Below are 57,671 nucleotides of genomic sequence, written 5' to 3'. Positions count from 1 at the left end.
GTTACGGCGAGCTGGACGAGTATTCCTCTCGACTCGCCCGGGTGCTCATCGATCGTGGTGTGGGACCGGACATGCTCGTCGCAGTGGCATTTCCGCGTTCCCTGTGGGGCATCATGGCGATCTGGGCGGTCGCCAAATCCGGTGCCGCGTTCGTGCCGGTCGATCCCGCCTATCCGGTGGATCGAGTGCGCTACATGGTGCGGGATTCGGGTGTGGTCCTCGGCCTCACCACATCCGAGTTCACCGATGTCCTACCGCAAGAGGTGGATTGGCTCGTTCTGGACGCCCCCTTCACCGATCGGCTGTGCGCCTCCAGGTCCGCCGACCCGATCGGGGACGTCGACCGGATCGGGCCCCTGCGCCCGGATCAGCTGGCATACCTCATCTACACCTCCGGATCGACCGGTGCGCCGAAGGGCGTCGCGGTCACGCATGCCGGATTGAGCGGCCTGGTCGACTCCGACATCGAGCTGTACCGGCTCGCGCCCTCGCATCGGATGCTGCACGTCTGCTCACCGAGTTTCGACCAGTCGATCGAGGAGTGGCTGCTCGCGTTCCATGCCGGTGCCACCCTGGTGATCGCACCCTCTGAGGTCGCGGGCGGGGCGGACCTGCACGGACTGCTTCGCTCCGAGCGGGTGACGCACATGATCATCACCCCGGCTCAGCTGAGCACGGTCGAGCCCGCGGGTCTGGATCACCTGGAACTGGTGGCGACCGGCGGCGAGGCCACCACGGCGGAACTGGTGGCCAAATGGCAGCCGGGCCGCCGATACCTCAACGGGTACGGGCCGACCGAAGCGACTATCGGCGCCACATATACAACACTCGTTGCAGGACAGCGTATTTCTATCGGTCGCCCGATTCCCGGGGTCTCGGCTTTCGTGCTGGACACCCGGCTCAATCCGGTGCCACCGGGAGTGGCGGGCGAGCTGTATCTGGCGGGTGCGGCACTGGCCCGCGGGTATCACGGCCGGCCCGGGCTGACATCCGAGCGGTTCGTAGCCAACCCGTGGGGCCCGCCCGGAGCGCGGATGTACCGAACGGGGGACATCGTGAGCCGGCATGCCGGAGCATCGGCGGCCCGGGACGATGGATCCCCGCACGGGTGGGAGCTGGACTACGGCGGTCGCTCCGATTTCCAAGTCAAGATTCGAGGCTTCCGCATCGAACTCGGTGAGATCGACACGGTGCTCGCCGCGGTCGACTCCGTCGAGCACGCGGTGACGCTGGGCCGGCCCACCCCCGCCGGGCAGATCGCGTTGGTCTCCTATGTGGTTCCGGCGGCCGGACAGGTCATCGATCGCGAACGGCTGCTTCGGATCGCCGCCGCCGATCTGCCCTCCTATATGGTGCCGTCCGCGATCGTCGTGCTCGACGCGCTGCCGTTGACTCCGGTCGGCAAACTGGATCGGGCCGCGCTGCCGGAACCGATCTTCGAGGCCCGTGCCCACCGGGAGCCGTCCACCCCGCGGGAGCGACTCGTGGCCGAGGTCTATACAGAGGTACTGGCCCGAGAGCTGGTCGGGGCCGACGACGACTTCTTCGAGCTGGGCGGCAACTCGCTGCTGGCAACCCGCGTCGTGAGCCGCCTCGAGGAGCGGACCGGTGTCCGGCTCCCGATGTCCGTGGTGTTCGGCGATGCCACCGTCGCCGGCTTGGCCGATGCGCTCGACGTCGCGCACGCCGCCGATTCGTCGAAGACCCCGGACGGCGCGTACTCGGCCGACCTGGGCGTGATGCTGCCGTTCCGCGCCGAGGGCACCCGCGCGCCGCTGTTCTGTGTCCATCCGCTCTCCGGCCTGGCCTGGTCCTATTCGGGTCTGGCCAGATCACTCCCGGCAGATCAGCCCCTCTATGGAATCCAGTCACCCGCCCTGACCGAACCGGATTTCGCCCCGGCCTCCCTGCTGGAGATCGTGGACCGCTATGTCGCCGAGGTTCGCCTGGTGCAGCCACGGGGGCCGTATCGGCTGCTCGGCTGGTCGCTCGGCGGCAAGCTCGCGCACGCGATGGCGACCAGAATGCAGGCACAGGGCGATCAGGTCGAACTGCTGGCCGTGCTGGACGGCTACCCGGGTGCGGATCATGAGGAATTCCAGGCCGTGGTGCGCGACGGCCTCGCGGAGCTCGGGATCGACGTCGACAGCCTGCCGGATCCCTCGGTGCTCGGCGACGCAGCGCTGGATGCGCTGTCCGCGGCGCTCTCGCCGGACCTGATCGGCCTGACTCCGGAACGAGTCCGCCGAATGTACGAGACGGTCATGCGCACAGTCGAATTCGAGTCCGGCTTTCAGCCGGAGGTGTTCGACGGGACGCTGTGGTTCTTCCGGGCGGCCGAGGAGGCGTCCCATGCGGTCGCGGGCCGCGACCCCGCCGACTGGCGGCCCTTCGTGTCCGGCGAGGTCGACGACCATCCGATTCCGGCCACTCACGACCGGATGACGGAATCGGACGCACTCGCCAGGATCGGGGACGTTCTGGCGGACCGGCTCACGGCACTCGATATCCGTACCGGCACCCGGGACGGGGTGACCGACACGGTGTCGCCGAGCACCGTGCTGCCGAGCAGTGAGATGCACGACCTGTTCGCCGTCGAGCGGGTCGGGATCACGGTGCGGGCCATCTCCCTCGATATCGCCCCGGACTGCTCGCCGCGGGCGGTGCGGGAGACCGTGCGCGAACTGCTCGCGGAGCATCCGGGACTGCGGGTGCGATTGCACTACGGTGGAGATCGGGAAGGGTTCGAGATCGCCGGGTTCTCCGAGTAGCCGCCCGCTGATCCCCCTTCGCCGCGAGGTGCGGTAGCGGTCCTGTCCGGCCGGTACCGTGTCGGGCGTACGCCCTGACCGGTAACGGTTGGCGTATCCCGATTCGATGAATCAGGATGTGCTTTCAGGGCGCATAGGTACGACGGCGAGGGATGAGGCAAATTTTCATGGTTCGGGCGGCTGGGGAGCAGTGGAAGACGACCCGCCGAGGAGAGCAGGCATGACCGAATCGGTACGCCGGCGCCCGACTCGCACCCGCCGCCCGCGGGTGACGACGTTGCCGCAACTCATGGCCTCGGCCGTGGAGGCCAATCCGCGCGGGATCGCCATCGCCTACGCCGACGCCTCCTCGACCCTCGGCACCCTGGCCTACGCCGAACTCGACGAGCGGTCGACCCGCATCGCCCGGCTGCTCATCGATCGGGGGATCGGGCCGGAGCATCTGGTCGCCGTCGGCATCCCTCGGTCGCTCGATTCGGTCGTCGCGGTCTGGGCCATCGCCAAGACCGGTGCGGGATATGTGCCGGTCGATCCGAACTATCCGGCCGATCGGGTCGCCCACATGGTCACCGACTCGCGCGCGGTGCTCGGGCTGACCGTCACCGCGGTCCTCGAGGACCTCGCCGACGAGGTCGAGTGGCTGGCGATCGACGGCGACGAGTTCGTCCGCGAGGCCGCCGCCTATCCGGACGAGGCCATCACCTCCACCGATCGGGTGCGTCCGCTGCGCGCGGAGCATCCGGCCTATGTCATCTACACCTCCGGTTCCACCGGTCTGCCCAAGGGCGTGGTGGTCACCCAGGCCGGTCTGTCCGGCTTCTGTGACGAGCAGCGCGAGCGCTACCGGACCGGAACCGATTCGCGCGCCCTGCATTTCGCGTCTCCGTCGTTCGACGCGTCGGTGCTGGAGTTGCTGCTGGCCCTGGGTGGCGCGGGCACGCTCGTCGTCGCTTCGCCGGACGTTCTCGGCGGTGACGAACTCGCCGCACTGCTACGCCGCGAACGCGTGACGCATGCCTTCATCACCCCCGCCGCGCTCGCCTCGGTGGATCCGGCCGGGCTCGATGATCTGCGCGTGGTGGTCGCCGGTGGTGAAGCCTGCCCGCCGGATCTGGTGCGGCGCTGGGTACTCCCCATCGCCGGTGCGGGCACCCGGGAGTTCTACAACGGGTACGGGCCCACCGAGACCACGATCATGACCAATATCAGCGCCCCGCTGATTCCGGGCGAGATCGTCACCATCGGGCCGCCGGTGCGCGGCATCACCGAGTTCATCCTCGACGACCGGCTCGCGCAGGTCGTCGACGGCGTGGTGGGCGAGCTGTACATCTCCGGCGCGCAGGTGGCTCGGGGATACCACGCGCGGCCGAGCCTCACCGCCGTGCGATTCGTGGCCAACCCCCACGACCCCGGCGGTGCGCGCCTCTACCGCACCGGAGACCTGGTGCGCCGCACTCCCACCGGCGACGTCGAGTACATGGGCCGCAACGATTTCCAGGTCAAGATCCGTGGCTTCCGGATCGAGCTCGGTGAGATCGACGCGGTGCTGGGCTCGCACGACAGCGTGGACTTCGCCGTCACCGTCGGGCACACACTCGATACCGGCGCGACGATTCTCGCCGCCTACGTGCACGCCGCCGCGGGCGCCACCGTGGATGTGGATGAGCTGACCGGCTTCGCGGAGCAGAGCCTGCCCGCGCACATGGTGCCCACCACCATCATGGTGCTGGATGCCATCCCACTGACCCCGGTCGGCAAACTGGATCGCCGCGCCCTGCCCGCACCGCAGTTGCGCACCAAGGAGTTCCGCGCGCCGTCGGGCAGGCTCGAGGAAATGGTGGCGGCGGTCTTCGCCGACCTGCTTGACCCCGCCGACCCGATCGGCGCGGACGACGACTTCTTCGAGCTCGGCGGCAACTCGCTGATCGCCACCCGCGTCGCCGCACGACTGGGCGCGGAGATCTCCGCGCGGGTACCGGCCCGCGTCATCTTCACCACCTCGACCGTGGCCGGACTGGCCGCGCAGTTGGAGCCGCTCGTCGGCGCGGGCGGTCGCCCGCCGCTCACGGCACAGCCACGCCCCGAGCACATTCCGCTGTCCCTGGCCCAGCAGCGCATGTGGTTCCTGAGCCAGTTCGACAGCGCCTCGGCCGCCAACAACATTCCCTTCGCGATCCGGCTCACCGGCGCGCTGGACATCCCCGCGCTGCGGGCCGCGATCGGCGATCTGGTCGAACGGCACGAGACCCTGCGCACCGTGTACCCGGCCGTGGACGGCACCGGCTATCAGGTGATTCTGCCTGCGGAACAGGCGATTCCGGCGCTCGACACGCAGGTGGTCGAGCCCGCGCGGATCGCCGAGTGGCTGACCGGCCTGGCGGTGCAGGGCTTCGACGTGTCGAGCCGGGTGCCGCTGCGCATCGAGCTCGCCGAGATCGGTCTCGACGATCATGTGATCGCCGTGGTCGTGCACCACATCGCCGCGGACGGCGCCTCCGTCGGGCCGTTCATGCGAGATCTGCTGGCGGCCTTCTTCGCTCGCCGCGGTGGAGAGAGCCCGGCCTGGGCGCCGCTGCCGGTGCAGTACGCCGACTACACCCTGTGGCAGCGCGCGCTGCTGGGCGACGAGCAGGATTCCGAATCGCTCGCCGCCGGCCAGATCGACTACTGGCGCACCACTTTGACCGGGATCCCGGACCGGATCGACCTGCCCGCGGACCGTCCGCGACCGTCGATCGCGTCGGGGCGGGGCGCGGTGTACTCGTTCGAGATCGGCGCCGACCTGCACCGCGGACTCACCGAGCTGGCGCATTCCAGCGGCGCATCGCCGTTCATGGTCGTGCACGGCGCCCTGGCCGCGCTGCTGGCACGCCTGTCCGGCACCGACGACGTGGTCATCGGCACACCCGTCGCGGGCCGCGGTGAGCGCGAACTCGACGATCTCATCGGCATGTTCGTCAACACCCTGGTGCTGCGCACCCGGGTCGATGCCGGCGCGTCCTTCGCCGAGCTGCTGGAGAACGCGAAAGAGACGGATCTGGCGGCGTTCTCGCACGCCGAGCTGCCGTTCGAGCGGCTCGTGGAGGTGCTGGACCCGATCCGGTCCCAGGCGCATCATCCGCTGTTCCAGGTGGCGTTGTTCTTCCACAACATCGAGACCCCGCGGCTGGAATTGCCGGGGCTCTCGGCCGAGGCCGTCGAATTCGACGGGGCGGTGGCGAAGTTCGATCTGCAATTGTCGGTGGTGCCCCGGGAGCGGGACGGCGTCGCCGACGGTATGACGGCGATGTTCACCTATGCCACCGATCTTTTCGACGAGCCGAGTGTGGCGCGGTTCGCGGAGCGGTTCGTGCGACTGCTGGGTGCGGTGACGGCGGATCCTCGAGCGGCGCTCGGGGATATCGATCTGCTCGAGCGCGAGGAGCGCGCGCGGATTCTGCACGGCTGGAACGACACCCGGCATCCGATCGCGCCCGCGCTGCTGCTGGACGATTACCGGCGCGCGGTGGCGCGGCACCCGGACGCGGTGGCGATCCACTACGAGGGCACCGAGCTGACCTACCGCGAATTCGACGCGAAGGTGAACAAGCTGGCCCGGCTGCTGGTCGGGTACGGCGTCGGGCCGGAATCGCTGGTGGGACTGGCTATTCGGCGGTCGCCGGAGCTGGTGATCGGCATGTACGCGGTGATCGCGGCGGGCGGTGCGTACGTGCCGCTGGATCCCGATCATCCGGCCGAGCGCATCGCGCACATCCTGGACACCGCGCGCCCCGCGTGCGTCCTGACCACCATCGCCGACAAGGTCGCGGTGCCCGATGACACCTCCATCGTGTACCTGGACGTCATCGATCTGGACATGTTCCATGCCGCGCCGCTGTCCTCGGCGGAGCTGATCGGCGCTGTGCTGCCGGAACATCCGGCGTACGTCATCTTCACCTCGGGCTCCACCGGCCGCCCCAAGGGCGTCGCGGTGTCGCACGCGGCGATCCACAACCAGACCACCTGGATGCTCGAGGAGTATCCGATGGGTCCGGGGGACGTGTACCTGCAGAAGACGGCCACCACGTTCGATGTGTCGCTGTGGGGCTATTTCATGCCGCTGCGCACGGGCGCGACGCTGGTCGTGGCCACGCACGACGGACATCGCGACCCGCAGTACGTCGCGGAAGCGATTGCGCGCCATGGTGTCACGGTCACGGACTTCGTGCCGTCGATGCTGAGCGTGTTCGCCGCGCACACCGCGCCGGGGTCGATGCCGACGCTGCGTGAGGTGTTCGTGATCGGTGAGGCGCTGCCGCCGGAGACGGTGGCCGCGTTCGCCGCGGTGTCCGATGCGCGTGTGCACAACCTGTACGGCCCGACCGAGGCGGCGGTGTCGGTCACCTACTGGCAGGCGCGGGGCGACGAGCGCCCGACGGTGCCGATCGGGTTGCCGCAGTGGAACACCGAGGTGTACGTGCTGGATGCGCGGCTGCGGCCGGTCCCGGCCGGTGTCGCGGGTGAGCTGTATCTGGCGGGCGATCAACTGGCGCGCGGCTACGTGCGCCGACCGGATCTGACCTCGGATCGCTTCGTGGCCAATCCCTTCGGCAAGGGTGCGCGCATGTATCGCACCGGTGACCTGGTGCTGTGGCGCGCGGGTGAAGGCGATCGGCCACACCGTCTGGATTACATCGGTCGTACCGACTTCCAGGTGAAGTTCCGTGGTCAGCGCATCGAGCTCGGTGAGATCGAGACCGCGCTGCTGGCACAGCCTTCGGTCACCGCGGCGGCCGCGCTGGTCATGCCGTCCGAACTCGGTGATCAGCTGGTCGCGTACGTGGTTCCCGCTCCCGGCGGTGAGATCGACACCGACGAGCTGCGCACGGGGCTCGCGGACACGTTGCCCGCGTACATGATTCCGGCGGCGGTCCTCACCCTCGACGCCTTCCCGCTCAACACCAGCGGCAAGCTGGATCGCAAGGCGCTGCCCGCACCGACCTTCTCGGGGCGTGAATTCCGCGCTCCGGCAACGCCGGTCGAGGAGATCGTGGCCGGGGTCTACGCCGAGGTGCTCGGCGTCGGCCGGGTCGGCGCGGACGACGACTTCTTCGCCCTCGGCGGCAACTCGCTGGTCGCCACCCAGGTGGTGGCCCGCATCGGCGCCGCGGTGGGGGACCGGGTGCCGGTGCGCGCACTGTTCGAGACGCCCACCGTGGCCGCCCTCGCCGCCGCCGTCGAATCGCGAATCCGTCAGGACCGCGGGTTCGAACTCGGCGGGATCGAGCGGCCCGAGCAGCTGCCGCTCTCGCTGGCGCAGCAGCGCATGTGGTTCCTGAACCGCTTCGAGGACAGCGGGGACGACACCGCGAGCGCCGGATCCGCCGCCTACAACCTGCCTTTCGCGCTGCGCCTGACCGGCAGCCTGGACTGGGTCGCCCTCGGGCAGGCCCTGGACGATGTGGTGACCCGGCACGAGGTGCTGCGCACCGTGTACCCCGAGACCGCGGACGGTGCGGTGCAGGTGATCCTGCCCGCGGGCGCGGACTCGGCGATGCGCCTCGAGCCCACCGCTATCGCCGCCGCGGACGTGCCGGGCGCGGTGTTCGCGCTGGCGATGACGCCGTTCGACGTGACCCGGGACGTCCCGATCCGGGTGCGCCTGTTGGAGATCGACGATCTCGCGCCCGGGTCGATGCGCGAATACGTGCTCGCCGTGGTCGCGCATCACATCGCCGCCGATGCCTCCTCCATGGGGCCGCTGGTGCGCGACATCATGACCGCCTATGCCGCGCGCACCGCCGGCGCGGAGCCCGGCTGGGCTCCGCTGACGGTGCAGTACGCGGACTACGCGCTGTGGCAGCGCGCGGTACTGGGCGACGAGGCCGATCCGGAATCGGTTGCCGCGCAGCAGATCGCGTACTGGCGCGAACAGCTCGCCGAACTGCCCGATCTGCTGGAGTTGCCGACCGATCGCCCGCGTCCGGCGGTGGCCTCGCTGGCAGGCGCCCGGGTGAACGTGGAGTTCGGCGCCGACACCCATGCGGGACTGGTGAAGCTGGCGCGCGAGCACGGCGCGACCATGTTCATGGTCGTGCACACCGCGTTCGCGGTGCTGCTGGCGCGCTTGTCCGGCTCGGGCGATATCGCGATCGGCACGCCGGTCGCCGGTCGTGGTGAACGCGAGCTCGACGATCTGATCGGCATGTTCGTCAATACCGTGGTGTTCCGATCGCGGATCGACGGCGGCGCGGCCTTCACCGATCTGCTTGCGCGCCAGCGTGAAACAGACCTGCAGGCGTTCTCGCACGCGGACATTCCGTTCGAGCGTCTGGTGGAGGCGCTGAGCCCGCCGCGCACGACCGCGCACCATCCGCTGTTCCAGGCCGGGCTGTCGTTCCAGAACATGGCGCGCTCGGAGTTGCAGCTGCCGGGCCTCAAGGTCGCGGGCGTGGACACCGAACTCGAAGTGTCCCAGTTCGATCTGCACCTGATCGTGTCCGACGGGTACGACGAGGCCGGGGTGCCCTCGGGCATCGGCGGCTTCCTCACCTACGCCACCGACCTTTTCGACGCCGAGACCGTCACCGGATTCGTTCGCCTGCTGGGTCGGGTGCTGGACGCGGTGGTCGCGGACGCGACACTGCCCGTGGGCGATATCGAGCTGCTCGATCCGGTGGACCGCTCCGATCTGCTGGCGGTGCGCAACGCGACCACCCAGGAGATCGATCCGGCGGCGACGCTGGCCTCGCTGCTCGATGCCACGGTCGCGGCCGACCCGACCGCGGTGGCCCTGATCGGCCCGGCGCGCGAAGTGGTCCGCTACGCCGAGCTGAGCCGACGGGTCAATCGTCTTGCCCGGCACCTGATCTCGCTGGGCGTAGGCCCCGAGACTCGGGTCGCGCTGGCGCTGCGGCGCTCGGTGGACCTGGTCGTGGCCATGTACGCGGTATCGGTCGCCGGTGGCGCGTACGTGCCGGTCGATCCCGATCAGGCCGCCGAACGCACCGACTACATCCTCGATTCGGTGACTCCGGTCTGCGTGCTCACCGATGCCGACGCGGGCTTCGCCACCGATATCGCGCCGCTGGTGCGCATCGACGAGCTGGACCTCAACCGTGTCGACTCCGCACCGGTGTCGGACCGTGAACGTGTTGCGCCACTGCGGGGTTCGAACACCGCCTACGTCATCTTCACCTCCGGTTCCACCGGCCGCCCCAAGGGCGTGGCGCTGCCGCACGCGGCCATCGTGAACCAGTTGCGCTGGAAGACCGAGGAATTCGGGCTCGGTCCCCACGATGCGGTGCTGCTCAAGACCGCGGCCACGTTCGACCTGTCGGTGTGGGAATTCTGGTCCGCCGCGGTCGCGGGCGGCCGCCTGGTGATCGCGACCCCGGACGGGCACCGCGATCCGGCCTACCTGAACGAACTCATGTCCCGCGAGCGAGTCACCACCCTGCACGTGGTGCCGTCCATGCTCGACGCGCTGCTGGCCGATGCCCGTGCGGCCGGGCCGGATTCGACGCCCGGACTGGCGATCCTGCGCCGGGTGCTCGCCATCGGCGAGGCCCTGCCGGGCGCGCTGGCCCAGCGCCTGCGCGCGACCTACCCGCAGGTGTCGCTGTTCAACCTGTACGGCCCGACCGAGGCGGCGGTGTCCATCACCAGCCACCGCGTGACCGACGCGGACAAGGTCTCGGTGCCGATCGGCGCGCCCGAGTGGAACAGCCGGGTCTATGTGCTCGACGCTCGCCTGCATCCGGTGCCCGCCGGGGTCTCCGGTGAGCTCTACCTGGCCGGTGCGCAGCTCGCCCGCGGCTACTTCGGCCGCGCCGATCTGACCGCCGACCGTTTCGTGGCCGACCCGTTCGGCGCCGGTGAGCGCATGTACCGCACCGGTGATCTGGTGGCCTGGAACCACTCCGGGGAGCTGGAGTACCGGGGCCGCACCGACTTCCAGGTGAAGATCCGCGGCTTCCGCATCGAACTCGGCGAGATCGAGGCCGCGCTGCTGGCGCTGCCGCAGATCGCGCAGGTCGCGGTCCTGGCCAAGGCCGATCCGCGGACCGGCGACCGGCTGGTTGCCTATCTGGTGCCCACCGGTGCGGATATCGATGTGCCGCAGGTGAAGTCGGCGCTCTCGGCGGTGCTGCCGTCGTACATGGTGCCCGCGGCGTTCGTGACGCTCGCCGCGCTGCCGCTGAACGTGAACGGCAAGCTGGACCGAAAGGCGCTGCCGGAACCGGAATTCGAGGCGACCGCCTTCCGCGCCCCGTCCACTCCGATCGAGGAGATCGTCGCCGGCGTGTTCGGTGACGTGCTCGGCGCGGAACGCGTCGGCGCGGACGACGACTTCTTCGCCCTGGGCGGCAACTCGCTGCTGGCCACCCAGGTGGCCGCTCGCATCGGCAAGGCCCTGGACGCCCGGGTCCCGGTGCGCGCGCTGTTCGAGTCCTCCACCGTCACCGGCCTCGCCGCCAAGGTGGAACAGCATGCCGGACAGGGTGATCGGACGCCGCTCGTCGCGAAGCCGCGCCCGGCCGCGATCCCGCTGTCGCTCGCGCAGCAGCGCATGTGGTTCCTCAACCAGTTCGACACCACCTCCGCGGCCTACAACGTGCCCGTCGCGGTCCGCCTCACCGGCGAGCTGGACGTGAGCGCGCTGCAGCGCGCGGTGGCCGACGTTGTCGCCCGCCACGAGACGCTGCGCACGGTCTATCCGCAGGTCGAGGGCGCGGCCACCCAGGTGATCGTGACCGCCGCGCAGGCGGTGCCGGATCTGACCCCGATCACGGTGACCGCGGGGGAGATCCGCGATCGGATCACCGAGCTGGTCTCGACCGGGTTCGACGTGACCGGCGAAGTGCCGTTGCGCGCCAGCCTGTTCCGGGTCGAGGGCAGCGACGAGCACGTCCTGGTGTTCGTGGCGCACCACATCAGCGCGGACGGCTGGTCCATGGGCCCGCTGACCCGCGACGTCATGATCGCCTACGCCGCACACGCGTCGGGTTCGGAGCCGGGCTGGGCGCCGCTGCCGGTGCAGTACGCGGACTACTCGATCTGGCAGCGCGAGGTGCTCGGCGCCGAGGACGATCCGGCCAGCCTGATCGCCGCGCAGACCGACTACTGGCGCACCGCGCTGGCGGATCTGCCGGATGAGCTGAACCTGCCCGCGGACCGCCCGCGCCCGATCACCCAGTCGCTGCGCGGCGGTACGGTCGAGTTCTCGATCGACGCGGAACTGCAAGGCGGACTGCGTCGTATCGCGCGGGAGCAGAACGCGACAATGTTCATGGTCGTGCACGCGGCCCTCGCGGTATTCCTGGCGCGCCTGTCGGGTTCGGCCGATATCGCCATCGGCACCCCGATCGCGGGTCGTGGCGAATCCGAAGTCGACGACGTGATCGGCATGTTCGTCAACACGCTGGTGTTGCGCACGAAGGTCGACGGCCAGTCGAGCTTCGCCGAGTTGCTGGCCGAGGCCAAGGACGCGGACCTGAAGGCGTTCGCGCACGCGGACATTCCGTTCGAGCGCCTGGTCGAGGTGCTCAACCCGGAGCGCTCCACCGCGCGCAATCCGCTGTTCCAGGTCATGCTGGCCTTCCAGAACCTCCCGGACGCGGCGTTCGAGCTGCCCGGATTGCGGGTCGCGGCAGTCGATTTCGAGATCGAGACCTCGCAATTCGATCTGTCCCTGGCCATCCGGGAAGCCGGCGACCACGGCATGAGCGCGATCTTCACCTTCGCGCGCGACCTGTTCGACGACGCCACCGTCGAGGTCTTCGCACAGCGATTCGTGCGCCTGCTGGGCGAGATCGCCGCGCGGCCACAGCTTCCCGTCGGTGACCTGTCACTGCTGGACACCGGTGAGCACGATCTGCTCACCCGGGTGCAGGGTGACGACGTCATGGTCACCGGCATGCTGCTGCCTGATCTGCTCACCGTCGGCGTCGGGCTCGGCCGTGATCGCGTCGCGGTCCGCTACCGGGGTCACTCCATCGGCTACGGCGAACTCGACGACTACTCCTCGCAGCTGGCGCGGGTGCTGATCGAACGTGGCGTCGGACCCGAACAGCTGGTGGCCGTTGCCTTCCCGCGATCGTTCGAGATGGTCGCGGCGGTCCTGGCCGTGGCCAAGGCCGGCGGCGCGCACGTGCCGATCGACCCGAAGTACCCGGCGGATCGGGTGCGGCACATGGTGAACGACTCCGGCGCGGTCATCGGCATCACCGGATCGGCGTACGTCGGGGACCTGCCCGACGACGTGGAATGGCTGGTGCTCGACGACGCGAGCACCGACAGGCAGATCTCGGGCCGTTCCGCGGCCCCGGTCACCGATGCCGATCGCCTCTCCCCGCTGCTCCTGCACCACCCGGCGTACGTCATCTACACCTCCGGCTCCACCGGAATGCCCAAGGGCGTCACCGTCACTCACTCCGGCGTGGGCGGGCTCGCGGATTACGCCATCGGTCTGTACCAGCTCGGTCCCGAGAACCGAATGCTGCACATCTGCTCGCCGAGCTTCGATCCGTCGGTGCTGGAGTGGGTGATCGCCTTCTACATCGGCGCGACCCTCGTCATCGTCCCGTCCGAGATCCTGGGCGGCCCGGAGCTCAACGAGTTCCTGCGCGCCGAGGAGGTCACGCACGCCATCTTCACCCCGGCCGTGCTGGGCACCATCGACACCGAGGGCCTCGAGCAACTGGAGTCGGTGTCCATCGGCGGTGACGTCAGCACGCCGGAACTGGTCGCCAAATGGCAGCCCGGCCGCTCGTATCACAATGCGTACGGGCCGACCGAGACCACGATCATCTCGACCTTCGCGCAACTGGTCCCGGGCCGGCACATCACCATCGGCAAGCCGGTCAGCGGCATGTCGGCACTGGTGCTGGACGCCCGGATGAACCCGGTGCCGCCGGGCGTCGCGGGCGAGCTGTACCTTGCGGGCGGCGCGCTGGCGCGCGGCTACCGCAACCGGCCGGGACTCACCTCGGATCGCTTCGTGGCCAATCCCTTCGGCGAACCCGGTGCGCGGATGTACCGCACCGGCGACGTCGTGCGCTGGTACGCCGAACCGGGGTTGCGCGCGGGCAATCACGCCGCGTCCGAGGTCGAGTGGGAGCTGGACTACGTCGGCCGCACCGACTTCCAGGTCAAGATCCGCGGCTTCCGCATCGAACTCGGCGAGATCGACACCGTGCTCGCCGCGCACGAGGACATCGACTTCGCCATCACCCTCGGGCACAAGACGCCCTCGGGGACAACGGCTCTGGTCTCCTACGTGCGGCGCATCCCGGGCCGGGAGATCGAGTCCGAGGCGCTGACCGCCTACGCCGCGCGCATCCTGCCGCCGCATATGGTGCCGTCCTCGATCACGGTGCTCGACGAGGTGCCGCTGACCCCGGTCGGCAAGCTCGATCGCAAGGCGCTGCCGGAACCGGTACTGGCACAACGCGAATACCGCGCGCCGTCCACTCGTCTGGAGAAGTCGGTCGCCGACGCCTTCGCCGAGGTGCTCGGCGTGGACCGGGTCGGTCTCGACGACGATTTCTTCGCGCTCGGCGGCAATTCGCTGCTCGCCACCCAGATGGTCACCCGCCTGCGCGCCCGCACCGGCGCACCGGTCATGGTCGCCTGGTTCTTCACCTACCCGACCGTCGAGGGCATCAGCCGGCAGCTGGTCGCGGCGCTGGAGAACCAGCACGACTACGACTCCGGTTCCGAAGCCGCGTTGCAGGTGCTGCTGCCGATTCGCGATCAGGGCTCGCGCCGGCCGCTGTTCTGCGCACCGCCGCTGGGCGGAATGGCGTGGAGCTTCGCCGGATTGGCGGGTTTCCTGCCCGCCGAGCAGCCGATCATCGGCCTGCAGTCACCGGCCCTCACCGAGGACCACTACGCACCCGCCACGCTCACCGAGGTGGCGCGCCGCTACGTCGACGAGATGCGCAAGGTGCAGCCGGAGGGCCCCTACCGGGTGATCGGCTTCTCGCTCGGCGGTGTGGTGGCCCACGCCATCGCCACCGAACTGCAGGACGACGGCGACGAGGTCGATCTGCTCGGCATTCTCGACGCCTACCCGAGCCTGGACTTCGCCGACTTCCAGTCCTCACTGCGCGAGGAGTTCTCGCAGCTGGGCGTCTCCCCGGATCTGCTTCCGGCCGATATGCGGGACCTCGGCGACGAGGCGCTCGCGGCCCTGCACGCCGCCATCCCGCCGGAGCTCGCGGTGCTCACCATGGATCGGCTGCGGCGGATCTACCGGGGCGCACTGCATTCGGCCCGGCTCGGATTCGAGTACCGGCCGGACGTCTTCGACGGTCCCGTCCACTTCTTCAAGGCCACCGTCGACGGTGAGCAGCGGTCGGTCGCGGACTGGCGGCCCTTCACCACCGAGACGATCGACGTGGTCGAGGTGGCGGTCGAGCATCCGGCGCTGACCGGACCCGACGGTTTCGCCGTGATCGGTCCGAAGCTGGCCGAACTGCTGGACCGGGCCGAATGGGAGCTGGACCACCCGGCCGATCCGGACACCGGCGATTCCCTGCCGAGCACTGGGTACGCGGGGCAGTCGGTACCTGCCCGGGACACGGCGTATCCGGCCTCGGGCGCTGACTCCTCGGCGCACGACAAGGCATTCTCGCTGGGAGACAGTGCTTTCGGAGCTGGCGAGACTCTCGACGCCGGTCAGGGTGCCTCCCGCGCGGACGAGCGGATCTCCGATGACGGAGCCGCTTCCGCCGCGAAGGAGCGGACCGCGAAACTCACCGGACCGGATCCATCGTCCGCCTCGGGCGAGACCGATTCCGTCGATTGGGCGACCACCGCCGTGCTTCCCATCATCTCGATGGACAGCCCGCCGCCGGGGGTGAAGCTGCGGGCCTCCGGTCCCGTGGAGAGCGGCGAGGCCTCGAGCCATGACGGTGGCGGCGGCGCCGCGGATGACTCCGAGCACGCGGCCGCCGACGAACACCCCGGTACACCTGTGGATGAATCCGGAACACCGGACGGGCGCGCGGCGTCCGAGGAATTCGGCCTCCGCGACGAGTACGACTCGGATGACGCCGAGTTCGACGACAGTTCGGACGAGGACCCGGTGGCCGGGCCCGCCTCGCGACGGGACCGCACGAGCGACTACAGCCCGGCGGCCGACGTGTTCGGCGCCGCCACGGCGAATCTCGGAGTGGGGGAGCGGGATTCGGCTGCCGATCGGCACGACTCCGCGGACTACGGTGCCGCCGTGCCGGATTCGACACCGGTCCCGCGAGAGGATCGTGACTCCGGTGAGAGCGCTGCCCCGGCAGACTCCGCGCAGGACGAACCCGCACCCAGGGGCTCGCGCCTGAGCACCGTGGGCGATGTCTCGCCGCTGCCCGCCGGTGCGGTCGGACTGCTGGAGATCGAGCCGTCGGGCCTGTGGGTCCGGGCGATCACCCTCGACATCGCGGCCGGGATCTCCGGAACCCGGGTGCGTCGCTCGGTCGCCACGCTGCTCGACCGGCATCCCGCCCTCTGGGCGCGGCTGCGGCGCAACGGCGAGTCGGTGCTGCTGGACATTCCCGGTCAGCAGCCGCGCGGTGCGGCCGTGGTGTGGCAGCTGGATCCGTCGGTCGAGGCGGTCGGGGACCCCATCGAGGCCGTGATCCATGCCGCCGCGGCGGAATTGAACCCCGAGAAGGGGCATCACATCCGGTTCGTGCTGCTGGAGAACGTGGATATCGATCCGGAGATCGATCCGCAGGATCAGCCCGCGGCCATCCTGGTCGTGGTCGCCAACGGCCTGGTCGTGGACGACACCTCGTGGCGCACGATCATCGAGGATCTGAGTGCCTCCTGGTCCGGTGGACACGCGACGCCGCCCAGTGCGGACGCGCATCCGGTCGGCATCGCCCGCGATCTCGCGGACCTGGCGGCCGAGCCGCGAACGGTCGGCGAATTGGAGTGGTGGCGCCGGGCATTGGCCTCCGCGACGCCGGGCATCTCCCCGGAGGAGGTGCCCGTGGACGGGCGTCCCACCGGGCGGGGCCGGGTCTCGGTGTCCATCACCGGTGAGGGCGCGGCCGCGGTGGACGCGGCGGCTCGGCGCTATCACGCGACCATCGACGAGGTGCTGCTCGCCGCGCTCGCGGTCTCGCTGCTGGACGACGGCGGTGAATTGGCGCGCCGGACAACCGGTTCGGTGGTGCGGTTGATCGCCGACGGCCGGGTGGCCGGTGATCCGGCCGGACAGCGCACCGTGGGCGCGTTCAGCACCTCGCATCCGTTCGCGCTGAAACTGGACGGGGTGGACTTCGCCGAGGTCCGCCAGGGCGGTCCGGCGGCCGGGTCGGTGATCGAGCAGATTCGCGACGCCTATCGCGAAGTGCCCTCACACGGTGTGGGTTTCGGGCTGCTGCGGCACCTGAACCCGGCCACCGTCGCCGATATCGCCGCGCTGCCCGCCGGCCGCATCGGCTTCCGGTATCGCGATCTGCGACCCGCCCGGGTGTATCCGGAACCTGTCGCGGACGATCTCTACCTCGACGTCACGGTCGACACCAGTCAGGACGGATTGGTGGCGCGCTTCGACTTCGCCGGTGTGGTATTGGATCTGGAGCAGGTGAAGCGACTCGTGGAAGGGTGGGTGCTGGCATTGAGCGGACTCGCCGAACACGGTCGCGCGACCACTCCGTAATATTGACGGCTGTCACACCGGTGCGATAAGCCGTATGGTCTGTCGAGGAATCAGCTACTGCCCGGAGAACCCGGCAGCGGAGTGCTGACCAGCAAATCGACACGAGATGAAGGTGCGAAACATTGATTCGTCGACATGTCCGGAACGGGGTCGCAGGTCGTAGGCGCGGTGCACGGGCAGCGGCGTTCCTCGCCGCCACCGCGGTGCTCACCGGTCTGGTGGCCGGCGTCAGCGGCACCACCGCCTCCGCCGACCCGATCATCGACAGCAAGAAGCTGCTCGCGGATCCGGTCGCACCCGACGGGTCGAAGATCACCAAGGCCGAGATGAAGGACGGCCGGAACATCCGGCTGTACGTCTACTCCGCGGCCATGGACGCCACCTACCCCGTCGATGTGCAGCGTCCCGCCGACGCCTCCGCGCCGCGGCCGGTGCTGTACCTGCTCAACGGCGCGGGCGGCGGACAGGACGACGCCTCCTGGGTCAAGAAGACCGATATCGTCAACGGCTTCCTCGGCGACAAGAACCTGAATGTCGTGCAGCCCATCGGCGGTAAGTGGTCCTACTACCAGGACTGGCAGCAGGACGACGACGTGCTCGGCCGCAACAAGTGGCAGACGTTCTTCACCGAGGAACTCCCGCCGCTGATCGACGGCGCGCTCGGCACCAACGGCGTCAACGCCATCGCGGGCATCTCCACCTCCGGTACCACCGTGCTGTCGCTGCCCGAGGCCAAGCCCGGTCTGTACAAGGCCGCGGCCGCCTACAGCGGCTGCGCGCAGTTCGCCGATCCGATGGGCCGCGAGTTCATGCGCCTCACCGTCGAGACCTGGGGCGGCGGCAAGATGGAGAACATGCACGGCCCCGAGGACTCCCCGGCCTGGGCCGCCAACGATCCGGTTCTGAACGCGGACAAGCTGCGCGGCACCGAGCTGTACATCTCCTCCGGCAGCGGCCTGCCCGGCCAGTACGACACCCTCAACGGCCAGTACGCCCTGCCCGGCGCGTACGGCCTGGCCAACCAGCTGATCATCGGCGGCGTCATCGAGGCCGGCACCAATGTCTGCACCCACAACCTGCAGAACAAGCTGAACGAGCTGAACATCCCGGCCACCTACAACTTCCGCCCGACCGGCACCCACTCGTGGGGCTACTGGAACGACGAGTTCAAGACCTCGTGGCCGGTGCTGGAGCGTGGTCTGGGTCTGTGACCCGCTGACCGCGGGTTCGCTACCCGCACCTTTACCGAGTGATGGCCCCCGGCGCAGTACGCCGGGGGCCATCACTGTCACCTGGGGATCAGCCTGCCCTTCTCTTTTTCCGGGTAGCACTCAACAAAAAGTTCGGTTAGCCGTAAACTATTGTTGTGAGCACCCTGGCTGATGAACCCCGCACCACGTTTCAGCGAGCGAGGTCGGCCTCGGTCCTGCTCGGCCCCGCCTTCGTCGCCGCCATCGCGTACGTCGATCCGGGCAATGTCGCGTCCAATATCAGTGCCGGCGCGCAGTTCGGCTACCTGCTGGTGTGGGTCATCGTCATGGCGAACGTCATGGCCGGCCTGGTCCAGTTCCTGTCCGCGAAGCTCGGACTCGTCACCGGCCAGTCGCTGCCGGAAGCGGTGCGGGACAAGGCCAGCCGGCCCGTGCGCCTGGCCTACTGGGCCCAGGCCGAAACCGTCGCCATGGCCACCGATCTCGCCGAGGTCGTCGGCGGCGCGATCGCGCTGAACCTGCTGTTCGGGCTGCCGCTGCTGCTCGGCGGCGTGATCACCGGCATCGTGTCGCTGGGTCTGCTGATGGTGCAGAACCGCCGCGGGCAGCAGCCGTTCGAGCGCATCATCATCGGAATGCTGGCGGTCATCGCCATCGGATTCCTTGCCTCGGTGTTCATTTCACCGCCTTCGGCATCGGGCACCCTCGGCGGACTCGCCCCCCGTTTCGACGGCACCGAGAGCGTGCTGCTGGCCGCCGCCATGATCGGCGCGACAGTCATGCCGCACGCGGTGTACCTGCACTCGGCACTCTCGAGGGACCGGCACGGTCAGCCCGAGGCCGGGCCGGAACGCAAACGCCTGCTGCGCATCACGCGCTACGACGTCGGCATCGCCATGCTGCTGGCGGGCACCGTGAACCTCGCCATGCTGCTCATGGCGGCCAGCACGCTGCGCGGCCGGGACGATGTCGATTCGCTCGAAAGTGCCCATGCCGCAGTGCGGGACACGCTCGGACCGGTCGCGGGTCTGCTGCTGGCGGTCGGCCTGCTGGCCTCGGGCCTGGCGTCCACCTCGGTCGGCGCGTACGCCGGAGCCATGATCATGCAGGGCCTGCTGCACCGGCATGTCCCACTCGTCGTGCGCCGCGTGATCACGCTCATTCCCGCGCTGATCGTGCTCGGGGTCGGCATCGATCCCACTCGGGCGCTCATCATCTCGCAGGTGGTGCTGTCCTTCGGCATTCCGTTCGCGCTCATCCCGCTGGTCCGCTTCACCGCGGACCGCGTGCTCATGGGCGACGACGTCAACCGGCGGATCACCACCGCGCTGGCCTGGCTGGTCGCCGCGATCATCTCGGCGCTGAACGTGGCACTCATCTATTTGACCGTCACCGGCAAGTAGCCGTCGAGACTCAGCTCGCGGCTACTCACGTCTGCCCCGTTCCCCGCGCGGAACGGGGCAGACGCGTATCGCGGTGCGCCCGAGGCTATTCGGCGAACACTGCCTTGCGCTTGCCGAGCATGGCGGCCGCGCCCTCGGCGAAATCGGGGGATCCCAGCAGTTCCACCTGGCCGACGCGTTCGGCGGCCAAGGCGGCGTCCAGGGCGGCCAGGGTGGCGTTGTTGAGGGCGCGCTTGGTGAGTTCGAGGGCGCGGCGGGGGCCGTGGGCGAGCTTCGCGGCGGCGGCTTCGACCTTCTCGTCGAGTTCACTGTCGGAGTGGACACCGGCGATCAGCCCGCGCGTCACCGCGTCCGCCATCGGCAGGCGACCGCCCAGCAATGCCATCTCCGCCGCCAGCGGGCGACCCGCGGCCGCCGCGACCATGGCCGCCGCGCCGCCGTCGGGCATCAGGCCGATATTGATGAAGGCCAGCAGGAGATAGGCGTCCTCGGAGGCATAGGTCAGATCGGCGGCCAGCGCGAAGGCGACGCCGATGCCGGCGGCCGCGCCGCGCACCCGGGCGATGACCGGGAACGGTGCCTCCACGATCGCCTTGATCAGGCGGTTGGCCGCGACCATCGTCATATCGGGGGTGATGCCGCGGGCGTTCTCCGCGGCGGTCGCGGACAGATCCGCGCCGGTGCAGAAATCGCCGCCCTCGCCGGTCAGCACGATCACCCGGATCGCGGGATCGGTGTGGGCGGCCAGCACGGTTTCCCCGAGGCCGACCATGGTGTCGTAATCGAGGGCATTCTTGCGCTTGGGGTTCGTGATGGTGAGGCGCAGGACACGCCCGTCCAGAACGGCGGAGTAGCCCGGGGTCGTCGCAGTGTCGGTCATGAGTGCTCCTGCTCCGTGTGCGGCAAACAACCCGCGCGATGTGTTCAACTGTGCGAATTGTGGTTAACTTAGGTCTGCTCGCCCGGCACTGTCAACCGCCGGTGTCACGGAGAAGGAGAAAGTGCATGGTCGCCGATCGCAGCGAGGCGGGACTCGCTTCCGCGCGGCCTCGGAGCACGTCCGTGCACGTCGAGAGCACTGCCGCGCAGGCCGGGGGCCCTGTCGCGCAGAGCGCGGCCACGCCCGCCCGCACCTCGCCCGCCCGGCCCGAGGGCGACGCGGGTCCGCGACGTCGGCCCAAGAATCGCAAAGCGCAAATCGTGCGTGTCGCGGCTCGCGCGTTCGCCGAGCGGGGATACCACCCGGTCGGTGTGGACGAGATCGCGGCCGAGGTCGGCATCTCCGGCCCCGCGCTGTACCGGCACTTCACCAACAAGTACGCGCTGCTGGTGGCCGCCGCGGAGATGGGCGCGCAGCAATTGCTGGACGCCGCCCAGAGCTCGGACAATCCGGACCTCGAACCGGAATCGCGACTCACCGCGCTGATCCGGGGCATCGCCGAATACACCATCGACGTCCGCCGCGAAGGCGGGCTGTACCGCTGGGAACGCCGCTATCTCGAGCCCGAGGACCGCGCCCGGATTCGCGTCGTCTACACCGAACTGCACGAAACCGTCGCCGCACCGATCGCCGAGCTGTACCCGGATGCCGACCCGGCCGATGTGCAGTTGCGCGCCGCCGCCGTGCTGAGCGCCATCGGCAGCATCACCGCGCACCGCACCGCCCTGTCCACCACGCGACTGGCGAACCTGATCAACGACATCAGCTGGGACCTGCTGCGCTCCGAGCTGCCGCCGGTCCCGGCCCCGGCCCCCGGTGATCCGGTCGTGCGCGGGCTGCCGGTCATCTCCAAGCGCGAGCAGTTGCTCACCGAGGCCATTCGCATCTTCGGGCGGCAGGGGTACCACGAGGCCAGCATCGAGGAGATCGGCGCGGCCGCGGGGATCAACGCCTCGAGCGTGTACCGCTATTTCAGCAGCAAGGCCGACCTGCTCGCCGCCGCGTTCCACCGCACCGGTGAACGGGTGGCGATCGCCAACGCCGAGGCGCTGTCCGAGGCGACCAGCCGCTCCGACGCGGCCGTGCGGATCGCCGACCGCTTCGCCCGCATGACCTTCACCATGCCGGAGATCCTGCCCGTCTACTTCGCCGAGTTCTCGAATCTGCCTGCCTCCGAACAGCATCGGCTGCGCTCCATCCAGCGTCAGAACGTGCTGGAGTGGGCCAACCTGCTCGAGGGCGATCAGGTCGAGGCCCGCTTCCGGGTGCACGCGGCCATCGGCCAGGTCGTCGACGTGGGCCGCCGCCTGCGCTTCGACACCCGCGCCGCCACGCTGGCCCGGGTCAGCGCGCTCATGAGCGCGGTCCTGCTCGGCCCGGACGCGGTCGCGGCACAGGACTGAATCCGAGGCCGGTCTCGGTCACACCCGGTGCCGCATGCGGAACAGAGCGCGAGCCATTCGCAGGCGGCGGGGGCTGCTGTCGAACGTGCCGAGGACCGGGTCGCGGCGGCGCTGTTCGGCGATGGTCAGGGGCCGGGCGAATGCGCGCAGTGACTGCGGATCGCGAATGCGGCCGGGGCCGTTGACGCCGTAGACCGGGGTCGCGTTCACCGTGACCAGATTCGTGCGCAGCCGCTGCGCGAATTCCGGCACGTTGCGCACGTCGCGCGTGAAAATCGAGACGGGCAAAGGTCTTTCGGCGGCGTTCACGTGCTCGACGGCCTCGTCCATGGTGGCCACCCGGTTCACGATCAGCACCGGCCCGACGGCATCACCGGTGACCGCGACGCTCACCTGGGGCACCTCGGTCAGCACGATGGGCTCGATGTACGGCTCGCGCACCGATTCCAGGCTGCCGACCACCGGCCGTCCGCCGCGCGTGATGGCGTCGCGCACCTGGCGGCGGACCACCTCGATCTGTGTCTCGACGGTCATCGGGCCGTAGGAGGCGCGGCGATCGCCGCCCGGTCGCAAGCGCCGAGCCTGATCGGCTACCAGTTCCAGGAACGGCTCGTACACCGAGTCCGCCACGTAGACGGTGTGCACGCCGGTCGGCTGCTGTCCGGCATTGGCCATGGCCCCGTACACCGCGGCGGCCGCGGCGGTGTCCAGCCGCGCGTCCACCTGCACGATCATGGAGCCGCGCCCGCCGGGCTCGAGCAGCAGGGGAGTGGCGGTCTGCGCGCACAGGGCCCGCACCTCGCGCGCCCCGGCGGGCGAGCCCGCGTACGCGATCGTGTCCAGACGGGTCCGGCACAGTGCGGCCGCGGTCGTGCTGTCGCCGGTAACGACTTGCAGCACAGGCTGATTCGGGGCCACCCGGCTCCAGGAGTCGGCCAGCCACGCACCGACGCCCGGGGTCATCTCGCTCGGTTTGAACACCACGACATTGCCCGCGGCCATGGCGTTGGCGATCGAATTCATCGGTGTGAGAACGGGATTGTGCCAGGGCCCGAGCACGCCGACCACGCCCAGCGGCAGGTGTCCGACCGTTCCGGACCGGTGACGCCGGAACCTGCCGGCCAGTCCGCCCGATCGGCTCAATGTTCTTTCGGCATGACGCGCAGCCCAATCCAGCTGTTCCACCGCCAGGGTCACCTCGATGGCGGCGTCCATGCGCGGTTTGCCGGTCTCACTGCTGACCAACTCCACCAGTTCCCGGGTGCCGCGCGCGATGATGCGCTTCCAATCCAGCATCCAGCGCTTGCGGCTGTCGAATCCCATTGTGCCCCACCATTGTTCGGCGGTGCGCGCGGAACGCACGGTGCGCGTCAGCTCGCTCGCGCCCATGATGGCGAAATCGCCGACGACCTCCCCGGTGCGGGGATCGTAGGACGTCAGAACCTTGGGTCGCCCCGCCCCGGTGCGCGCCGCTCGCGGCGGTTCTTCTCCGGCAGCTCGCGGCTGCGCCGACTCGGCCATGATTACCCTCTCGTGGCCCATGAAACGCTCTCCCCCGTCACGTCAGACTATGGTTCGGGGCGCAGATGCGACAAGGTAGCGAAATCACCGCAGACCAGCCGGTCTGTGCCTGGATCAGCGGCTATTCAGGAACTCGCCGGTTTGTGACCAAGCACACAGCGGGCCATAACTGCTTTGACGAAGCAAAGACCTCGAATCTGTCGCGCCGGTAACATCACGCCAGGCGGAGTGGATCATCCCGGAAGGGATGTGGGGACCCGCCGACATGGGGCGAACTGTATTGCCCGCCCAGCCGATAGTGGAGAGTTGATGCCCAGCTTGGACAAACCGGATTCGCACGTGGTCGACACGCCCGATACGAGCAGCGTCGCTGCGCCCGTGACCGGCGGCGAACCGGCTGTATACGTCGAAGACGTCCGAAAGTCGTTCGGCGACGTGGAAGCGCTGCGAGGTGTCAGCTTCACCGCCGAGCGCGGACAGGTCCTCGGCATCCTCGGCCCCAACGGCGCCGGCAAGACCACCACGGTCAAGATCCTGTCCACACTGCTGCGCCCCGACTCCGGCATCGCCCGGGTCGCGGGACACGATGTGCGCAAGGACCCGGCCGCGGTCCGGCGCTCGGTCATGATGACCGGTCAGTACGCCGCCCTGGACGAGAACCTGTCCGGCCGCGAGAACCTCGAACTGTTCGGCCGCCTCATGGGCCTGGGCCGCAAGGACGCCCGCCACCGCGCGGACACCCTGCTCGAGGAGTTCGACCTCACCAGCGCCGGTCGCCGCGCGGTGCGCAACTACTCCGGCGGCATGCGCCGCCGCGTCGACATCGCCTGCGGTCTCGTCGTGCGCCCCGAGGTGGTGTTCCTCGACGAGCCCACCACCGGCCTCGACCCGCGCAGCCGCCAGGGCGTGTGGGAGCTGGTCACCGCGCTCAAGAACCAGGGCATCACCATCCTGCTGACCACGCAGTACCTCGAAGAGGCCGACGTGCTCAGCGACAACATCATCGTGATCGACAAGGGCACCGTCATCGCCGAGGGCACCGCGGACGCCCTCAAGGAGAAGACCGGCGGCAGCTACTGCGAGGTCGTGCCGCTGGATCCGACCCAGGTCCAGGCCGCCGCGGATGCGCTCGGCGATCTGGTGCCGCAGTCGCTGCGCGCGGAACTCGCGGGCGCGGACCGGCTCTCCATCGCGGCGCCGGACGGGGCGGGCACCCTGTCCGAGGCGCTGCGGCGGCTCGACAGCGCCGGGATCAAGCTCGCCGACATCGGGTTGCGCCGGCCCTCGCTGGACGATGTGTTCCTCTCGCTCACCGGACATGCCGGGGGGCAACCGTGAGCGCGCCCGCCCTCGAGCGATCCACCGACCTGTTCGCCGGACTCCCGGAATCCAAGCCGAACAGCTTCCGGCAGTGGTGGGCGCTGACCGCCCGCATCGTGCGGACCATGGCCACCAAGGGCGAACTCGTCGTCGCGGTGATCACGCCGCTGGTGTTCACGCTCGGCTTCTACCTGCCGCTCAAGTACGTCATGCAGTTCCGCGGTATCGACTACGCGCAGTTCGTCATGCCGATCATCGTGCTGCAGACCATGTCGTTCACCATGATGTCGAACGCGCAGCTGGCCGCGTTCGAGGCGCTCACCGGTCTGAACATGCGCATGCAGACCATGCCGATCGGCTCGATCGTGCCGTTCGCCTCGCGGATCAGCGCGGGCCTGGTCCGCTCGGTCGTCGCGCTCGCCGCGGCCATCGGCTGGGGCTACATGATCGGCTTCCGATTCAGCGGCGTCGGGCAGGCCGCGCAGTTCTGCGCGTTCGCGCTCGCGGTCGGCACCGCGCTCGCCATCGCGGGCGACTGGATGGGATCGATGACCAAGAGTCCGGAGGCGCTGAGCCAGGCCCTGACGCTGCCGACGCTGATCTTCGGCATGCTGTCCTGCGGCTTCGTGCCGGAATCGGGCTTCCCCATGTGGATTCGGCCCTTCGTGCGCAATCAGCCGATCTCGCAGCTGTCCTTCGCGCTGCGCGACATGGCGGCGGGCGGCGTCACCTGGGATGTGTTCTGGGTGCCGCTGGTATGGCTGGTCGGCACCGCGGTGATCTTCACGCCGCTGGCGATCTGGGCGAGTGTGAGGCGATCATGAGCAGTTCCGTCATCGACGTGGATTCGACCACCGAACTCGTGAAAGCCGAATCCTGGGCCGGGCACGAGCCGCTGCCCGCGGTGAAGCCGCGCTCGGAACGAGCGCTCACCGTCTGGGCGCAGCAGAGCGCCATCCAGTGCAAGCGACTGCTGCTGGGCTGGGCGCGCGACCCCTCCACCACCGTGCAGACGGTGCTGTACCCGGCCGCCACCCTGCTCATGTTCCGTGTGGTGCTGGGTGATTCGATCACCCTGGCCACCGGGGAACCCTCCATCTACGGCACCGTGCCGATGGTGACACTGGTGGCTGCGATGAGCGGTTCCATCGTCAGCGCACTCGGATTCAAGGGTGAGAAGGCCACCGGACTCCTCGGCAGATTCCATACGATGCCGATCCACCGGGCCGCCGGGCTCACCGGACGACTGATGGCCGAGGCCATTCGCGTCTTCCTCACCACGCTGATCGTGATCGGCGTCGGCATCGCCATCGGGTTCCGATTCTGGTTCGGGCCCGGGGCCTCCCTCGCGGTGATCCTGATCCCGGTGCTGTTCGGCATCGGCTTCGCGGTGCTGGTGACCGCGTTGGCGACCCTGTCCGAGGGCGTCATGCTGGTGCACATCGTCAGCATCATCACCAACCTGCTGATGTTCTTCAATTCCGGATTCGTCCCGGTCTTCGCGTACCCGCGCTGGTTGCAGACCACCGTGGAGAACCAGCCCATGAGTACCGCCATCGACGCCATGCGCGGGCTGGCCTACGACGGGCCGATCCTCACCCCGCTGCTCAAGACGGTCGCGTGGACGGTCGGCATGATCGTCGTCTTCGCGTACCCCGCCGTGCGCGGCTATCGGCGCGCGGCCGAGACGGGTCGCTGAGGGCAGGCGGCATCGACTGCGACAGGGGCGGTACCCGGATTCGGGTGCCGCCCCTCGTCGTTCGGCGGGTGTCTCACGGTGCGGCCGTGGCACGGGGTTCACAGCGTCGTCCGCGGCCCGCGAAAGTGCGCCCGACGTGCCAGGTTTGGGACCTTTGCGGAGCCGCGGACAAGGTGTGTCGCGCGTCACGTTAAGGTGTGCGCATGGCTTACCTGGTAACCGGGGCGACTGGGTTCATCGGTCGATTTCTGGTTCCCGAACTCCTGAAACGCGGCGCGGACATCCATGTGCTGGTGCGTCCCGGCGAGGACTCCGTGCTGCGCTACAACCGGTGCACACGCGCCTGGGACGCGGGCAGCCGGATCCGGCCGGTCCGCGGCGATCTCAGCGCGCCCGGGCTGGGCATCTCCTCGGACTGGATTGCGGCCCATCGCGGTTCGATCGACCACGTCTTCCATCTCGCCGCCGGTTACGACGCCGTCGCGCCCGGCGGCGGCACCCGTCGCGTCCTCGAACTCGCCGAGGCGCTGGAAGCGGGACGGCTGCACCATGTTTCGACCGCGCAGGTGGCCGGGTCCTGGGAGGGCATGTTCACCGAGGAGATGTTCGACGTCGGGCAGTTGCTGTCCTCGCCGTATCAGCGCGCCATGCTGAAGGGTGAGCAGGCGGTGCGCGAACAGAGCGCGGTGCCGTGGCGGATCTACCGGCCGTCCATCGTCATCGGGGACTCGCGCACCGGGGAGATCGACCGGATCGGCGGGCCCTACTACTTCTTCCGGCTGCTGAAGATGGCCGCGCAACTGCCGCGCATACTGCCGGTGGTGGCTCCCGAACTCGGTGAAACCAATATGGTGCCGGTCGATTTCGTGGCGCGGTCGCTGGACCACATCGCGCACCGGGACGGCGCTGACGGCGGCACCTTCCACCTGGTCGATCCACGGCAGCAGAGCGTGGCCGAGGTGTTCAACCTCTTCGCCGACGAGGCGGGCGCACCCCACCTGGTCGAGGTCATGCCCAAGCAGACCCTGGACCTGACCATGCGCGTACCCGGAATGGGCTGGGCGCTGCGTCAGGTCGGCGTGCCCATGGACGTCATCGAGCACAGCGAATTCGGATGCCACTTCGATTGCAGGCACACCGCCGCGGCGCTGGTGGGGACCGATATCAAGGTTCCGCCGCTGGAGGGCTACGCGCCGATCATCTGGAAGTACTGGATCGAGAACTGGGTCTGAGGGGGATATTCCTCAGGTGGCCGGGGTGTCCTCGTGGTGGGGGAGCGGGTCGTTCGTCCCCGGGCGGCCGTAATCCCAACCCACCCAGCGGTTTCGGTTACGCCAGCCGACCAGGTCGTAGCGCCAGTTGAACGGCCAGGTGGTCGCGACCGTCATGAACAGTGCCGCACTCAGCGCGGAGTAGTCGTCGTGCGCGGACAACAGGGCTCGCTGCTGACGGGGCGGCCGGGTGAAGAACGCCTCGAACATGGCGACCGACTGCTCGGTGGTGAGCCGGCCCAGTCCGTACACGCCCCGCATGCGCATCCAGTGGACCAGCCGCGCCTCCCGCGACCACACCGCCTCGATCGGATCCTCACCGCGTTGCACCGCGTCGATGGCCTTGTCCACCTGCGAGAGTGAGTCCGCGACGCAGTATCCCGTGATCGGATGCATCAGCCCGCCGCGCGAGCCGTACGGAACGACCTGTCCGCGACCGGCTTTCGGCGGCGTCTCGTCCAGCGGATAGTGCGCGGCCTCGGTGGGCTCGTCGCCTCTGAGTTGAATCCCGTGTGCGGCAAGCCGATTCAGGGTCCGTTTGCGTAGCTCGTGCTGCGGCATGCCGCCGCGCAGACCCAGGCTGGTCTCCTCGAAGATGACGGTGCCGTCCCCGAGCGGCACCGCGTACAGGAACGACGGTGGCTCCTCCGGGCCCGCTCCGTTCTCCGGCCGCCAGTCCAGCATCAGGCCCTCACCGGGCGTCACCATCGGCGCGGCCGTCTCCTCGTCGAGGAAAATCCCGTGCGCACTGGCGCTTCGCCGGGTGCCCGGCGAGGACTGCCCCCGGGTGTCGAACACGACCGCGGCCCGCACCTCGGTCCCGTCCGCCAACTCCACCCGATGCGGCTCGACCGTCCGGGCCCGTCCCCGCACCACGGTCGCGTCATCCAGTGGCAGCGATTCGAACAGTCCGCGCTTGGACAGCACGCAGTAGGCCCGATCGATCCGCAATTCCCGCGAGGTCCACACCGCGGGCCGTTCGATCCGACTGGCGATCGCCTTCTCCGGCACCCACTCCGGCAACTCGTCCACCCAGCACGAATAGGTCGGCGCCCACAGTCGTTCGGGTCGCGGATCCACCGCGACCACCGTGAGCCCCGCCGTCATCGCCCGATGTGCCAGCCCCCGCCCCGTAGGCCCGAGCCCCACCACGCACACATCGGCCGCACCGCCGACCTCCCGGCCACTCATACCCGCATTCAAACAGCCCCCCACCCACCCCGGCCACACCCCGCCCCGCCCGTCCGTCACTTTCCGAATTCGGATAATCGCCCGTGAATCGAGGGCAGGAGAGTGGCGCCACTGGTGCCAACCTGCGATAACGCTGCGGTCGTGGTCGAACGTCGGGTATCTGGAGTCATACGATTTCGATATCACGCAACTTCTGAGCAACTGTCCAGTCCAAAGGTTGTTTCGATGAAGAACGACAGCGATCCGCTGCAGCGGAAAACCGAACAGCTGACCGAGGCCCTGACCACCGCCCGATCCCGGGCCGAGTCCGCCGACGGCCTGCTCCGCGTGGACGCCTGTGCCGACGGCGAACTCACCATCCACCTCGACGACCGGGCCCGCGTCCTGAGCGCCCACGAATTGAGCCGCCGCCTCACCGCCCTGGCCGCCCAGGCCCTGACCGCCGCCCGCGCCCAGGCGCGCACCGCCCTCGCGGATTTCCGTGCCGACCCGAGGATCAGCGAGTCGACCGCGCGGGCCGCGTCCGCCATCGACCAACCGGTCCGCGAACCGCCGCGGTCCCGGCCGGTGAGCTCGTGACCAGCGGGCTCGCCGACTCCCTGAGCATCGACCAGGCCGACGCCCTCGCTCTGGCCGATGCCGCCCGCGCGCATGGCCGAGCCCTGACCGATCTACCCGCAGGGACGGCCGCCGCCGGTGTGACAGCGGGTTTCGCGGGTTTTCGAGTGGGCGCCGTGTGCGCCGCCCGGTCGGAGGACGCCAGGACGGCGTTGGGCATCCTCGGCAGTGCCCTGGACACGCTCGGCGGCAACACCGTCCAGTGCGTGGACGCGTTCCACCACACCGACTTCGGCGCCCGCGTGAACATCGTGAACGCCATCACGCGGCTGCCGGTCTCATGACGGTCCCCGCCACGACGTCCCAGGCCTACGCGATCGCTCCCGAAACCCTCACCCCGCAGATCGCCGAGTGGACGATCACCCGCGACGCGGTCCACCTCCACCTGGATCGAGTTGTCCGCGACTACGCCGCCTCGGACTGCTACTGGGTCGGCGCCGCGGGCGATCGTGCCCGCACCTGCTCCGCCGACATCGCCGGCGCGGGTGGCATGGTCGCCGATGCGCTGACCGCCGCTATCGCGGCCGCCACTGCCGGTCAGGCGAAGATCGCGAGCGCGCGGCGAGTCGCCATCGCCGCCATCGACCTCACCCGGCGGCAGAAGTTCGAGGTCGCCGAGGACGGGACGGTCACCGCGCCCGACGCCACGCTGTCGCTGCCGGGTGAGGCCACCGCCGACGACATCACGAAAGCCCAAGCGGCACTGGACTACCGCGCGAAACACGTCTACGAGCCGCCGATCAAGCAGGCTCTCGTGGGCCTGGGTCAGGTCCTCGAGGACACCGCCGCCGATATCGATCGGGCCTTCGACGGCATCGGTGACACGAAGGCGCTCGCGACCACCCAGCCGGTGTCACTCGGCGAACGCAGCCGGCAGGTCCAGGACGTCATCGACGGCAAATCCACACTCCCCGCCGACCCCCGCGCGTTTCACGACTACTGGGTCACCCTCGGCGACGAGGACAAGAACGCGCTCTGGCAACACGACCGATACCTCGGCAACCACGACGGCATGCCCGCCCTGGACCGCGACCACTACAACCGCCTGACACTCGACGAGGAGATGACCCGGGCCACCGCGGCTCACAACGAGGTCGCACAGCTGACCGCACAGCACTCGGACTGGGCGAAGTACACCGGCACCAGCCGGGAAGCCGACTCCTGGCTGGCCACCCGACCCGGCTACGTCGAGTGGAAAACCCGTCTCGACGACGCCCAGCGCCGCGCGAAGTCCTACGACGATCTGAGCAGGATCGACGAGATCGTCCATGACGGGAAGCATCCGGGGCGGATGCTGCTGAGCCTCGACAGTCAGACGGGGGAGCGGGTGCACACGGTCGTCGCAGACGGCAACCCTGACGCGGCGACACATGTCACGACGTATGTCCCCGGCACGGGATCACGGCCCGCCAAGATGGGTCCGGATATGGAACGCGTCGACGCGATGAGCTCTCAGGCGAAGGCTGCGGGTGCTCGCACACCGGTGACCATCGCCTGGCTCGGGTACGACTCCCCACCGGCGCTCACCGACGCGACCGATCGGAAATACGCCGATGCGGCCGCACTCGGGTTGGACCGATTTCAGGAGGGCTTGCGCGTCACGCACGAGGGTGATCCATCCCGGAACACCGTCCTCGGGCACAGCTATGGCACAACGGTCGTCGGTGACGCCGCCGGACACGGACGGACTTTGAACGCCGATGCGGTTGTGTTGGTCGCAAGTCCCGGTACAACCCTCGACCATGCAGTGGATTTCACCCTGACAGACGTGCCGGACGGTCAGGAGTATCTGCACGTGTTCGCGACCAAGGCCGCCAATGACCCTGTGCCGCTCTACTCGCTTGTCTCGGGTGTGCCGGGTACCGACAGCTTCGGACCCGATCCGACGGGAACGAGGTTCGGGGCTCAGGTTTTCACCTCGGACCCGGGGACCCCGTCGCCGGTGTGGGGGGTACTTCCACAGTTGGCCGACGTGCCTGGCTACAGCCCGAGCGCGCACAGCGAATACTGGGCTTTCGATTCGAAATCCCTGATCAACATGGGGCACATCATCGTCGGCAACCTCGAGAAGGTGAATTACGAATGAGCATTGCCCGTTTCACTGTCCTACTCGCGGTTGTACTGACTGCAGCCACCGGATGTAGCTCGAAAGGATCCAACGTGGATGACTCGCTGACCGCTCAGCGCGCCCAGCAGCGGATCTACGAACTCATGAAAGACACGTTGCGTGGATTGCCCGTGGGTGCTGGGTTGTCCAAGACGCCTGGCAGCCCGCTGCTCGGAAAGTTCGACAAGCCGTATCCGCTCACTGTTCCGTGCTGGGAAGGCAATGTTCGCACCGAAGGGCCGCACTATCTGCGCACGGCCTACTGGGTGATCGGTGTGCCGGCCGGGGCGACTCGTGACTACTTCGATCGGATCAAGAAGGTCTGGTCGGACCAAGGATGGAGCGAAGAGAACACAAGCGAGTGGGTGTGGGTTGTTCGGACCGGAGATGGGTTCGGGCTTCAGCTGCAGGATGCCGACAAAGGTGACGGGTCCTTGAGCATCACCGGCAGCTCGCCCTGTGTCCCGGAATCGGCGCTCGAACCCCTCGATCCCGATCCGTCCGAGATCACCGTGGTCTGAGATTCGCGGGACACGGTGGCAAGTCTGTTGCGCCGCAACAGACTTGCCGTGTTCCTACTACTTCGGCGTCACCCAGGTGGTGATGTCCGCGTGCACGACCTCGAGGCCGGACTTGTCGAAGATCGAGATGGGAACGATGAGTTCCCGACCTTCGGTGATCGCGGCGAAGTCGGGGATCTCGGCAAGCTTCGCCACGGCGCGGAGGCTGGAGTTGGCCTTGGCGAGGTACTGGACGTTCATGGCCTTGGGGATCCAGCGGTGGGTGCCGGGGACCGTCGCCTCGGACAGCATGCCCATGGCCACCTCGGCGAGGTTGCAGGCGGCGATGGCGTGGAAGGTGCTCAGGTGGTTGTGGATGCCGAACCACTTGGGGGCGGTGACCTCGCAGAGGCCGGGCTCCAGCCGCACGACGGTCGGAAGGACGGTGCCGAAGTACGGCACGCGGGCCACCATGCCCAGGGAGAACAGGGTGTGGCCGAGGCGGTTGTCGGGGAGCTTCTTCCAGCCGCGGTAGGTGGCGGTCTCGTTCGTCATATCCGTATCTTACTCAGAAGTAAGTTCTTCGGAAGCGCCGGTCCTACTGCAGGTCGAGAAGTCTGCGCAGGGCGCGGTCGACGCCGGCCATGGTGGACTCGTTCACGGTGAACAGCGGTTCGGCCGGGTGTGACAGGCTGGTTGAGGGGCTCGGCGGACGGCTCGCCCGGGTCACACCGACCGGTACGTGTGACCAGCGCCATCGGCCCGTGAGGGTAAGTGGGGGGCGATTTGAACTACCGCCCACGCTCGAGGCATACTGTTCGGGTTGCCCAGACCGTGTTGTGCCGATTCCATGAATCGTCGCAGGTAGTGGGTAAGTGAGACCCAATTTTGTACCCGGCTGAATACGGCGCGGGTGCGTCCGGAACACCGGTTCCGAGGCCAGATGGAAGTTTCATCCAGGGCCGAGGAATGAGTCGTTAAGCGACACGCCCGACCGCGTGGACCGGATAGAACCATGACAGATGAACAGCGGCGATGGATACGGCCCAGGTGGGCCGGTCGTGTGGTGGCTGATGCGTCTTCGTGTGTTCGGGCTGGCAAATGAGGGTGATTCAGGAGCGAAAGCTCAGGGATCACGACGTAAGCGGAGAAAAGGACACTCAGCGTGGCGGGACAGAAGATCCGCATCAGGCTCAAGGCCTACGACCATGAGGCGATCGACGCGTCTGCGCGGAAGATCGTCGAGACGGTGACTCGCACCGGCGCACGCGTCGTCGGTCCGGTGCCGTTGCCCACCGAGAAGAACATCTACTGCGTCATCCGTTCGCCGCATAAGTACAAGGATTCGCGCGAGCACTTCGAGATGCGCACCCACAAGCGGCTTATCGACATCCTCGACCCGACGCCGAAGACCGTTGACGCGCTCATGCGTATCGACCTTCCGGCTTCCGTCGACGTCAATATCCAGTGACGGGGACTTCGACTATGACTGACAACAAGACTCGTCCGGCCGCCGGCATCCTGGGCACCAAGCTCGGTATGACGCAGGTCTTCGACGACAAGAACCGCGTCGTTCCCGTGACCGTCGTCAAGGCGGGCCCGAACGTCGTTACCCAGATTCGCACCGTGGAGCGCGACGGCTACTCGGCCGTCCAGGTCGCTTACGGCGCCATCGACCCGCGCAAGGTGAACAAGCCGGTTTCCGGCCAGTTCACCAAGGCCGGCGTGACTCCCCGTCGCCACATCGCGGAGATCCGCGTTGCCGACGCCGCCTCCTTCGAGGTCGGCCAGGAGATCAACGCCGATGCCTTCGCCGAAGGCGGCTTCGTCGATGTCACCGGCACCTCCAAGGGCAAGGGCTTCGCCGGCACCATGAAGCGTCACGGCTTCAAGGGCCAGGGCGCCTCGCACGGTGCGCAGGCTGTGCACCGTCGTCCGGGTTCCATCGGTGGTTGCTCCACCCCGGGTCGCGTGTTCAAGGGCATGCGCATGTCGGGCCGTATGGGTAGCGACCGCGTGACCACGCAGAACCTCACGGTCCACAAGGTGGATGCCGAGAACGGTCTGCTGCTGATCAAGGGTGCGATCCCGGGCCGTCGCGGCCACGTCGTGATCGTCAAGAGTGCAGTGAAGGGTGGTGCCCGGGCATGAGCGCTGTGAGCACTAAGAAAGATGCTGCGACCAAGTCCAGCCTCACGCTTCCGGTCAAGGCGCCGGGCGGCAAGACCGAAGGCACCGTCGAGCTCCCCGCGGAGATCTTCGACGTGACCGCCAACATCTCGCTGATGCACCAGGTCGTCGTGGCCCAGCGTGCAGCCGCTCGTCAGGGTACGCATTCCACCAAGACCCGCGGTGAAGTCCGCGGTGGTGGCAAGAAGCCGTACCGGCAGAAGGGCACCGGCCGCGCCCGTCAGGGTTCGACTCGTGCGCCGCAGTTCGCCGGTGGTGGCACCGTCCACGGCCCGCAGCCGCGTGACTACAGCCAGCGCCTGCCCAAGAAGATGAAGGTCGCCGCACTGCGTGGCGCCCTGTCGGATCGTGCTCGCAACGAGCGCATCCACGTCATCACCGAACTGGTTACGGGTCAGACCCCCTCGACCAAGGTTGCCAAGAGCTTCCTGGCCGAGCTGTCCACCCGCAAGCAGATTCTGGTGGTGGTGGGCCGCGAGGACGTCACCACTTGGAAGAGTGTGGCGAACCTGCAGAACGTGCACCCGATCGCTCCCGATCAGCTGAACACCTACGACGTGCTGAAGGCCGATGAGGTCATCTTCTCCGTCGAGGCGCTCAACGCCTTCGTGCACGGCCCCGCCGAAGCTGCACAGGAGGAGAGCAAGTGACCACCATCGCCGACCCCCGCGACATTCTGCTGGCGCCGGTCATCTCGGAGAAGTCCTACGGGCTGATCGAAGAGGGCACCTACACGTTCATCGTGCACCCGGATTCCAACAAGACGCAGATCAAGATTGCTGTCGAGAAGGTTTTCGGCGTCAAGGTGACCAGCGTCAACACCGCCAACCGTCAGGGCAAGCGCAAGCGGACCAAATTCGGTTACGGAACGCGCAAGAGCACCAAGCGCGCACTCGTGACCCTCTCGGCCGATAGCAAGCCCATCGAGATCTTCGGGGGCCCGGTCGCGTAAGCGCCTGGGAATCCAGAAAGTAGAGAAGACTCATGGCAATCCGTAAATACAAGCCGACAACCCCCGGTCGTCGTGGCGCATCGGTCTCGGACTTCGCCGAGATCACCCGCGCGACCCCCGAGAAGTCGCTGCTGCGTCCCCTGTCGAAGACCGGTGGCCGTAACGCGCAGGGCCGCATCACCACTCGTCACAAGGGTGGTGGCCACAAGCGCGCCTACCGTCTGATCGACTTCCGTCGTGCGGACAAGGACGGCATCCCGGCCAAGGTCGCTCACATCGAGTACGACCCCAACCGGACCGCGAACATCGCCCTGCTGCACTTCGCGGATGGCGAGAAGCGCTACATCATCGCGCCCAAGGGCATCGCCCAGGGCACGAAGATCGAGTCCGGCACGGGCGCCGACATCAAGCCGGGCAACAACCTGCCGATGCGCTCGATCCCGACCGGTACCACCATCCACGCGGTGGAGCTGCGTCCGGGCGGCGGCGCCAAGCTGGCCCGCTCGGCCGGTATGTCGATCCAGCTGCTGGGTAAGGAAGGCGCCTACGCCGTCCTGCGTATGCCCTCCGGCGAGATCCGTCGCGTCGATGTGCGCTGCCGCGCCACCATCGGCGAGGTCGGCAACGCCGAGCAGTCGAACATCAACTGGGGCAAGGCCGGCCGCATGCGCTGGAAGGGCGTTCGCCCGACCGTGCGTGGTGTGGTCATGAACCCGGTCGACCACCCGCACGGTGGTGGTGAGGGTAAGACCTCCGGTGGTCGCCACCCGGTCTCCCCGTGGGGCAAGCCCGAGGGCCGCACCCGTAAGCCCAACCGTCCGAGCGACAAGCTCATCGTCCGCCGCCGCGGCAAGAAGCGTTAAGGAGGAGGTTAGACATGCCACGTAGCCTGAAAAAGGGTCCGTTCGTCGACGGCCACCTCCTCAAGAAGGTGGACGTTCAGAACGAAAAGGGCACGAAGCAGGTCATCAAGACCTGGTCGCGTCGTTCCACCATCATTCCCGACTTCATCGGTCACACGTTCTCGGTGCACGACGGCCGTAAGCACGTTCCGGTGTTCGTGTCGGACAACATGGTTGGTCACAAGCTCGGTGAATTCGCGCCGACCCGGACCTTCCGTAGCCACGTCAAGGACGATCGGAAGAGCAAGCGGCGATGAGCACTGAAACTCAGAACCCGACCGCGCGCGCAACCGCCAAGCACGTCCGTGTGACGCCCATGAAGGCGCGCCGGGTCGTGGATTTGGTTCGCGGCAAGCGAGTCGAAGACGCGCTGAACATCCTGCGGTTCGCTCCGCAGGCTGCCAGTGAGCCGGTCGCGAAGGTTGTGGCCTCGGCCGCGGCCAACGCCGAGAACAACCTCGGCCTGAACCCGGCGACGCTGGTCATCTCGACCGCTTTCGTCGACGAGGGCGCGACCATGAAGCGTTTCCAGCCGCGGGCCCAGGGCCGTGCGTTCCGGATTCGCAAGCGCACCAGCCACATCACCATCGAGGTCGAGAGCGTGCCTTCGCTTTCCAACGCCCCTCGCAACCGCCGGAAGGGAGGGGAAAAGTAAATGGGACAGAAAATCAATCCCCATGGCTTCCGCCTCGGTATCACCACCGACTGGAAGTCGCGTTGGTACGCGGACAAGCAGTACGCGGAATACGTGAAGGAAGACGTTCAGATCCGCAAGCTCCTCGCCACCGGCATGGAGCGCGCGGGAATCTCGAAGGTCGAGATCGAGCGCACCCGTGATCGCGTGCGGGTCGACATCTACACCGCCCGTCCGGGCATCGTCATCGGTCGCCGCGGCGCCGAGGCCGATCGCATCCGTGCGGCGCTGGAGAAGCTCACCAAGAAGCAGGTGCAGCTGAACATCCTCGAGGTCAAGAACCCCGAGTCGGATGCGCAGCTCGTTGCTCAGGGTGTTGCCGAGCAGCTGTCGAACCGTGTGGCGTTCCGCCGCGCGATGCGCAAGGCCATCCAGTCGGCCATGCGTTCGCCGAACGTCAAGGGCATCCGCGTGCAGTGCTCGGGCCGCCTCGGTGGCGCCGAGATGTCGCGCTCGGAGTTCTACCGTGAGGGTCGCGTTCCGCTGCACACCCTGCGTGCGGACATCGACTACGGCCTGTACGAGGCGCGCACCACTTTCGGTCGCATCGGCGTGAAGGTCTGGATCTACAAGGGCGACATCGTCGGTGGCAAGCGTGAGGTCACTGCGACCGCCGCTCCGTCCGGCGACCGTCGCGATCGTCGTGAGCGGCCGAGCCGCCCGCGTCGTTCCGGTGCCCAGGGCACCACGGCGACCAGCACTGAAGCCGGACGCGCCGCGACTGCCGTCGCGGAGGCACCGGCAGAGACGACCCAGGAGGGCTGACCTATGTTGATGCCTCGCAAGGTCAAGCACCGTAAGCAGCACCACCCGGGACGTTCCGGTATGGCGAAGGGCGGCACCTCGGTGTCGTTCGGCGAGTTCGGAATCCAGGCTCTGGAGCCGGCTTACGTGACCAACCGTCAGATCGAGTCGGCGCGTATCGCGATGACCCGCCACATCAAGCGTGGCGGCAAGATCTGGATCAACATCTACCCCGATCGCCCGCTCACCAAGAAGCCGGCCGAAACCCGCATGGGTTCCGGTAAGGGTTCGCCGGAGTGGTGGATCGCGAACGTGAAGCCCGGTCGGGTCATGTTCGAGATGTCTTACCCCAACGAGGAGACCGCTCGTGAGGCCCTGCGCCGCGCGATGCACAAGCTCCCCATGAAGTGCAGGATCGTGACCAGGGAGGAGCAGTTCTGATGGCTACCGGAACACCGGCTGCAGAGCTGCGCGAGCTTTCCGAAGAGGAACTCGTCGCCAAACTGCGTGAATTCAAGGAAGAGCTGTTCAACCTGCGCTTCCAGATGGCGACCGGCCAGTTGCAGAACAACCGGCGCCTGCGTGTGGTCCGTCACGAGATCGCGCGCCTCTACACGGTCATGCGTGAGCGCGAGCTCGGCCTGGCCTCCGGTCCTGAAGGCAAGGGAGACGCCGCATGAGCGACGTAAAGGGCCCGGCCAAGACGCCGGCCACTGTAGAAGAGCGTGGACAGCGCAAGATCCGCAAGGGTTACGTTGTCTCGGACAAGATGACCAAGACCATCGTGGTCGAGCTGGAGAATCGCGTGAAGCACAAGCTTTACGGGAAGATCATCCGCACCACCTCGAAGGTCAAGGCGCACGACGAGAACGAGACCGCCAATGTCGGCGACCTCGTGCAGCTGATGGAGACCCGTCCGCTGTCCGCCACCAAGCGGTGGCGTCTGGTCGAGGTCCTGGAGCGCGCCAAGTAAGGCTGCTCCCGGGACTGATTCAGTCGCTGTGAAACATGAAGGCCCGCTTCCCGATTGGGAAGCGGGCCTTCGTTTCGTTTGTGCCCCGGCGGTTTTCAGCCATACCGCGCGGTTCGTGTCGGCTGGATCTCACCGGTAGCGGCGCGGTATTAGCGTGTCGGTCGCTCGAGACGTTACCTTTATAGGGCTATGAGGGATGCAGCGACAACGACTTCGGGTGCTTGGCGGGCGGACGACAACGAGGCGGTGACATTCCGCGAGGCCGCTGTGGCTTGGGCGCTTGCCGCCCATGAGGTGCTCGCCGAAACCGCCGGTGGCTACGGCCATTTCGTGACGGTCAACGAATTGGCCGAGCGAGTGCAGGAAATGTCGGGTGTGCACACCGACGCCCCCACCCGCACCTGGATGGACGCCATCCTGCGCAAGGTGGCGCGCCGCTGTCATTCGGCGGGCGAACCGCCCCTGCCCGCACTCTGCGTCAAGCAGAACCACAAGGTCAGCGACAGTTACAAATACGTCCTGGAACTGGCGGCCCTCCCCGTTCCCGCCGATCTCGAACTGCACGCCGCCTACGCGCGCTGGCAGTGCTACGTCGCCTTCGGCGCGGACGTCCCCGCCGACTTCGGCATCCCGCCCCTCACCCCGAAGGTCGCCGCCACCCGCCGCGCCACCACCTTCGTTCCCGTCCCCGAAGCCAAGCCCGAGCCCGTCCGCGCCCCGGTCTGCTCCCAGTGCTTCATCCAGCTCCCCGCCAACGGAGTCTGCGAGTACTGCTGACGCCCCGACGATGAAACCCGCGGGCCCGCTTCCCATTCGGGAAGCGGGCCCGCGAATTTCGTGCACCTGGCCGGCGCTACCCGGAGCCGAGCAACAGCAGGCACAGCATCGGTCCCTGTTGATCGGCGAGGCTGGTGCGGGCGAGGTCGGTGCGTGAGTAGGCGGCACACGCGGAGGGGCCCGGGTTCGTGCTCGCCCGAGCGAGAACCTTCGCCTCGGCTCGAGAGTCGTCGCATCGGACAATGGCCAGGTCTGCCGACAGATCGCTGACCCCACGGCTGCCCTCACCACGCACGCACTGTCCGGCCATGGGGGTGGGGTGCGGTTCCGGGCGGTCGCCCTTGATGAGGGTGAGGATGCTCAGGATGGGAGAGATGCTGCAGAACAGCGCGAACAGCGCGAGAAAAGCGATGAACGAGCGCCTGCGCAGCAATGGTTTGCCAGGATCCGCCGGTTGCCCCGGGCTACCCGGAATGGGTGGCGGCAATTGCTGAAGTGTCTGGTGGGCAGTCAGATTGATCATGATGGTGATCGGGTTGATCGCCATGGAAAAAGCCCCCCACCAGCCCAACCAGACGTTCTCGACGGTCATTCGACGGTAGGTCGCCAGCCCGCAGTCGCGACAGAACGGGCCGTGGGCGGTCAGGAACTTCATGTAGACGATCAGCCCCCGGTGCCCGCGGATCTGAATGGGTGCGGCCGGTGTCGCGCCACAGTCGCGGCAGTAGACGCCGTTTCCGTTGGTCGCGATCGATATCCGGCCGAGTTGTTCGGACACTGCTGAATCTCCCCGAAAGTGTTGCGCGACACTCCGGTTGGTACGCCGGAGGCCAGGGCAGCATACCGGCAGCGGCGTAGGAGTTGAGGTACAAGGCAGATGCCGAATGGTGCAGCCGGCCACGGCCCTCGGGTAGGCGGCTGGGGCCGGACGCTGCCGGTGTTAGGGTCTGGGGGAACGTGAAAGCGTCTAGGGTTCCGCGAGCAGGCCGTCAGTCAGTGCCCACAATCAGGTCTGCGAGGGCTGGTCCGAGCGACGCCACGGGGGGATCCGCCTGGATCGCGCCGCCATATCAAGGGACAAAAGCCTGGAGTACTTCTACTCACCATGCCCGCACCACGGGGCTGATGACAGAGAGTGCTGACCGATGGCTGCTGATGTCCTGCTTTCCTCGACCGATACCGTTGCCGCGCTGAGTTTTTCCCCGCGCGTGCCCGCCGTGGTCCTGATCGTGACGCTGATCGCGGCGTGCGGGCACGCGGTGTGGAACGCGATCGCGCACTGGGTGCCCGACAAGCTGGTGTCGATCACGCTGGTGAACGCGGGTGGGTCACTGTGCGCGATTCCCCTGGTGCTGTGGGCGGCGCCGCCCGATACGCGGTCCTGGATCTACCTCGGCGCGTCGGTGATCCTGCATATCGCCTACAACGTGCTGCTGATGGCGTCGTATCGACTCGGCGATCTGAGCCAGACCTATCCGCTGGCGCGCGGAACCTCGCCGCTGGTGGTGACCGTGGCGGCGGCCCTGCTGTTCAGCGAGACACCGCGCGGCGGGCAGATCGCCGGGGTGCTGCTCATCTCGATCGGCTTGGCCTGCTTGGTGTTCTGGGGTCAGCGCAAGAATCCGAGTCGCCCGTCGGCGATCGGCGCGGCCGTCGTGACCGGTGTCATGATCGCCGCGTACACCACGGTGGACGGCATCGGTGTGCGCGAATCCGGCAGTGTGCTGGGCTATATCGGCTGGCTGATGCTGCTCGAGGGCTTGGCCGTGCCGCTGTACGCGCTGGGTCGTCGTCGCGGTCGACTGTGGTCCGATCTGCGCCCGGTATGGCATATCGGCCTCATCGGCGGCGTGCTCAGCTTCGTGGCCTACGGCCTGATCCTGTGGGCGCAAACCCGTGGCGCGCTGGCCGATATCGCCGCCCTGCGCGAATCGAGCATCATCGTGGGCGCGCTGATCGGCACCTTCGTCTTCGGTGAACGGTTCGGTACTGCCCGGGTGGCCGCCACTGTCGCGGTCGTCGCGGGAATCGGAACCCTGTATCTCGCCTGAGCACTGCCGTTGCCGGGGGCGCTGAACACAGCTTCGCGTGCCTCGAATCGCGTGTAGCGCCGTACTTCTCGCGCGGATCGCGGCAACGCACGTGAAAGGCCCGCTCCCACAACGGGGGACGGGCCTTTCCCATCGATAAACCAGGTCGCCCGAAACCGTTCCAGGCGCTACCCGATGTCTACTTTTCGCCGAAGAGGTTCTTGGCCGGGCGGTTGGAGGCGGCGCGGCGCTCGGCCGCCTTCTCCTTGACGCGGTCGGCTTCCTTGCGCACGGTGACGAGGTTCTCGCGCTCCTTGACCAGCCAGTCCGGCTGCTCGGCGAGCAGGGCCGCGATCTCGTCGGCGGTCAGCGCGTCCGAGACGCCCGCACGGGAGAGTCCGGAGTTGGAGATGCCGAGTTTGCGGGCCACCTCGTCGCGCGGGAAGGGCCCGGTGCGACGCAGTTCGGTCAGCCACTCGGGCGGGTTGCCGCGCAGCTCTTCGAGCTGTGCGCGGGTGATGGTGGAGTTCCGGAATTCCTCAGGGGTTGCCGGGAGGTAGATGCCGAGCTTGGCGGCAGCGGTCAGCGGCTTCATGGTCTGAGGGTTCTTGTCCGGGCTCACTGGTCAAGGGTATCGGGCGCGGCCGAGGGCGCCCACCTTGCGGTGCAATAACCTGGACGGCATGAGCGGTCACGGCCCGGAGGCGGCAGCAGAGGACGACCACGAGCGGGCCTCGCATCGGCCGGACGGGCTGGACGCGAGCCGGTTCGACGAGCTCGATGTCACGGTACTGCGCTGGTTCGTCGCGGTTGCGGAACAATTGCACTTCGCGCGTGCCGCCCAGAGCCTCGGAATCGCGCGGCAGCGCCTGAGCCGCGCGGTGATCGATCTGGAGGAGGAACTCGGGACGAAGCTGTTCGTGCCCGGCGCCCAGCCGACCCAGCTCAGCGACCAGGGCCTCGAGCTGCTGGAAGCCGCCAGGGAGATCGTCGCCGCGGCTGCCGACGCGGACACCGGGGTCTCGGCTCAGGACGGTGACCGGTTGCGGGTCGGCTTCGTCCCCGGCGTGACGGTCACCAAGTGGGAGCGCATCTGGGCGGCCCGGTATCCCGATATCCGGCTCGAACTCGTGCCGATCCCGATGAGGGAGCAGGAGAGCGCACTGCGCGAGGGCGGCGTGGACATGTGCTTCGTGCGCCTGCCGATCGAGCGTGCGGGTCTGAGCATCATCCCGCTCTATCGCGAGGTCCCGGTGGTGGTGGTGCCGAAGGATCATCCGCTCTCGGTGTTCGATCAGGTCGGCATGGCCGAGCTCGCCGACGAGCGGATGCAGGACGCCTCGGATCTGGACGACGCCGAGATGACCATGGAAATGGTCGCGGCGGTCAGTGGCGCGGCCATCGTGCCGCATTCGATCGCGCGTCTGCACCATCGCAAGGATCTGGTCTATCTGACCATGACCGGGGTGCCCGATACCGAGATCGTGCTGGCCTGGCCGACCGAGGCGACGACGGAGCTGATCGAGGAGTTCGTCGGCGTCGTGCGCGGCCGTTCGGAGCGCACCACCCGGTCGCCGTCGGGCCAGAGTAATGACAAGCAGCGCAAGGGGGCCGCGCGCTCGTCCGGTGCGAAGTCCGTGAAGCACGCGGGCGCGAAGCAGTCCGGTGCGAAGGCCGGCGGCAAGAAGCCCGCGGGCGCGGCCAAGGGCAAGCAGGGTGCGCCGAAGCCTGGTAAGCGTCGAGGGCGCTGACACAGTTCGCCCGAGGCCCGTCTCCGTAGGGAGACGGGCCTTTTCGCGTATCGGGGGAGGGGCGGGGGAAATCTCAGGGTGAAGTCAGGGTTGCGCTATACGTATACGTCTACTTATAGTGATTGCAGGCGGATGGGAACCGCTCGAGCAGGCTCGAAAATTATGTGGCACAACGGATTTCAACCCCGGGGTGCCATGTAGTAGAAGCATGCCTATATGCGCATTCACTGTTGAATTGGAGCGAAACAATGGCCACCGATATGCACAAGAACGAATCAGGCGACACCGGCGAGGCGGTTCCCCCGCAGGGTGTGACCGCCACGAATCTCCCCGCCGTCCTCGACATTCGCGACGCCGACAGCATGCGCGAAATCGTGCTGCGCGTCGGCCCCGGAGGTGGTCGCACCCAGCGCTTCACCGGTCGCCTGCTCGCCGAATCGCAGCAGGTCAACAAGGTCGGCAGCGAAGCCGTTCGGGTCTATCTGAGCCGCAAGGGCAAGTTGGTGGTGCACCGTCACTACCTCGAGTGGTCGGACTTCAGCACGGCGACCAAGCATGCCTATCACGAGAAGAAGCAGGAGTTCGTCACCGCCCGAAAGGCCTCCGACCAGTCGGATTTTTCCGCAATCACCAACTGGGCCAAAGGTTTCAAGAACTGGCGTGAACTGCTCGGTATCGGCGACGATGGGTACGGCGACTACACACTCGAGATCGTGGAGTCGCCCGGGGAGTTGACCGACCGAGTTCCGGCGAAGGTCTACCGAATTGTCGCCGATGTGATGGAGAACCCGTCGGCGCAAGTTCTCGATATCTGAATTACGCGGCCGAACCCCGAAAGGACTTCTCCCGCATGTTCTCCCGACTGGGACGCTTCGTCGTCCGGTACCCGTGGCAGGTGATCGGCGCCTGGGTGATCGCGATCGCGGCGGTGGTGCTCACCGCCCCGACCCTCACCGCCACCACCGACCAATCCGACTTCCTGCCTTCGCATTACGAGTCCATTCAGGCGATGGAACTGCAGCAGAAGGCCTTTCCCGACAGCGCCACCCCGGCCGCGCTCATCGTCTTCGAGCGCGCCGACGGGGCGCCGCTGAGCGAGAGCGATCAGGCGGTGGTCGCGGCCGCCGCCACCAAGCTCGCCGAGCGAAAAATACCGGATATCAACGGAATTCAGGCGGCGCCCCCGTCGGAGAACCGGCTGGTCGAGATCGTGGCCGTCGGCATGACCAAGGTGACCAGCCAGAGCGACACCCGGCAGACCGATGCGGTCGAGGCGCTGCGTGATGCCCTGCCCGAGCAGGTGAACGGCACCGATCTGAAGGCCGGCATCACCGGTTCGGCGGCGTCGCAATTGGATCAGCAGGAGTCGGGCAACAAGGCCCTGTTCATCATTCTGGTGGTGACGATCCTGCTGATCATCGTGCTGCTGCTGGTCATCTTCCGCAGCCCCGTGGTCGCGTTCCTGCCGATCGTGGTGATCGTCGGCGTATCCATGATCGTCAACGGTTTGATCGCCATGGTGGCGCACGCCTTCGACCTGAAGATCGACAGTTCGATCCAATCCTTGCTGTCGGTAGTGCTTTTCGGCGTCGGCACCGACTACATCCTGTTCCTGATGTTCCGATTCCGGGAGCGACTGCGTGCGGGCGACGATGCCAAGGACGCCATGATCGGCGCGGTCGCCCGGGTCGGCGAGGCCATCACGTCCGCGGCCGCCGCGGTGATCATCGCCTTCGGCGCGCTGACGCTCTCCACCCTCGGCATGTTCCGCGCCATGGGCCCGGCCCTGGCCATCGCGGTGGCGGTCGCGCTGCTGGCGGGGCTGACGCTGGTCCCCGCGATCGTCTCGCTGTTGGGCACCAAGGTGTTCTGGCCCTCCAAGGCCTGGCAGCACGAGCCGGCGGGCGCGCGTTTCGATGCCATCGGCAAGTCGCTCGGACGTCGCCCGGCGGTGTTCGCCGCCGCTTCGGGTGGTCTGCTCATCGTGTTGGGCGCGTTCGTGTTCGGCTTCAATCCGACCTTCGATCTGGGCTCGAACTCGACCTCGAACGCCTCGGAATCGGTGGTCTACAGCAAGGTGATGCTCAAGGGCATGCCCGCGGGAACCACTCAGCCCTCGCAGGTCTACCTGCACAGTGACAACGGCGGGGAGTTGAACGCCGGTCAATTGATGACATACCAGGGTGCGCTCAGGGGCGTCGCCGGCGTGGGCGAGGTGTCGGTGCCCGCGCTCTCGAAGGACAAGTCGACCGCCGAATATCAGGTGACGCTGTCGGACGCACCGGAATCGGATGCCGCGCTCGATACGGTCAGCGGCCCGCTGCGCGATACCGCGCACTCCTCCGCGCCGCCCGGAACCACGGCCGAGGTGGGCGGTATGACCTCGGTGTTCGTGGACTTCAAGCACGCCATGAACCGTGACTACACGGTGGTGTTCCCGGTGGCCGCCGTGCTGATCATGCTCGTATTGGCGTTGCTGCTGCGCAGTCTCGTCGCGCCCTGGTACCTGATGGCCTCGGTGTTCCTCGGCTTCGCCGCCACGCTCGGTTCGGCGGTGCTGGTGTTCCAGCGGATCCAGGGGCATTCGGGTCTGATCTTCACGCTGCCGCTGATCATGTATCTGTTCGTGGTCGCGCTGGGCACCGACTACAACATCCTCATGGTGGCCCGATTGCGTGAGGAGGCCCGCGAGGGCAACGATCCGCGCACCGCGGCGGCGCTGGCGGTGAAGCACACGGGTCCGACCGTGGCCGCTGCCGGTCTCATTCTGGCGGGGTCGTTCGCCTCGATGATGCTGGCGGGCAACACCGTTGTCGCGGAGATGGGTTTCGCGATCTCGCTGGGCATCGCCATCGCGGCCTTCGTCATGGCGATGTTCTTCACTCCCGCGGTCACCGCGCTGATCGGAAAGGTGGCCTGGTGGCCGGGTCACGGCGGCGATTCTCGGGCGCGGGAGTTGACGCCGTCGCCGACCGCGCGACCGCACCTCGACGAGGTCGGCCCGCGCTGAGGAATCCTCGGTAGCTCGATGCGTGCAGGGCCCGCTTCCCACGTCGGGAGGCGGGCCTTCGTGCTGGTCGAGCCCTCGGTCGAATTATCTGACAGAAACGTGTTTCAGTTATTTCCCGAAAGTGCCCCGAATTGAACTGGACAACCGATATGGTTCGGCCCGACCGCACACGATGCGGGTGGCACCAAGGAGTTTCGAGATGACCATGTCCGTGGACAAGCGGATCGCCCGGCGGGCCGGCCTCGGCGTCACCGCCCTGGCGGCGATGGCCTGCTCGGCGGCGCTGACCGCGCCCTACGCGTCGGCGGTCCCCACGGGTCTGGAGGTGAACGCCCGCAACATCTACGCGGCCTGCACCTACGAGATCACCGCGACCTACGACCACTGGTTGGAGGCCTGGTTCTACGACAACGGCGGCATCATCAAGGGCAGCCCGATCAAGCCGGTCAACGGCAAGGCCACCATTCAGTGGACTCCGAAGGGTGCGGGGACGCATACCATTTCGACCCTGCAGGGTTCGGCGTGGGAGCTCAAGGTCAACGTGCTGCAGCCCACGATCACCGGCAGCGCCACCTGTGGCGCCGGGCCGCTGGGTTTCCTGGGCTCGTAAAGCCCGGTCACCGGAAAGACTCGGCTCGGGGCGGTCACGCCGTCCCGAACCGTCCCGGGCCGGCTGGCCACCATCCTCTGTTCCCAGGTCAGCCGGCCCACCCCTCTCTCGCGGACGAGACATCGCCGCCGGGGGTCGGTCGCGGGGAGCCTCAGCGCAGGGTCGTATGCCAGACCACGGCGGCGGCCAGCGCGCCCGCACCGTTCACCGACCAGTGCAGTGCGATGGGCGCGATCAGGCTTCCGCTTCGGCGGCGCAACCAGGTGAAGACCGCACCGGCGGCCGCGGTCGCCACGACCGCGAGCCCGATGCCGAGGATCTGTCCCGCGACTCCGCTGCCGAGGAATCCGCTCAGTCCCTTGTTTCCGCTCGTCAGCCCGAACGACGACGCGATGTGCCAGAGTCCGAAAAGCATGGATCCGGCCGCGAACAACCCGCGCGCGCCCACGACTCGATCGAGGGTGCCGTGCAGGACGCCGCGGAAAGCCAATTCCTCCGGAATGGCCGTCTGCAAAGGAATGACGATCATCGAGGCGATCAGCGCGCCGGAGATGGTGGCGTAGCGATCGGCCAGGAAGAACGGCCGGGTCATGGGTAGGAGTGCGCCGATGGCGACGGCGGTCAGCACTATGGCGACCGCGGCCAGTGCCCAGACCGAGCCGCGTCGCCAATGGCTCGGGGCGAGACCGAGTTCGGCCCAGCCCAATCCGCGGCGGCGAACCATGCCGACCAGCACAACCGCGGCAATCGGGACAGTGAAGATGCTGGCCCATACCGTGGTGAAGTGCGCGATGAGGTTCGTGCCGGTCAGAACTATGACAACGACAGCCACGTCGATGTAGGCGTGCATCTTATGGCCGGTCGGGGCGGACGTGTCCGGGAGTACGGCGACCGCTCCGTTATCGTTTCGAGACATCCCGGCCAGTGTACGTACGGAAACTTGGAACGCGCTTCGAATGTGGTCAATCCAGCGATTCCCGCACCGGTGCGCCCGTGGCCCAGCCGTCGGGATCATGCCAGGCCCGCAGGCTGCGAGTGGTTTCGAAGCGGCGCGGCTCGCGTGTCAACGGGTCTGTGAATTCCAGCGCAGAGGCGAGCAACTGCAGCGGGCGGGTGAAATCGTCGACGGGCTTGTCGGTCAGCTCCGGATAGAAATCGTCGCCCAGGATCGGAATGCCGATGCTGTTCATATGCAGGCGGATCTGATGGGTGCGCCCGGTGCGCGGCTTCAGTCGGTACCGTCCGAGCCCGTCGCGCCGCTCCAGCAGTTCGATATGGGTCTCGGCATTGGGCTCGCCGGGCTCCTCGTAGGCGCGCAGCACCTGTCGTTCCTTCACGATCCGGCTGATCAGCGTGCGGGGCAGCTCGAGTTCCGGATCGAACCGTGCGATCGCCTCGTACTCCTTGCGCACCACACGGTTGTGGAACATGGTCTGATACGCGCCGCGACGGGCCGGATCGACGATGAACAGCACCAGCCCGGCGGTCCCTCGATCGAGCCGATGCGCCGGAACCAGATCCGGCAGGTCGAGCTCGCGCCGCAGTCGCACCAGCGCGGTCTGCAGAATGTGCTGCCCACGCGGGATCGTCGAGAGGAAGTGTGGTTTGTCCGCGACCAGGATGGTGTCGTCCCGATAGACGATCCCGATATCGAATGGCACGGTCGTCTCGACAGGCAGATCGCGGTGGAACCAGATCGCGCCGCCCGGTACATACGGAGCATCGGGCGCGATCGGCCCGTCCATGTCCACGATGCCGCCCTCGCCGAGCAACTCGTCGATGCGCGCGGCGGGAACACGGGGAAGCCGCTCCACGAGATGGTCCCGAATGGTCGCCCACTCACCCTCGTCGGGCAGTCGCAACCGGGCCGGGTCCAGCCCGTGCCGCTTGGGTAGCGGCGGCTTCTGCCTGCGTCTCACCGGAAAGACCCTAGTGGGCGGCCGGCGCCGCTCCCCGCTCGGCGGGTCCGGACCTGACGCCGCGCGGGCATTCGGGAGTGCTGTGGGCCGCGATCCGGTGCGCGCCGGACGGCAGGGCGATTCCGGGCGGTGTGGATGAATTTCGACCGCCCGGTAGGCAGCCCGTAGAAGTTAGCCTAACCTATCTTTCGACGACTCCGGAGGCGGATCGGGCGTACTGACCAAGGTCGAGAGGCAGGATTCATGACGGTGGAGGTGGCGTCGCCCCAGGCGACCGAACCCGAGGCGGGGGCCGCCGCGACAGCGGACGCACAGCCGGACAAGGCTGCGGTGAAGGCACGCAAGCAGCGAGAAGCCCAGGCGCGCAAGGAGATTCTGGCGCCTGTCAACGGCCCCCTGAGTCTGGCGAGTCTGATCGTGGCGATCGCCTCGATCTGCGCGGTGGTGCCGTTCCTGCTGATCGTGTCTGCCGCCCGGGAACTGCTGAACGACTCGGTCGACACCGATCGGGTGTGGCGCCTGCTGCTCATCGCGGTGATCGTGCTCGCGGTCCGGGCGCTGCTGCAGGCGGCGGCGCTGACCTGGTCGCACACCGTCGATGCCGGTTATCAGCTGACCCTGCGGCGACTGCTGGCGGACAAGCTCACCCGCGTCCCGCTGGGCTGGTTCGGCGAGCGCACCTCCTCGGACGTGAAGAAGTATCTGCACGACGATGTGGACGCGCTGCACTATCTGGTCGCGCACGCCCGCCTCGACTTCGTCGGCGGCGTGACGATCCCGCTGGTGACGCTGGTCTATCTGTTCACCGTCGACTGGCGCCTGGCCCTGGTGCTGCTGGTGCCGCTGGTCATCTACGCGGTGTGCATGCGCACGATGATGGACGAGGCCGGTCGCGCTCGGATCCTGGCCTACAACGAGTCCGAGCAGCGCACCCGCGAGGCCACCGTCGAGTTCGTCGACGGCATCCAGGTCGTGCGCGCCTTCGGCCGGGCAGGCAAGGCGCACAGGGAGTTCCAGGACGCGGTCGATCATCAGACCGAGAGCCTGCGACGCTTCAAGATGCCCTACATCACCGTGCAGTCGGTGTCCGACGCGGCGCTCTCGCCGGTGTTCGTCATGCTGCTGGTGGTGCTCGCGGGTCTGATCGGCGTCGGCGCCGACTGGATCGCCCCGATCGATGTCCTGCCGTTCCTGCTGGTCGGCCTGGGCCTGGGCAGTTCCCTCATGGGCCTCGGCTACGCCGGTCAGGCCCTGCGTACCGCCGGTGACGCCGCCCTGCGCCTCGCCGAACTGATGCAGACCCCCGAACTGCCCACCGCAGCACCGACATCCGATGCGACGGCCGCCGTGGAATCCGGCGCCGCGGATGTCGCCGCCGGACTGGTGCGGTTCGAGGGCGTTTCCTTCGGCTACCGCGCGGATCACGCGGTGCTGCGTGGAGTGGACCTGGAACTCGCGCCGGGCACCATCACCGCCCTGGTCGGCCCGAGCGGCTCGGGCAAGTCGACGCTGGCCAAGCTGCTGCCGCGCTTCTACGACGTGAACGCGGGCCGGATCACCATCGGCGGCCGGGACATTCGTGATTTCGCGACCTCGGAGCTGTATCGCACGGTGGGCTTCGTCTTCCAGGACGTGCGCCTGATTCGTGGCAGCGTTCGCGAGAATCTGCTGCTGGCGCGCCCGGACGCGGATGACGCGGCACTGGAGCGGGCGGCCCGCGCCGCCCAGATCCACGATCGCATTCTGGCGCTGCCGCGCGGCTACGACTCCGAGATCGGCGTCGACGCCACGCTGTCCGGTGGTGAGGCGCAGCGGCTTTCGATCGCTCGCACGCTGCTGGCCGACACCCCGGTGCTGGTGCTGGACGAGGCGACCGCGTTCGCCGACCCCGAATCCGAGGCCGCCGTACAGGACGCGCTCGCCGCGCTGGTGGCGGGCCGCACCGTGCTGGTGATCGCGCACCGACTGCACACCATCGTCGGAGTGGATCGAATCCTGGTGCTGGAGAACGGCGTTCTGGTCGAGCAGGGCGATCACGAAACCCTGCGTGCGGCCGGTGGTCTGTACCGCCGCCTGTGGGACATCAATGAGGACGCGCTGAACGTGGTGTTGGAGGGAACTCGATGATTCGCAAGGTTTTCGGGTTGGTGCCGCGCGAATTCGCGCCGCTGATCCCGCGATTGCTGATCGCGATCGTCTTGCAGGCGCTGTGCCAGGCGGCCGCCTACGTGCTGCTGGTTCCGGTCCTGGAGGCTTTGTTCGACGGCGACACCACGCAGGCATGGCGCTGGGCCGGTGCGCTGGCCCTGGCGGTGGCTGGTGTCATCGGATTCGGTTACGCCCAGGCGGTATTGGGTCTGCGCGTAGGCGTCGGCATGCAGCAGGGTCTGCAGACCCGGCTCGGGGATCACCTCAACGCCCTGCCGCTGGGCTGGTTCGAGACCCGCAATGCCGGTGAGCTGTCCCGCCTGACGGTGGACAACGTCCGCGAGGTGCAGCGGCTGATCGCCTATCTGATCAGCCCGATCGTGGCAGGCGTGGTCGTGCCGCTGGGTGTCGCGGTCGGCGTGCTGTTCATCGACTGGCGGATCTCGGTGGCCATGTTCATCGCCGCGCCCGCACTGTATCTGGTGAATCTGTGGGCGAGCCGCTCCTACAGCGCCGCCGACGAGCAGATGCACGAGGCCTCGGCCGAGGCCAATGCCCGGGTGCTCGAGTTCTCCCAGGCGCAGCCGGTGCTGCGTTCCTTCGGCGCGGTGGGCGCGGGCAACAAGGCGCTGGACGCGGCCCTGGTGCGCCAGCGTAAAGCGGTGGCGGGCTTGCTGTTCGCGAGCGTGCCGGGTCTGATCGTCTTCGCGCTGTGCGTGCAGGCGGTGTTCCTGGTGCTGGTGTACCTGGTGGTCGGCCGGGTCACCGGCGGAGCCATCTCGGCCGCGGCGGCGATCGCGTTGATCGCGGTGTCGGCCCGCTTCATCGAGCCGCTGACCCAGGCCGCCACGCTCGGCGGCGCGCTGCGCATGGCGACCTCGGCCGCCGACCGAGTCTCGGCCCTGCTGGCCGAACCGACTCTGCCGCAGGTGGAATCGGAGGCGACCCTGGGTGCGCCCGAGGTGGTCTTCGAGAACGTGAGCTTCGGCTACCGCACCGGCGACGAGGTGCTGTCCGGGGTGTCCTTCACCGTCCCCGCGGGCACCACCACCGCGATCGTCGGTCCCAGCGGCGCGGGCAAGTCCACGGTGCTGCGCCTGGCCGCCCGCTTCCACGATGTCGGCTCGGGCCGAGTCCTGGTGAGCGGCAACGATGTCCGGAGCCAGCCGTCCCATCAGCTGCTCGGTCAGCTGTCGCTGGTCTTCCAGAACGTGTACCTGTTCAACCGTTCGGTGCTGGAGAACATCCGCGCCGGTCGTCCGGGCGCCACCGACGACGAGGTGCGCGGTGCGGCGGCCGCGGCCCGGGTGGACGAGATCGCCGAACGCCTGCCCGAGGGCTGGGACACCACGGTCGGCGAGGGCGGCGCGTCGCTGTCCGGCGGTGAGCGCCAACGGGTGTCGATCGCGCGCGCACTGCTCAAGGACGCGCCCGTGGTCCTGCTGGACGAGGCCACCAGCGCCCTGGATCCGCAGAACGAGGCCGTCGTGGTCCGCGGCGTGCACGAGCTGACCCGCGATCGCACGGTCATCGTGGTGGCGCATCGCCTGGCCACCATCGCGCACGCCGAGCAGATCCTGTTCATGGAGGCCGGTCGAATCATCGAGCGCGGCACGCACACTCAGCTGCTCGCCCTCGAGGGCCGCTACGCCGCCTTCTGGAACGAGCGCACCCGGGCCTCGGGCTGGCGCCTGGAATCCGCGCCCGTCTGACGAATCGCGAAGCGGCAGTGGCCCCGACCTTCGATCCGAAGGGCGGGGCCACTGTGTTTGGGGGCGACCGTGTTTGGGGGCGACCGTGTTTGGGGGCGACCGTGTCGCACCCTCCCGCGGGTACGCCGAAGGCCCCGGGAGGCGAGCATGTTCCCGGGGCCTGGGTGACGCTGTGAGTTACCACGCGCGTCCGATCACCTTCAGCGGCACCGTATCCGGAGCCGTCGGCGACCTCGGATCAGAGGCTGCAGCCCAGACCGGCGTAGTACGCCACGGAGCACTCGGCCTCGCGGGTGAGCTTCCAGGTGCCGTCGATCTCGCGCCAGGACAGCTCGATGTTCGGGAAGGTGCCGTAGCCGTCGACGGTCACCTGCAGGTTGGCGGTGAGGGTGTCACCGTTCTGGTTGACCGGTCCGGCCAGCGCCCAGCGCAGGCTCGGGACGCTGTTCATGACGCCACCGACCTGGTCCAGAATCGCCAGGCCGGCGTCGCCGGCCTCGAGCTCGTTGGCGCGCGCTCCGCGATCGGCGCCGGTGTTCAGCGCCAGCCGCAGCTTGGACTGCAGGTCGCCCAGGCCCGGCTGCGCGGTGCGCAGCGGGGAGACGATCGGCGCGGCCTGAGCCGGCGCGATCGCGGCGACCTGGAGGCCGCCGAACACGGCGGTGGCAGCGATAAGCGCTGCTCCCAGCTTCTTTCGGGTGGTGCTGATCATCGGTTCGTCCCATCTGTTGGATCTGTGAGCCCGCGTACGGTGCTCCCTCACTACAAGCAATATAAGGTAAGCCTATGCAAACATGGGAGGGACCCGGTTAGCTGTGCCGCGAGCATCACTTGTCACCAGTGAAAGTGCGAGTGCGCGCGAGAGAGAGTGAGTGTGTACCGATGAAGACCCTGCTGGTCATCGGCGCTGGGCCGAAAGCCCTTGCGGTAGCCGCGAAAGCGCACGTCCTGCGCGAATTGGGCCTTCCCGCCCCGCGTGTCGTCGTGGTCGAAGCACATGCCGTCGGCGGCAATTGGCTGCCCAGTGGCGGCTGGACCGACGGCCGGCATCGGCTCGGCACCAGTCCCGAGAAAGATGTGGGCTTCCCGTACCACTCCACCATGGCGCGCGGCCGCAATCGCGAGATCAACGAGGGGATGCAGGCTTTCAGCTGGACCTCGTTCCTGGTGGACCAGGGCGGTTATTCGGAATGGATCGACCGCGGCCGACCCAGCCCGCAGCATCACGTCTGGGCGAAGTACCTGCAGTGGGTCGGCCATCGGATCGACCTGGAACTGATCCAGGGCCGGGTGAGTTCCATCTCACCCGCGGCCGACGGCTGGCTGGTCTCGGTCACCGACGCGGACGGCGCGGTGACCCAGCTCGACACCGACGAGCTCATGATCACCGGACCCGGCCGCAGCACTCGCGCACTGGCCGATCATCCGAAAGTCCTGTCCATCTCGGCGTTCTGGGAGCTCGCGGGCCGTCGTGAGCTGCCCGTTTCCTCCCGTGTCGCGGTGATCGGCGGTGGTGAGACCGCGGGTTCGGCCCTGGACGAACTGGTCCGCCACGAAATGCTGACGGTGTCGGTCATCTCGCCGATGGCCACGCTGTACACCCGCGGTGAGAGCTTCTTCGAGAACTCGCTCTACAGCGATCCGGTCAAGTGGGCCGGATTGAGCGTCGAGCAGCGCCGCGATGTCATCCGCCGCACCGATCGCGGTGTGTTCTCGGTCCGCGTGCAGGAGAGCCTGCTGGGCGACGACCGCGTGCATCATCTGCAGGGCCGGGTGACCCGGGTGGCCGACGAGGGCTCGGGTGTGGCTCTGACGCTGCGCAATTCGCCGCGACCGGATCAGGTGCACACCTTCGATCTGGTGGTGGACGCGACCGGTGGGCACCCGCTGTGGTTCCTGGAGATGTTCGACGCCGATGCCGCGGATCTGCTCGAGCTGGCCGTGGGCGGTCCGCTGACGATGGCCCGGATCGAGGCGACCATCGGCTACGACCTCGCGGTGACGGGTCTGGAGTCGAAATTGTTCCTGCCGAACATGGCCGCGCTGACCCAGGGGCCGGGCTTCCCGAATCTCAGCTGCCTGGGCGAACTCTCGGATCGCGTGCTGCGCGCGGCGGGTGACGCGGGGGAATCGGCACGTCGTGAGGCGGCCGCGGGGGCGGAACGAGTTCGGGTCAGATAGTAGGCTAGGCTTGCCTTACTTATAGGAGATGAGGTTCGGTTCATGCGTATCGTGTCGTTCGGTTTCCAGACCTGGGGCCGGAAAACCCTTCAGGCTCTGATCGATTCGGAGCACGAGGTGGTGCTCGCGGTCACCCATCCGGCCGCCGAGTCCTCCTACAAGGCCATCTTCAATGACTCGGTCGAGGAACTGGCACGCGAGCACGGCATCCCGGTGCATCTCACCGAGCGGGCCGACGCCGAGACCATCGATCTGGTCAAGCGCGCGGAACCCGATGTGATCGTGGTGAACAGCTGGTATACCTGGATGCCGCCGGAGCTGTACAAGCTGCCGCCGTTCGGCACCCTGAACCTGCACGATTCGCTGCTGCCCAAGTTCACCGGCTTCTCGCCCGTGCTGTGGGCGCTGATCAGCGGCGCCGAGGAATTCGGGCTCACCGTGCATCGCATGGACGAGCAGCTGGACACCGGCGACATCCTGGTGCAGCACCGCCTGCCCATCCCCGCCGATGCCACCGGCCCCGGATTGGTCCGCGCCGGAATGGAATTGATTCCGGGCGCGGTGCACGAGGCGCTGGCCGCGCTGGTCGACGGCACCGCGCGGTGGACACCGCAGAACAAGGCCGAGCGCACCTACTTCCACAAGCGCTCGGACCGCGACAGCCGCATCGACTGGTCGTGGGACACGGTCGATCTGGAGCGTTTCGTGCGTGCGCTGGCCGATCCGTACCCGCCCGCGTTCTCGTACTACCGGGGTGAGCGCGTGCAGGTGCTGGCGGCGCACATCTCCGAGGCCTGCTACGGCGGCACCGCCGGGCGCGTCATCGTGCAGGAGGGCGGCGGCGCGGTCGTGTGCGGCCCGAACCCGCGATACGGCCACAACCGCGGCCTGGTGATCACCAAGGTCCGCACTGCCGACGGCGCCGAGCACGACGGAGCCGAATTCTTCGTGCGCGGCGGCTATCTCACCGATGCCCCGGAATGAGGCACGGCGTCATGTCGATCACCGCCGATGAGAGGGCCCGGGATATGCGCCGCGCACTCGCCCCCGGACAGCGTCGGGCCTGGTACCTGCAGGCCCGGGAGCCCGCGGACACCAGTCTGAACGTCGCGGTCACCTATCGCCTGACCGGTGCGCTGGACGCCGCGCTGCTGCGCGCGGCGGTCGGCGAGGTGATCGCCCGGCACGACATCCTGCGCACCACCTACGGTGTCGGGCCGGACGGGGAGCCCTACCAGGTGGTATCGCCCGAGGCGGAGCCCGCGTGGCGAGCCGAGGACCTGTCCGAGCTCGAACCGCTGCGCCGATCCCGTCGCGCCGAGGTGCTGATCCGCCGGGTCTGCGGCGAACCCTTCGACCCCGTCGCCGCCGCGCCCGTTCGCTTCGCCCTCTACCGCACCGGCGCCGACGAATACGCCTTCGTCCTGGTCGCCCACGCCCTGTGCTGGGACGACGAATCCTGGGAAATCTTCGCCCGTGACCTCACCGCCGCCTACAACGGCAAACTCCCCACCGCTCCCGCGAGCTCCTACACCGCCCTCGCTCTCACCGAGAGCGGCGTCGGCACAGCCGACTTCGAGCACGTCTCGAACGGCCGCACCGCCGCGCATGCCCCCGCCGACGTGCGCCGGGACGCTTCCCGCACGAGCGATGCCGAGGCCGCCTCGAACGGATCCGATTCGCGCCGCCCGGCCGATGATGCTGCGGCACTGGGGAACCCGGACGATCCGAGCACGGTGCGCGATGCTCCCGATCGCCCTGACACCTCGGCCGCGACAGTCGACGGCGATGCGGCCGGGCTCGAATTCTGGCGGACCTCGCTGACTCCGCTGCCCGAGCCGCTGGAGCTGCCCGGCCGGGCAGCTCCCGGGCCGGAGCTGTCGCAGCGCTCGGCGCGAGAACTGCCGCGTGAGTTGCTCACGCGGGTCGACGATTTCGCCCGCGAGCGCGGGACCACGCCGCTGCCGGTACTGCTGGCCGCGTTCGACGTGCTCGCGCAGCGCTATACGGGATCCTCGGATTTCCTGGTCTCGGTGCCGGTCACCACGCGTGACGCGCGGTCCGATCCCGCTCTGGACTCCGCGCCCGTCGGTTACTTCGGCAATACCGTGCTGCTGCGCTCGGTCCTGGAATCAGGCGTCACCTTCGCGGATTTCGCGGCCGGTGTGAGCGCTTCGTGGGAGCGCGCGCAGGAGCACCGGCACGTCGGCATCGACCGCGTGGTGCACGCGGTCAATCCCGAACGCACTGGTGATCGCGACGGCCTGGACAACCTGGTGTGGCTCGGCTTCGGCCTGCGCGATGCTCCGACCGGCCCGGCGCTGGACGGCGTCGCGGCCGCCCGCCTGGACCTGGGCAGCCCCGCGCCGCGAGTGCCCCTGCGGCTCACCGTCGTTCGTGACGGCGAGGGCGCGTACCTGGAGGCGGAGTACCGCACCGGCCGCTTCGCCCCCGCCCTGATCGATCAGCTGCT

The 57,671-nt window shown here is 68.1% G+C and carries 43 protein-coding genes and 1 pseudogene (2 of these 44 only partly in view); 35 read left to right on the top strand and 9 right to left on the bottom strand.

Features of this window, described 5'->3' with window-relative positions; all coding sequences use genetic code 11:
* The 4 genes from NJ1_RS18890 to NJ1_RS18875 all read left to right on the top strand — a co-directional run.
* Positions 1-2,771, top strand: the final stretch of a protein-coding gene (locus tag NJ1_RS18890; protein WP_067695935.1) for a non-ribosomal peptide synthetase. It extends 9,781 nt beyond the left edge of the window; the window shows 2,771 of its 12,552 coding nt (coding positions 9,782-12,552); its start codon lies beyond the left edge, outside the window; the stop codon is at positions 2,769-2,771.
* Positions 2,772-2,991: 220 nt separating this feature from the next.
* On the top strand, positions 2,992-17,421 hold the full coding sequence (locus NJ1_RS18885) for a non-ribosomal peptide synthetase (protein ID WP_084478483.1): 14,430 nt from the start codon (positions 2,992-2,994) through the stop codon (positions 17,419-17,421).
* A 203-nt stretch (positions 17,422-17,624) separates the two neighbouring features.
* Complete coding sequence (locus NJ1_RS18880; RefSeq protein ID WP_422615762.1) at positions 17,625-18,632, top strand: alpha/beta hydrolase; 1,008 nt, start codon at positions 17,625-17,627, stop codon at positions 18,630-18,632.
* A 155-nt stretch (positions 18,633-18,787) separates the two neighbouring features.
* Complete coding sequence (locus NJ1_RS18875; RefSeq protein WP_422615761.1) at positions 18,788-20,035, top strand: Nramp family divalent metal transporter; 1,248 nt, start codon at positions 18,788-18,790, stop codon at positions 20,033-20,035.
* Between the two features lie 85 nt (positions 20,036-20,120).
* On the opposite strand, the gene NJ1_RS18870 is transcribed toward NJ1_RS18875, so the two are convergent.
* Positions 20,121-20,915 carry an enoyl-CoA hydratase-related protein gene (locus NJ1_RS18870; protein WP_067695929.1) on the bottom strand — a complete coding sequence of 265 codons (795 nt, stop codon included), beginning with the start codon at positions 20,913-20,915 and terminating at the stop codon, positions 20,121-20,123.
* 125 nt (positions 20,916-21,040) lie between these two features.
* On the opposite strand from NJ1_RS18870, the gene NJ1_RS18865 reads away from it, so the two are divergent.
* On the top strand, positions 21,041-22,378 hold the full coding sequence (locus NJ1_RS18865) for a TetR/AcrR family transcriptional regulator (protein WP_084478482.1): 1,338 nt from the start codon (positions 21,041-21,043) through the stop codon (positions 22,376-22,378).
* An 18-nt stretch (positions 22,379-22,396) separates the two neighbouring features.
* Here the strand turns inward: NJ1_RS18865 and NJ1_RS18860 are convergent, their stop codons facing one another.
* On the bottom strand, positions 22,397-23,920 hold the full coding sequence (locus tag NJ1_RS18860) for an aldehyde dehydrogenase family protein (protein WP_245717456.1): 1,524 nt from the start codon (positions 23,918-23,920) through the stop codon (positions 22,397-22,399).
* Positions 23,921-24,208: 288 nt separating this feature from the next.
* On the opposite strand from NJ1_RS18860, the gene NJ1_RS18855 reads away from it, so the two are divergent.
* From NJ1_RS18855 to NJ1_RS18840, 4 genes are all read left to right on the top strand, one after another.
* Positions 24,209-25,237: an ATP-binding cassette domain-containing protein gene (locus NJ1_RS18855; RefSeq protein WP_084478481.1), complete on the top strand. Its 1,029-nt coding sequence runs from the start codon at positions 24,209-24,211 to the stop codon at positions 25,235-25,237.
* A complete protein-coding gene (locus NJ1_RS18850) occupies positions 25,234-26,043 on the top strand; it encodes an ABC transporter permease (protein ID WP_067695923.1) in 810 nt (269 codons plus the stop codon). The genes NJ1_RS18855 and NJ1_RS18850 overlap by 4 nt, the downstream gene beginning before the upstream one ends.
* Positions 26,040-26,918: an ABC transporter permease gene (locus NJ1_RS18845; RefSeq protein ID WP_067695921.1), complete on the top strand. Its 879-nt coding sequence runs from the start codon at positions 26,040-26,042 to the stop codon at positions 26,916-26,918. The genes NJ1_RS18850 and NJ1_RS18845 overlap by 4 nt, the downstream gene beginning before the upstream one ends.
* 203 nt (positions 26,919-27,121) lie before the next feature.
* The gene (locus tag NJ1_RS18840) at positions 27,122-28,150 is read left to right on the top strand and encodes an SDR family oxidoreductase (protein WP_084478480.1); all 1,029 of its coding nucleotides are present in this window, start codon (positions 27,122-27,124) and stop codon (positions 28,148-28,150) included.
* A 12-nt stretch (positions 28,151-28,162) separates the two neighbouring features.
* Here the strand turns inward: NJ1_RS18840 and NJ1_RS18835 are convergent, their stop codons facing one another.
* Positions 28,163-29,380, bottom strand: coding sequence for a lycopene cyclase family protein (locus NJ1_RS18835; protein WP_067695918.1), 1,218 nt, complete (start codon positions 29,378-29,380; stop codon positions 28,163-28,165).
* A gap of 225 nt (positions 29,381-29,605) precedes the next feature.
* On the opposite strand from NJ1_RS18835, the gene NJ1_RS18830 reads away from it, so the two are divergent.
* The 4 genes from NJ1_RS18830 to NJ1_RS18815 all read left to right on the top strand — a co-directional run bounded on the left by NJ1_RS18830 (position 29,606) and on the right by NJ1_RS18815 (position 32,626).
* On the top strand, positions 29,606-29,959 hold the full coding sequence (locus NJ1_RS18830) for a YbaB/EbfC family nucleoid-associated protein (RefSeq protein WP_067695915.1): 354 nt from the start codon (positions 29,606-29,608) through the stop codon (positions 29,957-29,959).
* The gene (locus tag NJ1_RS18825; RefSeq protein WP_067695912.1) at positions 29,956-30,282 is read left to right on the top strand and encodes a hypothetical protein; all 327 of its coding nucleotides are present in this window, start codon (positions 29,956-29,958) and stop codon (positions 30,280-30,282) included. The genes NJ1_RS18830 and NJ1_RS18825 overlap by 4 nt, the downstream gene beginning before the upstream one ends.
* Positions 30,279-32,084: an alpha/beta hydrolase gene (locus NJ1_RS18820; RefSeq protein ID WP_067695909.1), complete on the top strand. Its 1,806-nt coding sequence runs from the start codon at positions 30,279-30,281 to the stop codon at positions 32,082-32,084. The genes NJ1_RS18825 and NJ1_RS18820 overlap by 4 nt, the downstream gene beginning before the upstream one ends.
* A gap of 74 nt (positions 32,085-32,158) precedes the next feature.
* Positions 32,159-32,626 (top strand): hypothetical protein, encoded by a 468-nt coding sequence (locus NJ1_RS18815; RefSeq protein ID WP_067695906.1) that lies wholly within the window; start codon positions 32,159-32,161, stop codon positions 32,624-32,626.
* Between the two features lie 57 nt (positions 32,627-32,683).
* Here NJ1_RS18815 and NJ1_RS18810 read toward each other — a convergent pair whose 3' ends face one another.
* The gene (locus NJ1_RS18810) at positions 32,684-33,160 is read right to left on the bottom strand and encodes a hotdog fold domain-containing protein (protein ID WP_067695903.1); all 477 of its coding nucleotides are present in this window, start codon (positions 33,158-33,160) and stop codon (positions 32,684-32,686) included.
* 610 nt (positions 33,161-33,770) lie between these two features.
* Here NJ1_RS18810 and rpsJ point away from each other — a divergent pair.
* The 12 genes from rpsJ (at position 33,771) to NJ1_RS18750 (ending at position 39,837) form a co-directional block, all read left to right on the top strand.
* On the top strand, positions 33,771-34,076 hold the full coding sequence (rpsJ, locus tag NJ1_RS18805) for a 30S ribosomal protein S10 (RefSeq protein ID WP_040804197.1): 306 nt from the start codon (positions 33,771-33,773) through the stop codon (positions 34,074-34,076).
* Between the two features lie 14 nt (positions 34,077-34,090).
* Positions 34,091-34,756: a 50S ribosomal protein L3 gene (rplC, locus tag NJ1_RS18800; RefSeq protein WP_067695901.1), complete on the top strand. Its 666-nt coding sequence runs from the start codon at positions 34,091-34,093 to the stop codon at positions 34,754-34,756.
* Entirely contained in the window at positions 34,753-35,445 is a 693-nt protein-coding gene (gene rplD, locus NJ1_RS18795) for a 50S ribosomal protein L4 (RefSeq protein ID WP_067695898.1), read from the top strand. The genes rplC and rplD overlap by 4 nt, the downstream gene beginning before the upstream one ends.
* Complete coding sequence (gene rplW / locus NJ1_RS18790; protein ID WP_067695895.1) at positions 35,442-35,747, top strand: 50S ribosomal protein L23; 306 nt, start codon at positions 35,442-35,444, stop codon at positions 35,745-35,747. The genes rplD and rplW overlap by 4 nt, the downstream gene beginning before the upstream one ends.
* Before the next feature lie 32 nt (positions 35,748-35,779).
* On the top strand, positions 35,780-36,610 hold the full coding sequence (rplB, locus tag NJ1_RS18785; RefSeq protein ID WP_067695892.1) for a 50S ribosomal protein L2: 831 nt from the start codon (positions 35,780-35,782) through the stop codon (positions 36,608-36,610).
* Between the two features lie 14 nt (positions 36,611-36,624).
* Positions 36,625-36,906: a 30S ribosomal protein S19 gene (rpsS, locus tag NJ1_RS18780; RefSeq protein ID WP_067695889.1), complete on the top strand. Its 282-nt coding sequence runs from the start codon at positions 36,625-36,627 to the stop codon at positions 36,904-36,906.
* Positions 36,903-37,304, top strand: a complete 402-nt coding sequence (gene rplV, locus NJ1_RS18775) for a 50S ribosomal protein L22 (RefSeq protein WP_067695887.1) — start codon at positions 36,903-36,905, stop codon at positions 37,302-37,304. Before rpsS ends, rplV begins: the two co-directional genes overlap by 4 nt.
* Complete coding sequence (rpsC, locus tag NJ1_RS18770) at positions 37,305-38,108, top strand: 30S ribosomal protein S3 (RefSeq protein WP_067695884.1); 804 nt, start codon at positions 37,305-37,307, stop codon at positions 38,106-38,108.
* A 3-nt stretch (positions 38,109-38,111) separates the two neighbouring features.
* Entirely contained in the window at positions 38,112-38,528 is a 417-nt protein-coding gene (gene rplP / locus NJ1_RS18765) for a 50S ribosomal protein L16 (RefSeq protein ID WP_067695881.1), read from the top strand.
* Positions 38,528-38,767 carry a 50S ribosomal protein L29 gene (gene rpmC, locus NJ1_RS18760; protein ID WP_067695878.1) on the top strand — a complete coding sequence of 80 codons (240 nt, stop codon included), beginning with the start codon at positions 38,528-38,530 and terminating at the stop codon, positions 38,765-38,767. The genes rplP and rpmC overlap by 1 nt, the downstream gene beginning before the upstream one ends.
* Positions 38,764-39,060: a 30S ribosomal protein S17 gene (rpsQ, locus tag NJ1_RS18755; protein WP_067695875.1), complete on the top strand. Its 297-nt coding sequence runs from the start codon at positions 38,764-38,766 to the stop codon at positions 39,058-39,060. Before rpmC ends, rpsQ begins: the two co-directional genes overlap by 4 nt.
* Positions 39,061-39,249: 189 nt before the next feature.
* Positions 39,250-39,837 carry a hypothetical protein gene (locus NJ1_RS18750; RefSeq protein ID WP_245717455.1) on the top strand — a complete coding sequence of 196 codons (588 nt, stop codon included), beginning with the start codon at positions 39,250-39,252 and terminating at the stop codon, positions 39,835-39,837.
* A 76-nt stretch (positions 39,838-39,913) separates the two neighbouring features.
* Here NJ1_RS18750 and NJ1_RS18745 read toward each other — a convergent pair whose 3' ends face one another.
* The gene (locus NJ1_RS18745) at positions 39,914-40,615 is read right to left on the bottom strand and encodes an LppU/SCO3897 family protein (RefSeq protein WP_067695870.1); all 702 of its coding nucleotides are present in this window, start codon (positions 40,613-40,615) and stop codon (positions 39,914-39,916) included.
* 367 nt (positions 40,616-40,982) lie between these two features.
* Here NJ1_RS18745 and NJ1_RS18740 point away from each other — a divergent pair, with 367 nt between their 5' ends.
* A complete protein-coding gene (locus NJ1_RS18740; RefSeq protein WP_084478479.1) occupies positions 40,983-41,888 on the top strand; it encodes an EamA family transporter in 906 nt (301 codons plus the stop codon).
* 178 nt (positions 41,889-42,066) lie between these two features.
* On the opposite strand, the gene NJ1_RS18735 is transcribed toward NJ1_RS18740, so the two are convergent.
* Entirely contained in the window at positions 42,067-42,489 is a 423-nt protein-coding gene (locus NJ1_RS18735) for a DUF5997 family protein (RefSeq protein WP_067695863.1), read from the bottom strand.
* Between the two features lie 61 nt (positions 42,490-42,550).
* Between NJ1_RS18735 and NJ1_RS18730 the strand changes: the two genes are divergently transcribed.
* From NJ1_RS18730 to NJ1_RS18715, 4 genes are all read left to right on the top strand, one after another.
* On the top strand, positions 42,551-43,618 hold the full coding sequence (locus tag NJ1_RS18730; RefSeq protein WP_084478478.1) for a LysR family transcriptional regulator: 1,068 nt from the start codon (positions 42,551-42,553) through the stop codon (positions 43,616-43,618).
* A gap of 248 nt (positions 43,619-43,866) precedes the next feature.
* Entirely contained in the window at positions 43,867-44,433 is a 567-nt protein-coding gene (locus NJ1_RS18725; RefSeq protein WP_067695860.1) for an EXLDI protein, read from the top strand.
* A gap of 35 nt (positions 44,434-44,468) precedes the next feature.
* Complete coding sequence (locus tag NJ1_RS18720) at positions 44,469-46,628, top strand: MMPL family transporter (protein WP_084478477.1); 2,160 nt, start codon at positions 44,469-44,471, stop codon at positions 46,626-46,628.
* Positions 46,629-46,827: 199 nt separating this feature from the next.
* Entirely contained in the window at positions 46,828-47,238 is a 411-nt protein-coding gene (locus NJ1_RS18715; protein ID WP_067695857.1) for a hypothetical protein, read from the top strand.
* 151 nt (positions 47,239-47,389) lie between these two features.
* Here NJ1_RS18715 and NJ1_RS18710 read toward each other — a convergent pair whose 3' ends face one another.
* Entirely contained in the window at positions 47,390-48,088 is a 699-nt protein-coding gene (locus NJ1_RS18710) for a CPBP family intramembrane glutamic endopeptidase (protein ID WP_245717461.1), read from the bottom strand.
* A gap of 112 nt (positions 48,089-48,200) precedes the next feature.
* Entirely contained in the window at positions 48,201-49,157 is a 957-nt protein-coding gene (locus NJ1_RS18705; protein ID WP_067695851.1) for an RluA family pseudouridine synthase, read from the bottom strand.
* A gap of 243 nt (positions 49,158-49,400) precedes the next feature.
* Here NJ1_RS18705 and NJ1_RS18700 point away from each other — a divergent pair, with 243 nt between their 5' ends.
* Together NJ1_RS18700 and NJ1_RS18695 are read left to right on the top strand one after the other, a co-directional pair.
* Positions 49,401-51,284, top strand: a complete 1,884-nt coding sequence (locus tag NJ1_RS18700) for an ABC transporter ATP-binding protein (RefSeq protein ID WP_084478476.1) — start codon at positions 49,401-49,403, stop codon at positions 51,282-51,284.
* Entirely contained in the window at positions 51,281-53,017 is a 1,737-nt protein-coding gene (locus NJ1_RS18695) for an ABC transporter ATP-binding protein (RefSeq protein ID WP_067695848.1), read from the top strand. Before NJ1_RS18700 ends, NJ1_RS18695 begins: the two co-directional genes overlap by 4 nt.
* 238 nt (positions 53,018-53,255) lie before the next feature.
* On the opposite strand, the gene NJ1_RS18690 is transcribed toward NJ1_RS18695, so the two are convergent.
* The gene (locus NJ1_RS18690) at positions 53,256-53,729 is read right to left on the bottom strand and encodes an MTB12 C-terminal domain-containing protein (protein ID WP_067695845.1); all 474 of its coding nucleotides are present in this window, start codon (positions 53,727-53,729) and stop codon (positions 53,256-53,258) included.
* Between the two features lie 170 nt (positions 53,730-53,899).
* Between NJ1_RS18690 and NJ1_RS18685 the strand changes: the two genes are divergently transcribed.
* The 3 genes and pseudogenes from NJ1_RS18685 to NJ1_RS40575 all read left to right on the top strand — a co-directional run.
* Positions 53,900-55,198: a SidA/IucD/PvdA family monooxygenase gene (locus NJ1_RS18685; protein ID WP_067695842.1), complete on the top strand. Its 1,299-nt coding sequence runs from the start codon at positions 53,900-53,902 to the stop codon at positions 55,196-55,198.
* 42 nt (positions 55,199-55,240) lie between these two features.
* Positions 55,241-56,182 (top strand): methionyl-tRNA formyltransferase, encoded by a 942-nt coding sequence (locus NJ1_RS18680; protein ID WP_067695839.1) that lies wholly within the window; start codon positions 55,241-55,243, stop codon positions 56,180-56,182.
* Positions 56,179-57,671: pseudogene (locus tag NJ1_RS40575) on the top strand (condensation domain-containing protein) (its annotated part continues 88 nt past the right edge of the window); the annotation flags it as partial. The gene NJ1_RS18680 and the pseudogene NJ1_RS40575, both read left to right, overlap by 4 nt.

It is taken from the genome of Nocardia jejuensis NBRC 103114 (assembly GCF_001613145.1).
Lineage (GTDB): Bacteria > Actinomycetota > Actinomycetes > Mycobacteriales > Mycobacteriaceae > Nocardia > Nocardia jejuensis.
The sequence above is the reverse complement of the archived record's forward strand: the minus strand, read 5'-3'. Positions and strand labels throughout refer to the sequence as shown.

What these genes read in the sequence shown, in the direction of transcription:
- NJ1_RS18885 (WP_084478483.1), top strand. Translation starts at nt 2,992, where the DNA reads ATGACCGAATCGGTACGCCGGCGCCCGACTCGCACCCGCCGCCCGCGG.
- NJ1_RS18870 (WP_067695929.1), bottom strand. Translation starts at nt 20,915, where the DNA reads ATGACCGACACTGCGACGACCCCGGGCTACTCCGCCGTTCTGGACGGG.
- NJ1_RS18865 (WP_084478482.1), top strand. Translation starts at nt 21,041, where the DNA reads ATGGTCGCCGATCGCAGCGAGGCGGGACTCGCTTCCGCGCGGCCTCGG.
- NJ1_RS18860 (WP_245717456.1), bottom strand. Translation starts at nt 23,920, where the DNA reads ATGGGCCACGAGAGGGTAATCATGGCCGAGTCGGCGCAGCCGCGAGCT.
- NJ1_RS18855 (WP_084478481.1), top strand. Translation starts at nt 24,209, where the DNA reads ATGCCCAGCTTGGACAAACCGGATTCGCACGTGGTCGACACGCCCGAT.
- NJ1_RS18845 (WP_067695921.1), top strand. Translation starts at nt 26,040, where the DNA reads ATGAGCAGTTCCGTCATCGACGTGGATTCGACCACCGAACTCGTGAAA.
- NJ1_RS18840 (WP_084478480.1), top strand. Translation starts at nt 27,122, where the DNA reads ATGGCTTACCTGGTAACCGGGGCGACTGGGTTCATCGGTCGATTTCTG.
- NJ1_RS18835 (WP_067695918.1), bottom strand. Translation starts at nt 29,380, where the DNA reads ATGAGTGGCCGGGAGGTCGGCGGTGCGGCCGATGTGTGCGTGGTGGGG.
- NJ1_RS18830 (WP_067695915.1), top strand. Translation starts at nt 29,606, where the DNA reads ATGAAGAACGACAGCGATCCGCTGCAGCGGAAAACCGAACAGCTGACC.
- NJ1_RS18820 (WP_067695909.1), top strand. Translation starts at nt 30,279, where the DNA reads ATGACGGTCCCCGCCACGACGTCCCAGGCCTACGCGATCGCTCCCGAA.
- NJ1_RS18810 (WP_067695903.1), bottom strand. Translation starts at nt 33,160, where the DNA reads ATGACGAACGAGACCGCCACCTACCGCGGCTGGAAGAAGCTCCCCGAC.
- rplC (WP_067695901.1), top strand. Translation starts at nt 34,091, where the DNA reads ATGACTGACAACAAGACTCGTCCGGCCGCCGGCATCCTGGGCACCAAG.
- rplD (WP_067695898.1), top strand. Translation starts at nt 34,753, where the DNA reads ATGAGCGCTGTGAGCACTAAGAAAGATGCTGCGACCAAGTCCAGCCTC.
- rplB (WP_067695892.1), top strand. Translation starts at nt 35,780, where the DNA reads ATGGCAATCCGTAAATACAAGCCGACAACCCCCGGTCGTCGTGGCGCA.
- rpsS (WP_067695889.1), top strand. Translation starts at nt 36,625, where the DNA reads ATGCCACGTAGCCTGAAAAAGGGTCCGTTCGTCGACGGCCACCTCCTC.
- rplV (WP_067695887.1), top strand. Translation starts at nt 36,903, where the DNA reads ATGAGCACTGAAACTCAGAACCCGACCGCGCGCGCAACCGCCAAGCAC.
- rpsC (WP_067695884.1), top strand. Translation starts at nt 37,305, where the DNA reads ATGGGACAGAAAATCAATCCCCATGGCTTCCGCCTCGGTATCACCACC.
- rplP (WP_067695881.1), top strand. Translation starts at nt 38,112, where the DNA reads ATGTTGATGCCTCGCAAGGTCAAGCACCGTAAGCAGCACCACCCGGGA.
- rpmC (WP_067695878.1), top strand. Translation starts at nt 38,528, where the DNA reads ATGGCTACCGGAACACCGGCTGCAGAGCTGCGCGAGCTTTCCGAAGAG.
- rpsQ (WP_067695875.1), top strand. Translation starts at nt 38,764, where the DNA reads ATGAGCGACGTAAAGGGCCCGGCCAAGACGCCGGCCACTGTAGAAGAG.
- NJ1_RS18750 (WP_245717455.1), top strand. Translation starts at nt 39,250, where the DNA reads ATGAGGGATGCAGCGACAACGACTTCGGGTGCTTGGCGGGCGGACGAC.
- NJ1_RS18740 (WP_084478479.1), top strand. Translation starts at nt 40,983, where the DNA reads ATGGCTGCTGATGTCCTGCTTTCCTCGACCGATACCGTTGCCGCGCTG.
- NJ1_RS18730 (WP_084478478.1), top strand. Translation starts at nt 42,551, where the DNA reads ATGAGCGGTCACGGCCCGGAGGCGGCAGCAGAGGACGACCACGAGCGG.
- NJ1_RS18725 (WP_067695860.1), top strand. Translation starts at nt 43,867, where the DNA reads ATGGCCACCGATATGCACAAGAACGAATCAGGCGACACCGGCGAGGCG.
- NJ1_RS18720 (WP_084478477.1), top strand. Translation starts at nt 44,469, where the DNA reads ATGTTCTCCCGACTGGGACGCTTCGTCGTCCGGTACCCGTGGCAGGTG.
- NJ1_RS18715 (WP_067695857.1), top strand. Translation starts at nt 46,828, where the DNA reads ATGACCATGTCCGTGGACAAGCGGATCGCCCGGCGGGCCGGCCTCGGC.
- NJ1_RS18710 (WP_245717461.1), bottom strand. Translation starts at nt 48,088, where the DNA reads ATGCACGCCTACATCGACGTGGCTGTCGTTGTCATAGTTCTGACCGGC.
- NJ1_RS18700 (WP_084478476.1), top strand. Translation starts at nt 49,401, where the DNA reads ATGACGGTGGAGGTGGCGTCGCCCCAGGCGACCGAACCCGAGGCGGGG.
- NJ1_RS18695 (WP_067695848.1), top strand. Translation starts at nt 51,281, where the DNA reads ATGATTCGCAAGGTTTTCGGGTTGGTGCCGCGCGAATTCGCGCCGCTG.
- NJ1_RS18690 (WP_067695845.1), bottom strand. Translation starts at nt 53,729, where the DNA reads ATGATCAGCACCACCCGAAAGAAGCTGGGAGCAGCGCTTATCGCTGCC.
- NJ1_RS18685 (WP_067695842.1), top strand. Translation starts at nt 53,900, where the DNA reads ATGAAGACCCTGCTGGTCATCGGCGCTGGGCCGAAAGCCCTTGCGGTA.
- NJ1_RS18680 (WP_067695839.1), top strand. Translation starts at nt 55,241, where the DNA reads ATGCGTATCGTGTCGTTCGGTTTCCAGACCTGGGGCCGGAAAACCCTT.